A 57,671-nucleotide genomic window follows, 5' to 3' on the forward strand; every position below is an offset into this window, starting at 1 on the left:
ACTCTCACACCTCACGGCACTAGATCCTAAGTCTAGCGTGTCTACCAATTCCACCACGCCCGCGTACTTTTGAAATTGTGGATGCAAATATAAACAATACTTGCAAACTACCAAGAACAAGTATACTATTTTTCTTATTTTTGAAGTTCATTAATATTCAACACATGCAAAACGTAAAAGATTACATAGCTCAACATAAAGATCGATTTATTAATGAGCTTATCGATTTATTAAAAATTCCATCAGTAAGTGCAGATCCAGCTTACAATCAAGATGTTTTAAATACTGCTGATGCTGTAAAAGAAAGCTTAGAAAAAGCAGGATGTGATAAAGTAGAAATTTGCGAAACTCCTGGATACCCTATTGTTTATGGAGAAAAAATAATTGACCCTAACTTACCAACGGTTTTAGTATACGGTCATTACGATGTGCAGCCTGCTGACCCAATCGATTTATGGACTTCCCCTCCTTTCGAGCCTATGATTAAAAAAACAGACATTCACCCTGAAGGAGCCATTTTTGCTCGCGGTGCTTGTGATGACAAAGGACAAATGTACATGCATGTTAAAGCATTAGAATACATGACCCATACAGGAAACTTACCTTGTAACGTAAAGTTTATGATTGAAGGTGAAGAAGAAGTAGGTTCAGAAAGCTTAGCATGGTTCGTTCCAAGAAATAAAGAAAAATTAGCAAATGATGTAATTTTAATTTCTGACACAGGAATGATTGCTAACGACATTCCTTCAATCACCACTGGTTTACGTGGATTAAGTTATGTAGAAGTTGAGGTTACAGGTCCTAATCGTGATTTACACTCTGGCTTATACGGAGGTGCAGTTGCAAATCCAATTAATATTTTAACACAAATGATTGCTTCATTACACGATGAAAACAATCATATTACCATTCCTGGTTTTTACGATAAAGTAGAAGAATTATCTCGTGAAGAACGTGATGAAATGGCTAAAGCACCTTTCTCTTTAGAAGAATACAAAGCTGCTTTAGATATTGATGATGTGCATGGAGAAGCTGGTTATACTACGAACGAACGTAACTCTATTCGCCCTACCCTTGATGTAAACGGAATTTGGGGAGGATATACTGGTGAAGGTGCAAAAACTGTAATTGCTTCAAAAGCTTATGCAAAAATTTCGATGCGTTTAGTACCAGGACAAGAATGGGAAGAAGTTACAGAATTATTCAAAAAGCATTTTGAAAGTATCGCTCCTAAATCAGTAAAAGTAGAAGTAAAACCTCATCATGGAGGACAAGGATATGTAACTCCTATTGACAATATTGGTTACCAAGCTGCTAGTAAAGCATATCAAGAAACCTTCGGGGTTACTCCTATTCCACAACGTAGCGGAGGAAGTATTCCTATCGTAGCTTTATTTGAGCAAGAATTAAAGAGTAAAACTATTTTAATGGGATTCGGATTGAATTCTGATGCAATTCACTCACCTAACGAACATTTCGGGGTGTGGAATTACTTAAAAGGAATTGAAACCATTCCATATTTCTATCAGTATTTTACTGAGTTATCTAAATAACAACACTAAAAAAGTCATTACAGCTGTAATGACTTTTTTTTATAAAGATATATACCAAGTGGTTCTAAACCATAAAGAGTTTTTCTTCGGTGTATCTAGTAATTTTCCTAAACGATAATCAAGACCAAACTCTAGCTTGTCTTTTTTTGAAAGTTGATAGCCTAAATATGGCGATAATCTCACTTCTAAATCCTCTTCATTAAACTGCCACAAATATTCATTTGACAATTTTACATACCATTCTTTAACATCTACTTTATCTCCTGACAATGCTTTTTCTAACGAGGCTCGATAACGAGTTCTGTATTGAGGTTTTTCACCCGATTCAAAAAATTGTTCAAATCCGAAGCGATGCCCTAATTTAAGTGCATCAAAACTTTGTACTAAATTAAAATGCTGAACTGTACGATGAATAATATCATCATCTTTAAATCGGAGAATATATCCTATATTAAAAGATTTATTCACATCTGATTTTATAGAAAAAATACTAGAAATATCTACCAAACTATGAGAGAAAGCGAATTCATCTTCATAAAAAATCTCCCTAGCCTCTATACTATTTACCCATTTTGTAGTGGATGATGTTTTTGCTGATACCACTACTTTTGGCAACCACCCTGATGTAAAACTTGTTTGTCCTTTAACCGACACCACAAACAATACAAGCACTAAAAATACAAGTTCTTTTTTCATTAGAATTCTAAATTTAATGAGTTAGATGGAGCAAACTTTAATTGTTTTATAATTGTTCCGTCAGCTTTGATTAACACTTCATATAAACTTGTAGACCCCTCTTTTCTCCCCTTAAGCACTATTTCATAAAGCACATCCGTTTTGTTTTCTTTATCACCACGGATTAAACCCAACAATGTTTCCTCATCAGATTTCCATTGAACCTGAATTTTTCTAATTGTAAATTTTTCAAACTCCTTTTTCAATGAGTTTTCTATACTTTTCCTAACAGATGATTCAATCTCCGTCCACTTAATCTTCTTTTCAACATCTAGCACATTGCCTTTCACATCAAATTCTACACTATACTTATAATTCTTTTTATAAGATTTAGCTTCAATAGCTTTTCCATCTTGGCTTTCTTCCATGTACCATTTTACTTTTTTATCAAACTCACATTGTTTAATAAAATCTTGTGCTTTTTGCGGAACTTCTTCTGCCGAAATTCTAAACTCACGCTCAAACTTTTCTTGAGAAAACCCCGAAAACACACAGAATAATAGAAGTGCTGTTATAAATTTCATACTTTTATTTTTTTCTTCAAAATAACAAATATTTACCTGTTACTTAGATAAGTAATTTATTAATTCTTTATTAAAAACAACACTCTACACTTGTAGAATTAAAAATTATTTCTACATTTGTAGAGTTAATTCTAATTTTGTAGAAATGCAGTTGTCAAAAACCGAAGAACAAGTAATGCAATATTTATGGAAGCTAAAAACAGCTTTTATGAAAGATATTTTAGCCGAGTTTCCTGAACCGAAACCAGCAACAACAACAGTTGCTACCTTATTAAAAAGGATGAAAGACAAAGGTTTTGTAGACTATAAGTTATATGGAAAATCAAGAGAATATTTTCCTGTGGTTAAGAAATCAGATTATTTTTCTAAGCACGTAAACGGGTTGATTAAAAACTTTTTTAACAATTCGGCAAGTCAATTTGCTTCGTTTTTTACTGAAAAAACAGATTTATCGGTTTCAGAATTAGAAGATTTAAAAAAGATCATTGATCAGCAAATTAAAAAGCAACAATAATGGTAACGTATTTAATCAAATCAGGAATTTGTTTAGCCTTGTTGCTTGCCTTTTATCATTTGGTATTAGAGCGAGAAAAAATGCATCGATTCAACCGATTTTATCTGTTAGGAAGCGTATTGTTTTCATTTTTAGCTCCATTTTATAAAATATATATTGAAGTTGCTCCGCAAGCTTCCGAAGTATTTGTTCCGATAATTGTAGACAGCAACATAACTACTGAGGTTGTAACTCCTCAAATTGAAGAAGTAAACTACACACAATATCTAATCTTTGCTTATGTAATAATTTCTTTGATTCTTTTGATTCGTTTTATAAAAAATCTAGTGAGCATTTATCTTAAAATTAAACACCATCAAAAAATTAAAAAGGAAAAAGCTACGCTTGTTTTAGTTAACGATGTTATTAGTCCTCACACTTTTTGGAACTATATTTTTATCAATAAAGAAGAATACAATTCAAATAAAATAGAAACCGAACTTTACACACACGAATTAACACACGCCCTACAAAAACACACTTTTGATGTCTTGCTCATTGAGTTTTTACAAGTGATGTTTTGGATTAATCCGACATTTATATTCCTTAAAAAAGCTATTAAGTTAAATCACGAATTTTTAGCAGATAACGAGGTAATTACAACACATAAAAATACAACCGAGTATCAATATTTACTATTAAATAGAGCTGCTTGGAACAACGAATATTACTTGGCCAGTAATTTGAATTATTTATTAACTAAAAAAAGATTACTAATGATGACAAAACAAAGTTCTCGTACCAAAATCTTACTAAAAAAACTGGCGGTAATACCCGTATTAGCAGGATTTACACTACTTTTTGCTGAAAGAGTAGAAGCCTATGAAAACAATAATGAGTTTTTAGACTCTGAAATTACTCAAAGTGAGTTACCCAAAAAACAAATACTTAATGATTCATCCTTGTTAGAAGATATTAAAAACAAGCTTAATCAGGCAAATTCTCTGAAAATGAGCATTTCGGAAAAGAAAGATACTTTTAATATTAAGCTACCCAATGGAGAATACTTAAAAGTTTGGGAAGATAGAGTTGCTGACTACAATAAACTAAACAAAGAATATGAGGAACTTAGAAATCAAAAACCTCATTATATTAAAAGTTCTGAAGAAAGACAAAAGCTATTAAATGACTTGTTTTCTAAATTAGGCTCTTTATATTTTAACCTATCAAAAACTGATAAAACAAAAGTAAAGAGACCTATACATCCACATAGTCCTTACGTTAGATTAAAAAAAGATGGTGAAGTTTATTACAAATTAAAAAATGAATTAACTAAAGAAGATAAAAAGTTACTTCCACCTCCTCCTCCAGCTAGTAATAAAACAAAGTACACATCAGTAAAAAGTGACTCAATACCAGAGCTAAAAAGAATAGTTAACAGAAAAAATGGAACGTTGACTTATACCACAAAAGACGGTAATGTTATTTCTAAAAAATTCTCTGAATTAACTGAGGAAGAAAAGAAAATGATTCCACCACCTCCCCCACCAACTAGATTGAAACAAAAAGCTTTGTCTAATAAATTATTTCAAGATTTAAAAAACGCTAAAAAGTATGCCGTTTGGATTGACGGAAAAGCAGTTGACAACAATGTTTTAAACAATTATAAAAACACCGACTTTTATAACTACTCAGGAAGTTTTGTACATAAAAATGCAAGGAGCAAACGTTTCCCTCAAGAACATCAGTATCAGTTAAACACAAAAGAATATATACAAAAAATAAAAGAGCAACTTCCACCACCTCCTCCGCCTGCAAAAAATAAAAAAAATGTTAACTCCCAAAAAAAATCTGGCTGGATAGTAGATAATGAAGCACACGAGATTAGCATCTCGAATAAATTAAATGAAAAGCTTAATATATTTGATATAATTAGTCATGATAAAATTTTAAATAATTATACTACTAAAAGATATTTTTTAAACAACAAAGAAGTTACAGAGCAACATCTTAAAAAAACAGACTACTTGATTTTAGAAACTACAAGGATGAAAAAGATAAGTGATAAAGAAATTAATGTATACATAACCACAAAAAAATAATTCTGTTAAAAGCCTCTTAAAAGAGGCTTTTTTTGTAACAAAACCTTAAACCACTCGTTATTAACTTATAAGCTTACCCTATGTTAAAACGATTTTTCCTTCTTTGTTCGGGGGCAGATTTAGTCTTGCTTGAAAAATGTGCCAACGGAGAGCAAAATAAATATGCGGGTATTGGTGCTACCGTTTTCTTCACTGCTTTAATGGCTTCCATTGCTTCTACCTATGCTTTATTTACAGTTTTTGACAATATTTATACAGCTATTTTCTTCGGAATTATTTGGGGACTGCTCATTTTTAATTTAGATAGATTTATTGTTTCTACCATAAAAAAAAGTGAATCTAAACGAAAAGAACTTATACAGGTGCTTCCAAGATTATTGTTAGCAATGATTATTGCTGTAGTAATTTCTAAACCTTTGGAATTAAAAATTTTCGAAAAGGAAATCAACCAAGTGTTGCTGACTGAAAAAAATCAGATGACATTAGATAACAAAACTCAAATTGCACAACAATTTACTCCTGAAATCGAGAAAATCAATACTGAAATCACTTCTTTAAAAAACGAGATTACCACCAAAGAACAAGAAGTCAATACACTTTATGAAACCTACATTGCCGAAGCTGAAGGAAGAAAGGGAACTAAACTTCTTGGCAAAGGCCCTGTTTATAAAGAGAAAAGAGACAAACACGATGCTGCTCTTGCCGAATTGAATCTGTTAAAAACTAAAAACACTAACAAGATTCAGCAGAAAGAAGCTACCATAGCCAGTTTACTGGAAAATCAGAAATTGAAAGAAACACAAACCCAACCTATCATTTCTAATTTTGATGGATTAATGGCTCGCGTTAATGCTTTAAACAAATTACCTTGGCTACCTTCCTTCTTTATATTCTTGTTGTTTTTAGCAATTGAGACCGCCCCTATTTTTGCGAAACTTATCAGTTCAAAAAGTGAATACGATTATAAGCTAGAAAACCATGAATCTCAAGTAAAAACTTGGATTCAACAACAAGTTCATCAAAGAGAGGCTATTCTACAAACTGACATAGACCTCAACAATAAAGTCTATTCCGGTTTAAAAACTGAGGAAGAGCTGTACAACTACAAACAAAAAATGGCTCGTAACTTAATGAAACTACAAGCCGATTCATTTTATAAAAATCAACAAGAAACTTTATAAAAACTACAATTTTTATATTCTATTTTTTTATATTTTAGTTTTTTAGAAAACAAAATGAATTAATTGCATGAAAACCAATAAACTCACTATTTTTTTAATAGTGTTAATGCTATGTAGTACTATTTTTTCTCAAGAAGAACAAAATCTCTCTTCTCTTTTCATTTCAAAAGAACTAAAAGAAAATGCTAACGCTGTAGTACGATTAAACGAATTAGTCATAACAGTAGAAGCCGTAGATCAACTTACAATTAAACAAAAAAGGATTGTTACTGTTCTTAATAAACTAGGTAAAGATCATATTGATGCCTATAAACATTATAATAATGATACTAAAATTACTCGTTTATCTGCTATTATTTATGATGCTTTAGGAAATAAAGTGAAGAAATATTCTAAAAACGACTTTCAAGATGTTAGTGCTATTGATGGAGGTACTCTATATTCAGACTCTAGAGTTAAATTTTTAGAACATACCCCAACATCATATCCTTATACTGTCGTTTTTGAATCAGAAGAAAAAAATTCTTCAACAGGTTTTATCCCCAAATGGTTTCCTATTGAAAATTATTATTTAGCTACAGAAAAAAGCGTTTATATTATAAACAATCCTCAAAACATTCCATTTAGAAAAAGAGAAAAAAACTTCAATGGTTTTTCTATTAAAAACTCTTCTACAGACACTAATTTAAATTACGTACTGACAAACCAACAAGCTATTAAACCTGAATATTATACTTTAAATTTTGAAGAGTTTGTCCCTAACTTAACTATCGCTTTAAATCAATTTTCTTTAAAGAACATAAAAGGTAAGGCTAGTAACTGGAAGGAGTTTGGAAAATGGCGCTATGAATATTTGAAAAACGGAAATGATATTGTTTCTGAATCAATTAAATCTGAAGTTAATAATATTACTAAAGGAATAAAAGATCCAATACTTAAAGCTAAAGCTATTTATTCTTATATGCAAAACAGAACACGATACATTAGTGTTCAAGAAGGAATTGGTGGGTGGAAACCGATTCCCGCAAATAAAGTTCATGAGTTAGGGTATGGTGATTGTAAAGGGTTGACCAATTACACTAAAGCTCTTTTAGACGCCGTTGGTGTTGAGTCACACTACTCTGTTGTTTGGGCTGGAAGTGCAAAGAAAAATGTTTACAGCGATTTTTCTTCTATGCAGGGTAATCATGTTATTTTAAACATCCCTAATAATGGAAATGATATTTGGTTAGAATGTACCAGTCAAACTATGCCTTTTGGTTTTTTGGGAGATTTTACTGACGATAGAGATGTGCTTGTAATAACCCCTGAAGGCGGGGTCATTAAAAGAACATCTGCTTATATTAATAAAGATAATTTACAGGTAACCAAAGCCTCTATTAAGTTATTACCTGAAGGAAGTATTTCAGCTCAACTTGAAAGAAAATCATACGGAACTCAATATGACAACAAATATCATATTGAAAATTATACTCAAAAAGAACTTAACAAATATTACAAAACTGATGTTTGGAGTTATAACAATAATTTAGAAATTGAAGATATTAAACATATAAACGACAAAGAAAAGGTTGAATTTACAGAGAGTCTTAATGTCAAAATAGAAAAGTTTGCTACAGTTAGAGATAGCAGTTATTTGTTTAAACTTAATGTATTTAATAGAGTAACTAGTGTTTCAAAAAAATACAGAAACAGACAGCGTTCCTTAGAAATAGAAAGAGGGTTTACAGATAAAGATGAATTCACTTTTAGTATTCCTCAAGGTTACACTACAACCTACCTTCCAGAAAACATAAACATTACAAATAAATTTGGATCATACAGTATTCATTTTGAAAAAATAGATGATACTTCATTTAAATATATAAGAGAGTTTTCTCTTCTAAAAGGCATTTATCCTAAGGAAGATTATGAAGTCTACAGAAAATTTAGAAAAACAGTTGCCAAATACGATAACCTAAGAACAGAATTAACCAAACTATAAAATTACTATGAAAAAAGTATTACTCTTATTTACCTTAATCTTTGTTTATAATTTAAACGCTCAAGAAATAAAATTTGGAAAAGTATCAAAAGAAGAATTAGAAGAAAGTTTACACCCTATAGATTCTACTGCTGATGCTTCTTATCTTTTAAAAGATAGAAGAACTTATTTTAAGTATGATATGGAAGATGGATTCCAAGTTGTAACAGATTATCATGAACGAATCAAAATATACACAAAAGAAGGTCTTGATTATGCCACTAAAAAAATAACCTATTATACTCCTGATACTGGAGACGCTGAAAAAATCACCTCATTAAAAGCTTATACTTATAATTTAGAAAATGGTAAAATCACAGAGCGAAAGTTATTAAAGAAAGATATTTTTGAAGAGCATTTAAACAAATATAGGAGTCAAAAAAAAATCACATTCCCTAATGTTAAAGAAGGAAGTATTATCGACATTAAATATACTTTATCTTCTCCTTATTGGGGTATTCAAACTGTTAACTTTCAATATGGAATACCTGTTAAGCAACTTAATACTCAAATAGAAATTCCAGAGTATTTTGTTTTCAGTCAAAGAGCTAAAGGTTTTTTTAATATTACCCCAAAACAAACCTCAAAAGAAGGCTCTATAGATTGGACTTCAAAAACGAGATATAAAACTGGAGTAGGCATGGGCTCTACTACTAAAACTGAATTTACAAATCATAGTAAAAAATTCACTGTAAGAATTTATAATTTTGACCATGAAAATATTTCTCCTATAAAAGAAAACGAGCCTTTTTCTGGCAATGTTAATAATTACAGAGGTGGAGTAGAATTTGAACTTTCAGGTACTCGTTTTCCTAATTCAACATACAAAAATTATGCTACAAGCTGGGAAAGTGTATGTAAAACAATTTATAACTCTTCAGATTTTGGAAGCGAGCTAGAAAAAAGTAATTATTTCAAGGATGATTTAACTGATTTAATTAGTATCGCTAAAAACGATTCTGATAAAATAGCGCTAATATTCCAATTCGTTAAATCAAAAGTTAAATGGAATGAATACTATGGAAAATATACAGAGAAAGGAGTTAAAAAAGCCTATAAGGAAGGAGTAGGTAATGTTGCTGAGATTAATTTAATGCTAACCTCAATGCTTCGATATGCAGGAGTTAAGGCAAATCCTGTTCTGACAAGCACCAAAAATAATGGAATTCCATTATTTCCAACTAGAGAAGGCTTTAATTATGTTATTTCCAAAGTTTACTTATCAAATGGTAAATATATTTTATTAGATGCTACTGAAGCTTTATCAGGCTTCAATATACTTCCTTTTAGAACCTTGAACTGGTACGGAACAGAAATTCTTGAAAATGGAAATTCTCAACAGGTTGAACTTATCCCCTCAACCCTTGCTGAAGAAAATAATATTTTACATATAAAAATTGATGAATTAGGAGAAGTAAGCGGAATGTTACGGAAATCTTTAAAAGGGCATTCTGCTATGTTTTACCGCCAAAAGAATAATCTAAAAAAAGAAGAAGATCTAATAAACTCTATAGAAGATAAATATAATATAGAAATAGAAGATTTTAAAATTTTAAATAAAGAAAACCTATCAAAACCCATTGTTCAAAACTTAAAATTTTCTGGCGAAGATTTTATTGAAGAGGTTAACGATAAATTATACTTATCTCCTTTACTTTTCTTAGTAACAAAAGAAAGTCCTTTTAAATCAAAAGAAAGAAGCTTTCCAATTGATTTTGGTATGCCTTGGCAAGATCAAAATTCTGTTTCAATAATAGTTCCAGAATCTTATTCTATAGAATCTTATCCTGATGAATTAGCTATCGGTTTACCTGATAACCTAGGAGTGTTTAAATACAAAGTGACAGTACAAAACAATAAAATCAAACTCTTTTCAGTAACCCAATTTAATTCTAACATAATAGCTCCTCAACATTATTTAGCAGTAAAAGATCTTTATAATCAACTAATTAAAAAACAAACCGAAAAAATTGTATTAACAAAAATATAATGAAAATCATATTATTTACTTTTACTTGCCTATTCTTCATTAATAGTTTTTCTCAACAGGAAAAATCCACAAGAATAGGGAATGTAGATATACAAGAGCTAAACATGAATCGGTATGAGAAAGACACAACCGCAAATGCTGTTGTTTTATACGAACATGCCAATTACTATATAGATGAAAGTAGAGACTACAAAAAAACTACTGATTATTACTTTAAAATAAAAATATTAAAAAAAGAAGGCACTAATAAAGCCACTGTACAAATTCCTTTTTATGGAGGTGAAAAAGTACATTCAATAAAAGGAATAACTTATAACATCTCTGAAAACAATACGATTCTTAAAAATCATTTAATTGATACGCAAGTTTATACAAAAGATCTCTATGGGGAATGGAAGGAAGTTACATTTACCTTACCGAACATTAAAGAAGGAAGTGTAATCGAGTATACATACTCTGTTACTTCTCCTTACTCTAAAATTGATGATTGGCATTTTCAATCTGACATTCCTAAAATTAAAAGTGATTTTACTGCAGCAATTTTAGGTAACTGGAAATATAACATAAGACTTGTAGGGTTTCTTGAATTGAAAAGAAGTGATGCTTCTATTAAAAAAGGTTGTGTTTATATTCCTGGACTTGGTGATGGGGCTTGTTTGATTTTAGATTATGGAATAGACGATATTCCTGCTTTTAAAGAAGAAGATTACATGTTAAGCAAAGAAAACTTTATTTCTAAACTTTGTTTTGATTTAGAATCTTTTCAAAACCCTAGAGGTGGAGTTGACAAGTATACTAAAACATGGAAAGATGCTGACAAAAGTTTAAAATATGATTTCTTAGACAATCAAACCTCAAAAAAAAGTTTCTTTAAAAACAACTTACCTCCTGCTCTTCTTTTAATTAACGATGATTTAGAAAGAGCAAAAAAAGTTTATTACTTTATTCAAGATTATTTTACTTGGAATGAAAAATACTGGCCATCAAAAAAAGTAAGAATTAAAGACGCTTTTGAAAACAAAACAGGCAATGTTTTTGATGTTAATTTATCATTATACAACTCTTTAAAAGCAGCAAATATTGAAAGTTATCTTGTTTTAACCTCAACAAGAAACAAGGCTATTCCTACAAGACTACACCCTATAATTGATGACTTTAATTATTTACTAGTTAAAGCTACTATAAACAATAAAACATACTTTCTAGATGCTACAAACAAACAATTGCCTTTTGGCCTAGTACAACATGAATCGTTAAATGGTGACGGCAGAAATATGGATTTTGCTAGTGGTAGCTATTGGGAAAACATAAAACTACAGAGAAAAAGCTTTAGAAATATTAAAGCCCAATTATCTTTTAATCAAGAAAATCGTTTAAGTGGAAATTTAATGATTTCGAGTGATGGTTTCTACGCTGTAAATGATAGAGAAAATTTAAACTCTACAGATATTGAAAGTTATATTGAAAATTTTGAATCTAAACACCCCAATCTTGAAGTAGAAAATTTAGAACATCAAAACTTAGACGAGAAAGAAAACACACTACATCAAATTTATGAAATCACAACTGATCATATAAATTTTGACACAAAACTTAGAATTAATCCTTTTTTAATAGACAGGTATACTCAAAATCCTTTCAAACTTAATCAAAGAGATTATCCTGTTGATTATGGGTATCCTAGAAATCATACCTATATGCTCTCTTTAAAATTACCCGATGGATATACTGTGAACAATTTACCCGAAAATAAAGCTTTATCTCTACCAAATAAGGGAGGAAGGTTTATTATTAATTTTAAAAACTTAAATAATGTAATTAGTGTATACTCTAGAGTTAACCTAAATAAAAGAGTATATAGTAGTGAAGAATATTATTACCTAAAAGAGTTTTACAATCAAATAATAAAAGCACAAGATGTTTTTATCGAAATTGAAAAAGCGAGTAATTAATTACTCGCTTTTTTTATAAAGCTATTGCTATAGAGTTTTTAACTTCTCCAATAGTAAAAATACTGTGGGTACTTCCTATATGTTTTAAAACTGTAAGTTTATTTACCATAAACTCACGATATTCATCCATATCTTCTACATAGATTTTTAAAATATAATCGTAGTCGCCACTTACATGAAAACATTCGGTTACCTCTTCTAACTTATTAATTTCTCTTTCAAAAACATCAATATATTCTTTGGTATGCTTTTCTAATCGAATATGGCAAAACACCAAAAACGATTTTCCAATTTTGTTCTTATTTACTAAGGCAACATATTGTTTAATAACATCTTCTTTTTCAAGTTTTTTTATTCGCTCATAAACTGCAGTAACCGATAACCCCAAGTGCAAAGACAACTGCTTAGTTGTTTGTTTACTATCAACTTGAAGTAACTCCAACAATTTCCTATCTATTTTATCTAATTTCATTTGAATCGGTTTTAATTAATTATTCTGATTTACTTAATCCCTCTAGGAGGGTTCATCTGAAAAAAAATCTATTTAATTCAGCTTCACTATAATAAACATCGAAATAAAATCCAAAAACTACCACAAATTTAGTTTAAAAAACCATAAAAAGCATCTTCTATTGATTTTTTAACCCATAATACTGATTTTAGTAGTCATTAAATAACTAATTCAATTCAACATGAAATTTAAACCTGCAAACAACATACAAGACCTACAATATTTTGGAGAATTCGGCGGTGTAAACCCTTCAATTTCTGATTCTTCTACATACACTTTCTTATCAGCAAAAACAATGTTTGATACTTTTGAAGGAAATACAGACGGTTGCTATTTATATTCTCGTCACTCTTCTCCTTCAAACTTATATTTAGCAGAAGCTCTTGCTGCTATGGAAGGAACAGAAACAGCCAATGTTGCTGCTACGGGTATGGGAGCGATCACGCCAACTATTTTACAAATTTGCGGTGCGGGCGATCATATAGTTTCTAGTAGAACTATTTATGGCGGAACCTATGCTTTTTTGAAGAATTTTACTCCTAAAATGGGAATTGAAACCTCATTTGTAGATATCACTAAACTAGACATCGTTGAAGCTGCTATTAACAAAAATACTAAAATGATTTACTGCGAAACTGTAAGTAACCCACTTTTAGAGGTAGCAGATATTAAAGCATTAGCCACAATTGCAAAAAAACATAATTTACAGTTGGTTGTTGATAATACCTTTTCTCCATTATCAATCTCTCCAGCTCAATTAGGTGCTGATATCGTAGTTCATAGTTTAACAAAATTCATAAACGGTTCGTCGGATACTATGGGCGGCGTTGTTTGTGGAACTACAGATTTTATCAATTCACAAAAAAGCGTTATTGATGGCGCAAGTATGCTACTAGGAGCTTCTATGGACTCTTTACGCGCTTCATCTATCTTAAAAAATATGAGAACCCTTCATATTCGCATGAAACAACACAGTAAAAATGCTAGCTATTTAGCCGAGAAGTTTGAAGCTGATGGTTTAAAAACAGTATATCCTGGATTAAAATCACATCCATCTCATGAAGTTTTTAAATCGATGATGAATGAAGAATACGGATTTGGTGGTATGTTAACTATTGATGCAGGTTCTTTAGACAAAGCCAATACTTTAATGGAACTAATGCAAGATAGAAACTTAGGATATTTAGCTGTAAGTTTAGGTTTTTATAAAACCTTATTCTCGGCTCCAGGCACTTCAACTTCATCAGAAATTCCTTTAGATGAACAAAAAGAAATGGGATTAACCGATGGATTAATCCGTTTTTCTATCGGATTAGACAATGATATTGAACGCACTTATCAAATGATGAAAGAGTGTATGAAAGAGGTTGGTGTACTGTAAAAACCTCTATGTTATATTTTTAGACGTGTCATTTTAAATAATGTGAAAATTATCAACTTCTTTTACGTTATTTAAAATGACATTTTTGTTTATCTGTCATTTCTTTTCAATTTTTCTTAAAGAAAGTCATTAACTGATTCGATTTGTGTAATTCTATTCAAAATCGTAACATTACAATCCGAAAAACACTACACATGCAAGACGATAAAAACCTTTCAGAAATCAAAGTTGAAGACCAAAAAATAATCCAAAATAAAGAATTGACTATTTGGGAAGCACTGATTCCTGTTTTTGCTCTAATTGCAATGTTAGCGTACAATGTATATGTTTTTGGTGATGATGCTTTAAGCGGCAGTAACCAATTTATCTTATTAATGGGTGGTGCTGTAGCGGCAATTATAGGTTTTAAAAACAAGGTTTCTTATGAAAGAATGATCGAAGAAGTTGCCGAGAACATTAAATCTACCGCAGGAGCCATTTTAATACTTTTAATGGTAGGGTCTTTAGCTGGAACATGGCTTATAAGCGGTATTATTCCTTCAATGATTTATTACGGACTTCAAATTTTAAATCCGACAATATTTTTAGTAGCATGTTTAATAATTTGTGCAGTGATTTCTATTTCAACAGGAAGTTCTTGGACAACCTCAGCAACTGTAGGTATTGCTTTAATAGGTATTGGAGAAGCCTTAGGAATTTCTTTAGGAATGACTGCTGGCGCTGTTTTATCAGGAGCTTATTTTGGAGATAAAATGTCACCAATGTCTGATACTACAAACTTAGCTCCTGCCATGGCAGGAACCGACTTATTTACGCACATAAGATACATGGCGTTCACCACAGTTCCAACATTTATAATTACCATTATCTTCTTTATCATACTTGGATTTACACAAACAACAACTGGTGAAGCTAACACATTACAAATGCTAACCGATATTAACAAAGCATTTAACATTACTCCGTGGTTATTTATAGTACCTGTATTGGTTATTATTTTAATCATTAAAAAAACACCTCCATTAATTGCTCTTTTAGCGGGTACAATTTTAGGGGGTATTTTCGCTTTAATCTTTCAGCCACATGTGGTAACACAAGTTGCAGGGGTTGAAAAATTAAATTTTGAAGCTGCTTACAAAGGAGTAATGCAAGCCATTACTGTTGAAACCTCTGTTGCTACAGAAAACGAGGTTTTAAAAGATTTATTTACTGCAGGAGGAATGAAAAAAATGCTAGGAACCGTATGGTTGATTTTATTAGCGATGGTTTTTGGTGGAGTAATGGATGCTATCGGAGCTTTAGCTAAAATTAGTAGCTTTATGTTAAGTTTATTTGACTCTGTATTTGGTTTATTTGCTAGTACAGTTGCTACTTGTATCGGATTAAATTTCACAGCTTCTGATCAGTACTTAGCAATTGTTGTTCCAGGAAAAATGTATGCGCAAGCCTATAGAGATGAAGGTTTAGCTCCTGAAAATTTAAGTAGAACACTAGAAGATTCTGGTACAGTAACTTCTGTTTTAATCCCATGGAATACCTGTGGAGCTTACCATTCGGGAGTATTAGGAGTTCCTGTTATAGACTATGCTATTTATGCTATGTTTAACTGGTTAAGCCCGTTTACAACCTTAGTATATGCTGCTTTCAGAATTAAAATAAAACAATTAACAACTTCATCTAAATAAATAATAAAACCTCTATTTTTTGCAGATTTTATTATTTGTATGATTACAAAAGCTAACGCGCTAGATGCGGATTCGCTAACTAACATTGCCTTAAAATCGAAAGCTTATTGGGGCTATACTGAAGAACAAATAGAAAGTTGGCGCCATGATTTAACCATTACGGAAAACATCATGGAAAATATGTTTGTGTATAAATATATTTTAGAAGACACTATAGCTGGATTTTATATTTTAAATCAGCCTAAAAACGATGCTATTGAGCTAGAATTTCTATTTATTTTACCTGAATTTATAGGAAAGGGAATCGGTAAAAAATTATTGGAAGATTCTTATATAAAAGCGAAACAGCTCAATGCTACTACCATGACATTATTAGCCGACCCAAATGCTAAATCGTTTTACGAAAGTCAAGGATTTCTTTATTTCGGAGAAAAAGAAAGCAGTATTCCTAATCGATTTTGCCCTTTAATGAAAAAAGATTTAACACTATAGAAATCAATAAGAGTATCCATGGAGTTCCGTGTAGAAATACGTCAAACCAATCCATAAACTTCATAGCGTGCTCTCCTGAAAAAGCATTTCCACCAGCAATCCATTCTAACTTTCCTACAATATGTGGCGGTTTAAAAGGAGCTAAACCTAAAGTTAAGCTTGCTAGTAAAAATAACTTCCAGTTTTGTTGTAATTTTTCTTTCATACTATTAAATAAACCAATTCCAAACCACTCCAAAACGAATTACAAAATCTCTATACGGGTAATTTGGTGCTGAATAATAATTCTTTTTAAAAGCAAAAGAACTAACATTGTCTGCTTTAAAATAAATTCGAGTTCTTCTTACGCGTGCATTAAAAAATAAATCGACTGTTGGATAGCCAATTTCAGTATCATTTTGTAGCGTAAATTCTGCTAATAACGGATTGTAGGCATTTGCCTTGTACTCTGTAAAATACTTAAACGTAGCTCCTATTTGCACCAATAGAGGTTTTCCTTTAAACCACTCATCAGTATAATACAGTGTATTACGAGTAACAAATTCAGGTACTCTAAAAACACTTTCTCCGCTGGCTACTTTTTGATACATCAACGTGTTATCTAAAGCAAATTTCCCGAAGGTAACCTCTTTAGATACTTTCGCTTTTAAATAATTAACATCTCCTGAAAACTGTTTCGGTTGTCCGTTTTCGTCAAAATAAGTATAATTGCTAATATTGGTAATATCAACAGATGCATTTCCCCATTTAGAATCAATTACTCCTCCTAAACTATGGGTTCCTATTTGAGAAAAATTGTTTTCCCAATTATAATCATCATAACTACTTTGATGCAGTAAGAAGTTAAAGTTAGGTGATTTGTTACTGATTCCTAACCTACCTTTTACAGTTAGCACACTATCTTTTTTATAAAAAGCTTCTCCTGAAAATTGATTTCCTGATAAACGTCCGCTTCCTGGAGTAAGACTTCCCGAAGCATTTACGTGAAAGTTCCCTATACGTCCGTTCCAATCAGCTCCAAACGAAACAGCATCACCTTTTAATTTGTTTTTAGTAATTCCAACTGTGTTATTTTGTAAGTTTTCGTATCCGTAGTTATATGAAGTTACTCCTGTTTTAACGCGAAACTTCCCTAAAACATACTTAGAATTAAAATCTAAAAACAACTGATTATCATACAGCAAATATTTCGTCTTGTTATTTATTCCGCTAGAAATATTAGCATTTCCAAATACATCTGATGTCACAGTTCCTTGATTAAAACGATAGAATTTAGAATCTCTCGTAAATGAGTGTCCTAATTTTAGATTTGAAAAATCTCTTTGAGTCACGCTATCTTTTGATGAAAGCAGTTTGAATGTATGCTCAAAATACAAGCGTTTTGCATCTAAATTGTTTTCAGCATTATTTAAAACCACATCCATCCTACCTCTATTAGTACTAAAGTTAGGATCATCGTTTATAAAAGCTGTTAAAGAGGTTTCTGTTAACCCTCCGCTTTCCTGATTAAAAAAATCTTGATTTACAACTTGTCCTCTTATCCCATATTGCCCTTTCGGAGTTTCATAACTAAAACTCACTCTAAAATTACCTGTACTTACTAAAGAACGTCGGTATTTCCCTAACGAACGAAGCCCTTTATAGGCGATTGCTAAATTAAATCGTTTAGAAAAGTTTGTGGTAAACAATGCATCTACAACTTGACCTTGCTCCAAACCTGTTCTGTACATAATTTCGGATGTTGGTGTAGGCACATGGTAATAATTCACATCTTCTACATCCATATAACCGAACATTTTAGCTCTAAAACCAATATCCGGAAATTGTGAAATATTCGTGAAATCGTATGCTAAATTATTAAATGTTTGCCCTTGGTTATGAAAAGCCAACAATTCAAAATTATCTTTTCGTAAAAAGTTAAACTTATATTCTTTTTGAAGGGTAAGTGTCGTGTCTATAATTGTAGTATCGTTCTTGTGCGATATAATTTTATAATCGGTATATTTTGTATTTCCACTTAACCTTACATTAATTTCGCCATTGGAAAGTGAATCTAAATTTTGATTAAATCCTCCTGTAGGTCTAGATAACCCCCTGTCAAGAGATCTTTTCTGAGCAAAAAATACCTGAACACTAATCAAACAAAAGAATACTAAAAGATTTTTCTTCATAACAGCAAAAGTAAAATAATTTAACGATTAATTTTAAGTTTAATTTCTTTGAAAACTGTTAATTTGTAGCATGTTGAAATTAAACTTTAGCGGACATAAATTAGAAGCTGGTACTGATGAAGCTGGTAGAGGATGCTTATCAGGTCCTGTTGTAGCTGCCGCGGTTATTTTGCCCGATAATTTTCAACACGAATTACTAAACGACTCTAAACAACTTTCTGAAAAAAAAAGACAAGAGCTTCGCCCGTATATTGAAGAACACGCTTTGGCTTACGGAGTATCCTTTATTCATCAAGAAGAAGTGGATGAATTAAATGTTCTACAAGCTTCAATCGCTGGCATGCATCGTTCTATTCAACTATTAAATATTCAACCAGAATTTATTATTGTTGATGGAAATAAATTCAAACCGTATGAAGAAGTCCCTCATCAAACCATTGTAAAAGGTGATGCTAAATTTATGAGTATAGCTGCAGCTTCTGTACTGGCAAAAACATACAGAGATGAATATATGGAGAAAATTCATCAAGAATTTCCGCAGTATAATTGGCAAAAAAACAAAGGATATCCTACCAAAGAACATCGCGAAGCTATTCGACAATTTGGCGCAACAATCTACCACAGAAAATCATTTAAATTGTTACCTGAACAATTGAAATTAGAATTGTAATTTTTCTATTTTTGTCTTCCAATTTTTTAGAAGATGATTAAAAGAACTCGTACCGAAATTAACAAATGTATCATTCATAAAGTCGCTAATAAATACAATAGCGGACAAAATGCTTTTTCTGAAAGTTTAGTGCGTTTTGATGAAGAAAGTTACGAATTGCTACTTCCTTTTTTACTAAAACCATTTGGTTCGGTTACGCAGAGTTATCGTTTTAGCCATCATGCAGATGTTCGCTTAAACGAAATCAACAAATACACTTCAGATATTTTTGAAGATGATAGCAATGAGGTCTTCATCCAACATTCTAAAAACATTGTTAATCACTTATACGAGCAATCAAATTCTGCCAATATTAAAACGGGTGATGTAATTGTTGCTTATTTTGAAGGTATCGAATATAAAGATGTTTTAACCGAAGCCGTTGGAATTTTTAAAATTGAAAGTAAAGTAGACTTCTTCCAAACCTATTTAGACGATGAAAGTTTTGATGTGGTTGTTCAAAAAGGAATTTCTACCAAAAGATTAGATAAAGGTTGTTTAATTTTAAACTCTTCTGATACAGAAGGAACGGTAGTTTTATCAGTTGACAATAACAATTATGATGCCCAATACTGGATTAAAAACTTTTTAAGCGTAAAGTATGCCGATGATCGTAATTTACACACGCAAAATTACTTAGAAATGTGTAAGGAGTTTTCTGAAGAAGTGATTAAACCTGAATTTGGAAAACAAGAACAAAGCAACTTCTTAGCCAATACAGTTGATTATTTTAAAGAACACGAAAATGTAGATTATCACAACTTTAAAGATGAAATCTTTGAAGAAGATAAACACAAAAATTTGTTTGAAGACTATAAACAACACTTTGAGAAATTGAACGATGTATTAATTCGTAATAACTTTGAAGTATCTGATGTTGTCTTAAAAAAGGAAAAAAGCAAGTTCAAAACCGAAATAAAGCTAGACACCAATATTCAGATTAAGATTGATGTAGATGCTCCTGATGCTTCTGCTGAATATTTAGAACAAGGGTACGACGAAGAGAAGAAAATGAAGTTCTATAAAGTGTATTATAATACTGAAAAGTAACAATTAATCCAACTCTGAAATTTCCTTCTCTAATCTTTTTTCTAGTTTTTTTAATTCTTTTAATTTCTTTTTATCCTGATACCTACTTGATAAATGATAAAGAATACATAAAACCATATAAACAGATGCACAAAGCATTACTAATTTTAAATAGGTATAATCAGTTTTTTCAAGTATAGACACCCTTTTCGAAGAGTAATGCCCTTGCATATAGGTAGGAGCCCAAAAACTAAAAACAATACCAGCAGCAATTACTTTCCATCTATGTCTCGACAAAAAATCTTGCTGCCTGATAACGTTTTCTATTTTATATCTTGTTGCTTGTAAGTGTTTTTCTTTATAATATTTAGCAGACATTTTTCTCTTTCTTGAAGCTAGGATTATTACTCCTTTTCAGCCATTTTCTTAACGTAATCGGTAATAATCACGATTTGAGTACCTTCTACTTTTCCTTCTATATATTTAGCATTTTCAGGATCTAATGAAATTCTACGTACTGCAGTACCTTGTTTAGCTACCATACTAGAACCTTTTACCTTTAAATCTTTAATCAACACCACATTATCTCCCGCTTGTAAAATGGCTCCGTTCACATCACGATGAATAATTTTTTCACTTTCATCTAAATGTTCACCTGTTGCTTCTGCAAAACGCACATCTTCATCTTCTAAATAAAGCATATCCAATAAATCTTGCGACCAACCATCCTTTTTAACACGGTGTAACATTCTCCAAGCTACAACTTTTACCGCTCTGAATTCACTCCACATACTATCGTTTAAACAACGCCAGTGATTTGCGTCTGTAACCTCAGGATTTTCTATTTGCTCAACACAAGTGCTACAAGCCAGTAAACTACCATCTACTCCACCAGTAGAAATTGGTGGCACTTCATAAATCGATAAGTCATCTTTTGATGCACATAGCTCGCATTGATTTCCGCTTCTATCTTGTAATTCTTGTAATAAACTCATTTTGTTATTTTTTTGCTTCGCAAAAGTACATTTTTAATTTATATTTAAACCATGTTATTAGAAAGCGAACGATTAATCATACGAGATGCGCTAGTAAGTGATGCTCCTTTTTACTTTGAGTTATTCAACGACCCTGATTGGATTCAGTTTATAGGAGACAAAAACCTAAAATCTATTGAAGAAACCGAGGTCTATTTAAAAGACATTTTATTTAAAAATTCAAAATTAGGCGGATTGGGATTTTTCACGGTTATTTTAAAAGAAACCAACAGACCTATTGGTGCATCTACCGCATTACAAAGAGACACTCTTGATTTTATTGATATTGGCTACGCTTTTTTACCTATCGGAAGAGGAAAAGGTTATGCTACTGAAGCTACAAAACTGATTATAGAATACGTTCGAACAAAATTCAAACAAGAAAAAGTATTGGCTTTAACCATGCCTAAAAACGAAAAATCTCAAAAACTGCTAAAAAACTTAGGTTTTAATTACGTAGGAATGCAACAGGTTTTTGAAAGCGGAGAAGATTGTGTGTTTGAATATATTTTTTAGAGTCCGAAATCATCCAGATTTCTTTTTTTTCTCAAAAACAAACTTCAAAAAAAACAAATTAAACAACTAATAAACAGTTGACTATATTTCAAAAACACACTTCATAATATTCTGGACGATTCTGTACTCTTATCCGTAAAGTTTTACCTATTTTAGCACTGCTTTAACAAAGCGTTATTAATATTTTCGCTTCGACAGCATTCCCCTACCCCTAAATATCTAATTCTTTTTAAAAAAAGAACTGAATTTTCTTGTTGTATTACACGTAAAAAATTTTACTCAATTAAACAAAAGGAAATGAAAATTAACCTAAAACCCTCTCAAAAAAGGATAAAAAGGAAAGCAAGCCGCTTTTTATTCTTCCCTTTAATTTTTAAAGGAGAATTGTATTGGCTAGAAAGAGTTATTGTTAAAAGAAACTTTAACGGTAGAAGCCTTCAAATAACTGATGTTATAAGATCGAAAGACCTGATTGAAAAAGAAATAAACAAACCACATTATAAATTAAAAGTTGTAAAAGAAGCTGTTTAAATTAAACAGCTTTAGATAAAAAAAATGAGGAAGGATAACTCCTTCCGTTTTTTATACTATCTCATTGAAGCATCTCTAAAAAATATTATTCTAAATACAACTCAATTAATCCTTCTGGTGTATTTACTTCAATTACTTGATTTTCTCTATCTACCTTTTTAATAAAATCATCTATCATAGGAATAAAAATTTCTTTACCCTCTCTATCAATTTCAAATAAAGGTTGTGCAGAAGCATCGTTGATGCTCACTATAGTTCCAACTTCACCAAAAGCATCATCAACAACCGTAAAACCAATAACTTCATGGTAATAAAACTTATTTCCAGAAAGTTTTGGAAGCAAATCTAAAGGTAAATACACTTCTGAACGCAAAATAGCTTCTGCATCAGCTTCAGTATCTACATCTTCAAATTTTACTCTAAACATAGTTCCTTTACTCAATGAAGATTTTTCAATAAAAAAAGGAACCAGATTATTGCCTAAATCGACAAAAACTGATTCCAAATTTTCGTAAAGATCGGGTTCATCAGTATCTAACTTAATAACTACCTCACCCTTAAAACTATGTTTTTTAACGATTTTGCCAAGATAAAAGCAATCTTCTTTTTGCATCATCGTAGTACACGTTTTTATTCTTCGCTATCAGCACCTGTTTCAGCAACAGCAGCATCCTCGCTATCAGTAGCAGGAACAGCAGCAGCAATACGTGCTTCGTTTACAGCTTTTTCAGCTTCTAAAGCTTTAGCTTTAGCCTCTTCTTTAGCTTTCGCTAAACCATCAGCTTTACCAGCTACTTTTGATGCTTTTTCTTCTAACCAAGCAGTAAATTTAGCTTCTGCTTGCTCTTCAGTTAAAGCTCCTTTTTTTACTCCACCAGCTAAGTGATTCTTTAATAAAGCTCCTTTGTAAGATAAGATAGCTCTAGCAGTATCAGTTGGTTGAGCACCATTTTGCAACCACTTTACAGCTCCATCAACATCTAAATCGATAGTTGCAGGGTTCGTGTTTGGATTGTAAGTTCCGATTTTTTCTAAGAAACGACCGTCTCTTTTAGCTCTAGAATCAGCAGCTACTACCCAATAAAATGGTTTTCCTTTTTTACCGTGTCTTTGTAATCTAATTTTTACAGGCATAATGTTTAATTTTTAAGGTTCGCGACCTTGATTATTAATAAATCTTATCATCTCGTGATAAGTGGGCGCAAATTTATGAAATCTTTTTCATTAAAAAGCAAAAAACCTATTTTATTAAACTAAAAAAGAGCCTGTAAAACAGACTCTTAAGAAAAATAAATTACTAAGGTATATTATAATACTCTAACGCTAACAGCGTTTAATCCTTTTCTTCCTTCTTTTAACTCAAATTCTACGTTATCACCTTCTTTAATCTCATCGATTAAACCTGATACGTGTACAAAGTGCTCTGTGTTTGAGTTTGATTCGATAATAAATCCAAAACCTTTAGATTCATTGAAGAACTTTACTGTTCCTTCTTTCATTGTAAAAAAAATTATATTAAAGTACAAATGTAATCTTATTAATTGATTGTCAATCACTTTTTATCATATTTATTTTTAAATTAATCTACACTTAACACAATATTTAGTTACAGTCAACCAATCAAGCCTTTACCTCTACTCAAAAACACTCGTTAATAACTTCTCTCTCTAGCAATCTAAATTCTTCGTATTTTTACACTTTGTTTTACTCAAAAAACACTTCAAGTAATTTTTGCCCATGTATTTAATTTTCGATACCGAAACTACTGGATTACCTAAAAGCTGGAACGCTCCAATAACCGATACCGATAACTGGCCTAGAGCCATACAAATTGCATGGCAATTACATGATGAATTAGGAAACCTGGTTGAACACAACGATTTCTTAATTCAACCTGACGGATTTAACATTCCGTACGACGCAGAACGTATTCATGGAATCTCTACCGATTTAGCTATTGAACAAGGAATTCAATTGAGTGAAGGACTAGAATTATTCAAGAATGCTTTACAAAAAACAAAGTTTATTGTTGGTCAAAATGTTGGGTTCGATGTCAACATTATGGGATGTGAATTCCATCGTTTAGGGGTAGAAAACAACCTAACTGAATTGCCAGTTTTAGATACCTGTACCGAACATACCGCAGAAATGTGTCAAATTCCTGGAGGTCGGGGAGGAAAATTCAAGCTTCCTACCCTTACCGAATTACACAATCACTTATTCGGAACTGGTTTTGGCGAAGCTCACAACGCTACTGCCGATGTTGAAGCTACAACTCGTTGTTTCTTAGAATTAATTCGTTTACGTCAATATACCGAAGAACAATTAGATGTTCCTTCAGATTATTTTAAACGTTATACAGAGGCAAATCCTAATCCAATTCAAGTTATCGGACTTAAACACTTAAACCTTAAAAAGGAAAGTGAAAAAATCCGTAAAAGAAAATCTTCAGAAACTGAAGAAGCTACTACCATTTCTACTGCAGAAGGTTTAGCAGAGCTTAAAGGAGTTAAATTTGCCCATTTACACAACCATACACAATACTCAATTCTACAGTCTACCATCCAAATTGGTAATATTGTAAATGCAGCTGCAAAAGACAATATGTCGGCAGTTGCTATGACCGATACTGGGAACATGATGGCTGCCTTTCATTTTGTACAAGCAGTTCTAGGACATAACAAAGCAGCAGAAGCCGCTAATCAAGAAGCTATAGAGAAAGGTGAAACACCTACAGAAACTATTTTAAAACCTATTGTAGGCTGTGAGTTTAATATTTGTGAAGATCACACAAATAAAAGCCAAAAAGATAATGGATATCAAGTTGTGTTACTTGCCAAAAATAAAAATGGATATCACAACTTAGCAAAAATGTCTTCCATCGCCTTTGTAGATGGTTTTTACTACGTTCCAAGAATTGATAAAAAAATCATTGAACAATACAAAGAAGATGTAATTGTTCTAACAGGGAATTTATACGGAGAAGTTCCTAGTAAAATATTAAATGTTGGTGAAGCCCAAGCTGAGGAAGCCTTACTTTGGTGGAAAGAGCAATTTGGTGACGATTTGTACATCGAATTAATGCGTCATGGACAAGAAGACGAAAGAGTGGTGAATGAAACCCTTTTAGAGTTTTCAAAAAAACATAACGTAAAAATTGTTGCTACCAACAACACCTTTTATTTAGAAAAAGAAGATGCCAACGCACACGATATTTTATTGTGTGTAAAAGATGGAGAAAAACAAGCTACTCCGAAAGGTAGAGGAAGAGGTTATCGTTACGGTTTACCTAACGATGAGTACTACTTTAAATCTACCGAAGAGATGAAAAAGCTCTTTGCTGATTTACCAGAAGCCATTATCAATATTCAAGAAATTGTAGATAAGGTTGAGCCTTTTGGTTTAGCTCGTGATGTATTATTACCTGCCTTTGATATTCCTGAGGAATTTAGAGATGAAAAAGATTTAGAAGATGGAGGAAAACGCGGAGAGAATAATTTTTTACGTCACTTAACCTACGAAGGAGCCAAAAAACGATATGGTGAAATTACAGATAGCATTCGAGAACGTTTAGATTTTGAGCTGGATGTAATTGCCAAAACAGGATACCCTGGATACTTCTTAATTGTAGAAGACTTTATTCGAGAGGCTCGTAATATGGATGTATCAGTAGGTCCTGGACGTGGATCTGCTGCTGGTTCGGTAGTTGCCTATTGTTTATGGATTACCAATATTGATCCTATTAAATACGACCTACTTTTTGAGCGTTTCTTAAATCCTGAACGTGTATCGATGCCCGATATCGATATTGATTTTGATGATGAAGGTCGTGGGAGAGTAATGGATTATGTAATCCAAAAATATGGAGCCAACCAAGTAGCACAAATTATTACCTACGGAACCATGGCTGCTAAATCATCTGTTCGTGATACTGCTCGAGTGCTTGATTTACCTCTTTTTGAAGCCGATAGAATTGCCAAGTTAATCCCAGGAATGAAATTGGCTAAAATATTCTCTTTGGATGAAGCTGAATTAAAAGCCAAACTTCGTTCCGAAGAAATTGAAATGGTAAACGAATTAAAAGCCATTGCCGATGGTAGTGGACTAGAAGCGGAAACCATTAACAAAGCTCGAATTTTAGAAGGTTCTGTTCGTAACACAGGTATTCATGCCTGTGGGGTAATTATTACTCCTGATGATATTACCAAATTCGTACCTGTATCGGTTGCAAAAGATTCCGACATGTATGTTACTCAGTTTGATAACTCGGTCGTAGAAAGTGCGGGATTATTAAAAATGGATTTCTTGGGATTAAAAACCTTAACCCTGATTAAGGATACGGTAAAAATTGTAAAAGCACGTCACGGAGTAGAACTCGACCCAGAAAGTTTTCCTATCGATGATAAAGAAACATATGCTTTATTCCAGCGTGGAGAAACCGTAGGTATTTTCCAATACGAATCTCCTGGAATGCAAAAATACATGCGTGAGTTAAAACCTACGGTTTTTGCCGACTTAATTGCAATGAATGCCTTATATCGTCCAGGTCCTTTGGAATATATTCCTTCATTTATTCGAAGAAAACATGGTGATGAAGAGATTCAATACGACCTTCCTGCCATGGAAGAATATTTAGCTGAAACCTACGGGATTACGGTATATCAGGAGCAAGTAATGCTACTTTCGCAAAAACTAGCTGATTTTACCAAAGGTGAAGCCGATGTATTACGTAAAGCAATGGGTAAAAAGCAAGCAGCGGTACTTGCTAAAATGAAACCTAAGTTTGTGAATCAAGCGAAAGCTAACGGACATGATGAAAAAGCCTTAGAAAAAATTTGGAAAGACTGGGAGGCATTTGCATCCTATGCTTTCAACAAATCGCACTCAACTTGTTATGCGTGGATTGCCTATCAAACTGCCTATTTAAAAGCTCACTACCCTGCCGAATATATGGCTGCGGTTCTTTCAAACAACATGAACGATATTAAATCTGTTTCATTTTTTATGGAAGAATGTAAGCATATGGGCTTAGAAGTATTAGGACCAGATGTAAATGAATCATATGCTAAGTTTTCTGTAAATAAAGATGGCGCTGTTCGTTTTGGTATGGCTGCAATTAAAGGTGTTGGTGGTTCTGCTGTAAAAGCTATTATTGATGAACGTAAAGAAAACGGACATTATTCTTCTGTTTTTGATGTAGCAAAACGTGTGGATTTACGTGTAGCAAACAAAAAAGCTTTTGAAGGATTAGTCTTAGCTGGAGGGTTTGATTCATTTACGAGTACACATCGTGCTCAATATTATGTAAAAGACGAAAAAGGGCAAACTTTCTTAGAGAAAGCCATCCGTTTTGGAAATAAATATCAAGAAAATCAAAACTCCTCTCAAGTTTCTCTGTTTGGAGAAGCCTCTGAAGTTGATTTACCAGAACCTCAGGTTCCGGTATGTGAAACATGGGGAACTATGGAACTTTTAGCTCGCGAGAAAGAAGTGGTAGGAATGTATATTTCTGCGCATCCGTTGGATGATTTTAAAAATGAAATGAACTTTTGCAACGCTACCCTAGCACATTTTAAAAATATTGCTCAATACGAAGGTTTAGGATTGTCTTTTGCCGGTATTGTTACCGATGTGCAACACCGTGTATCTAAAGCCGGAAAAGGGTGGGCTTCTTTTATTATAGAGGATTACAATGACAGCTACGAGTTCAGAATTTTTGGGGAAGATTACTTAAAATTCAAGCACTTTTTGGTTCCAAATTCATTCTTGTTTATCAAAACAACTATCAAACCTGGGTGGACTAACAAAGAAGGAGTTAAAGGTGAACCTAGAATTGGATTTAATGAATTTTTATTATTACACGACATCATGGACAAAATGTGTAAAAAACTAACCATTAAAATTCCGTTACAAGAAGTAAAAGAAAACACGATTAAGGAGTTACAACACTTATTTGCTACCAATAAAGGTTCTCAAAGCTTATACTTTACTATTTGGGATACTGAAGAAAAAATTGAGCTAAGTTTACCAAGTAGAACTACTAAAATTAAAGTGTCTAGTGAATTTTTAAAAGCTTTAGACGAGCAATTTATTGATTACAAATTGAATTAACTGAATGCTACCTAGCTATCAAAATAGCGCTGATTTACTGAGTAGTGTCGCTAACACCAAGTTGTATAAAGATCTTATTATTCAACTTAACAAAGATCTTAACCTAACTGGTATTGATGCTAATTTTTCTGAAGTCAGTAGCCCTTTAGAATTAAAAGAAGCGCTTCAAAAAACGATAAGAGAATTAATCCTGCGTGATTTTAATTCTTACACCAATCTTTTATATTGCATTGATGTTTCTGAAAAGGAAATACAAAATATAACATCAAGTGATATTGATAAGTATTCTGAAAATGCTACTTTTTTAATTTTAAAAAGAGTTTGGAAAAAAGTGTGGTTTAAACATCAGTTTTCTGGGTAGTCAACTCCCTAAACAAGCTTTCTAAGTTTTTGTTTTCGGTATTTAGTCCTAAAATTTTCAAGCCGTTTTCTTGAGCAAAATCGAAAATTACTGGACGCATATCTTCCGAAGTATCAAAGGTTAAAATCCAGTTGTTTTCTACGGTGTTTTTAAAGGCTTTAATATTTGGTAATCGTTTGATAAACTGTTCTTCTAATTTGTAATCAAACGTTACTCGTATCACTTGTTCCGTATCTGTTTTTAATTCAGATATCGGCTTGTCAATTACTATTTCTCCTTTATTAATAATGATTACACGATCGCAAACAGCTTCTACTTCTTGCATAATATGAGTAGACAGTAAAACCGTTTTATCTTTGCCTAATTCTTTAATCAATTCGCGAATTTCAACCAATTGATTCGGGTCTAACCCTGTGGTAGGCTCGTCTAAAATCAATACTTCAGGATTGTGTAAAATAGCGGCTGCCAATCCTACACGTTGACGGTATCCTTTAGATAATTGATTGATTTTTTTATGCGCTTCTACCGATAATCCTACTTGCTCAATTACCTCTGCAACTTTTGCCTTATCAATTTTATGTAAAGAAGCCTGAAATTGTAAGTATTCCTTAACATACATATCTAAATACAACGGATTATGCTCCGGTAAATACCCTATCTTTTTTTGAGCTTCGATAGGATTTGTAATTACATCTATACCACTTACCAAAACACTTCCTGCTGATGGCTGAATAAAACCTGTTAAGATTTTCATCGTAGTTGATTTTCCTGCTCCATTTGGACCCAAAAACCCAACAATTTCTCCTTTGTTTGCTTCAAAAGAAATAGTATTTACTGCTTTTTGTGCTCCGTAAGTTTTTGATATTCCTGTAAGTTGTATTGACATACTTTTAGTTAGATTGATAGATTTTTAGATAAAAGATTCAAGGTTTATTTACTTTAACCTTATATCCTTAATCTTTTCTCTTTTCGTAAGAAACGAAACTGTAATCATATTTATTTTTCTCATCTGCTTTAAAATCTTCTCTAGCTACTTCTTTCCAAACAGTTTTGTCTATCTCTGAAAAAAAAGCATCTGCTTCAAATTCGTGATGCACAATAGTAATATCCAAACGATCTACTAAGTCTTGTTCTAAAGCTTGCTTATAAATTTGAGCTCCTCCAAGAATGAAAGCATCATTTCCTTCTGCTAACTCAATTGCCTGCTCAATACTATTGGCTATAAGACATCCATCTTTAAAATAATCGTTATTTCTGGTAATAATGATAGAAGTACGATTAGGCAACGGTTTTCCAATACTTTCAAAAGTATTACGCCCCATTAAAATATGATGACCTGATGTAATTTGTTTAAACCTTTTTAGGTCGGCTGGTAAATGCCAAATTAAGTCGTTATCTTTTCCTAAAGCATTGTTTTTTGCAATGGCAGCAATAAGTGTAATCATAAATCTTAGTTGAAGGGTTTACATACTTTTAACCCACTCTTTAATATATCCTGTAAGATCTCTTTTCTCTGTAATAGCCTCTTCTAATTCTTCTGTACTAATATTATCCACTAAAGTATGAATAGCTCTTAATACATTTTCATTTTGAATATCGGCTATTTTTTCATAGAGAGCGTCCTTTAAAGTATCGATATCTGTGGTCATTTTTTATAGATTTTAGCTGGTTTTCTACAAATTTACTAAACAAACTACAAAAAATAAAGTTAAATTATACAGCTACAATTCCTTTGATATGAGGATGTGGGTTATAATCAATCAACTCAAAATCGTCAAAAGTAAAATCTTCTATATTCTTTATTTCTGGATTGATTTTCATCTTCGGAAGTGGTCTTGGATCACGTGATAATTGTAACTCTAACTGCTCTAAATGGTTGTTATAGATATGTGCATCGCCAAAAGTATGAATAAACTCTCCTGCTTCATAACCACAAACTTGAGCTACCATCATGGTGAACAACGCATATGATGCAATGTTAAACGGAACTCCTAAAAAGATATCCGCGCTACGCTGATACAGTTGACATGATAATTTTCCATCAGCTACATAAAACTGAAAAAAAGCATGACATGGTGGAAGCGCTGCTTTCCCATTCGCTACATTAACTGAAAATGACTTAGAAGTATCTGGTAACACTGACGGATTCCATGCTGATATCAACATTCTACGGCTATTCGGATTCGTTTTTAGTGTTTCTATCACTTCTTTTAACTGATCTATTTCATCACTATTCCAATTACGCCATTGATGACCATAGACAGGTCCTAAATCGCCATTTTCATCTGCCCATTCATTCCAAATACGAACACCATTTTCCTGAAGATATTTAACATTAGTATCACCTTTTATAAACCACAATAACTCATAAATAATCGACTTTAAATGTAACTTTTTTGTCGTTACCATCGGAAAACCTTCACTTAAATCAAATCGCATTTGATAACCAAAAACACTTTTGGTTCCCGTTCCTGTTCTGTCTCCTTTTTCGTTTCCGTTGTCTAAAACGTGTTGTACTAAATCTAAATACTGCTTCATCCTTCTCCGTTTAATCGTTAAACTTTCGTATTAAATAATCAAGGTAAAAATAAAAAAGCATCTACATAAAATGTAAATGCTTTTTAAAATTATATTAATAAGTTATTAACTTTTTGTTTCTAATAATCGTCACTAACCTATAATCATTCCCGCAATAGTTGCTGACATTAACGAAGCAATAGTACCTCCAATTAATGCTTTCATTCCGAATTCAGATAAGTTTTTACGCTGACCTGGCGCTAAAGAACCAATACCTCCAATTTGAATACCAATTGAAGCAAAGTTTGCGAATCCGCATAACATATACGTTGCCATAATGATAGACTTATTATATGTTAAATGTGTAGCGCTCGCTGCATTTTTTAAATCTGCTAACTGAATATATCCTACAAACTCACTTGCTGCTAACTTAACACCTAATAACTGTCCCATTAACGCCATATCTTCTTTTGCAACACCAATTAACCACATTAATGGCGCAAATACATACCCTAAAATAAACTCTAACGACAATGCTTCATAAGGCGTTGCTCCTGCAATTAACTCGTTTAACGAAGTGAATTTCCAGTTAAAATATTCGATTCCATCAAAGCTTCCTGCTGTTCCTAAAATTCCATTAATCATAGCGATAAAAGCAATAAATACTAATAACATCGCTGCAACATTCATTGCCAACTGCAACCCTTCTGTTGTTCCATTAGCAATAGCATCTAAAATATTTGAACCAATTTTTTCTGATGATACTTGCACATCAGTATTTACTTCTTCCGTTTGTGGATATAATATTTTTGAAATAATAATTGCTCCAGGTGCTGCCATTACCGATGCTGCCAATAAATGTTTCGCATATAATAAACGTAATGCTTCATCATCACCTCCTAAGAAACCTATATAGGCAGCTAACACTGCTCCTGCTACGGTTGCCATTCCTCCTATCATTACCAATAAGATTTCAGAACGGTTCATTTTCTCTAAATATGCTTTAATTAACAAAGGTGCTTCTGTTTGTCCTAAGAAAATATTTCCTGCCACAGATAAACTTTCTGCTCCTGAAATTTTTAATCCTTTAGATAATAACCATGCCAATCCTTTTACTACTTTTTGAATAACTCCTAAGTAAAATAAAAGTGAGGTTAATGCAGAGAAGAAAATAATCGTAGGCAATACTTGAAATGCGAAAATGAACCCGAAAGAATCCATATCTGCTACCAAACCACTGAATAAAAACTCACTTCCTGCGCGAGTAAAATCTAAAACGCTTACAAATAAACTTCCTATTAATTCAAATGTTTTTTGAACAAATGACACTTTTAAAACCCCAATAGCAATTAACAATTGAAATGCTAATCCTAATCCGACTGTCTTCCAATCTATTCCTCTGCGGTTCGCACTAAATAAAAAAGCAATGATTAATAAGGAAACCATCCCTAAAGCTCCTCTCCATAAACTTTGGAAAGAAAAACCTTGACTCGGAATTATTTCACTCTCTTTTTGTTCAGCTTCTTCAGCTTCAATAACTGAACCTGCTACTGGCTCTGTTGTAAACTTATACAACATATTTTTCTCAGAAAGTATTAATCCGTCTTCTGCTAATTCAACCACATTGTAATAGCGAACAGTATCGTTAGGTTGGTCGTAATTAAAAATTAATAAGTTGTTTTGGTGAATATAGTTTCCTGAAGCTTGTAAACTATCTTTATCAACTAATGAGTAGTTGAATTTTCCTTCTGACAGATTAAGAACATCTGCAGAGTTTATCGTAACAATTGAATCTCCTTCAGTTGTTGTGATTGATGAGAAATTCCACTTTTTTTCAATGCTTTGACCAAAAGTTATCATCGTAACGCAAAGCATTATGAAAGTAAATAGTTTCTTCATTTTAAATGATTTTAATTAAGAACGTTTGCTGATTTCATCACGGATTCTGGCCGCCAACTCATAATTTTCGTTCGCTACAGCATCGTTAAGTTGTTCGTGCAATTCTTCTAAAGATAAGTTTGAATAGTAATCTTCTTCTTTTTCATCCTCATCAAAAGAAAATTCTATTTCATCTTCTTCATCCGACTCCAAATCTTCTTCAATAGTTAACTCTTCATCCATTTTCAGATAAATACCCGCTTTATCTAAAATATTCTCATACGTATAAATTGGCGCTTCAAAACGAACCGCTAATGCAATAGCGTCTGATGTTCGCGTATCTATCACTTCTTCTACTCCTTCTCGCTCGCAAATTAAACTTGAATAAAACACGCCATCAACCAATTTATGAATGATAACTTGTTTAATTACGATAGAAAATCTGTCTGCAAATGTTTTAAATAAATCGTGGGTAAGAGGTCTTGGTGGTCGAATTTCTTTTTCTAAAGCTATGGCAATTGATTGTGCTTCGAAAGCCCCTATAATAATAGGTAGCGTTCTAGTTCCTTCCATCTCACTTAGCACTAAAGCATATGCCCCACTTTGTGTTTGGCTATACGAAATCCCTTTTATAGTTAGTTTAATTAAACTCATGTACAATCAATCATCATAAAATACAAAAAAACTGTCTAAATTTAGGCCTTTTGCTTAAAAATTTAGACAGCCTTCTAAAGTGGGCACAATTTACTAAAAATTATGAGTTGTACTCTAATTTCTAGCAAAAGAAAAAATTACCCCTATTTTATGCTTGTTTAAAAGCTTTTAATTTCTCTACTAATTGAGGCACAACTTCAAAAGCATCACCAACAATACCGTAATCTGCAGCTTTAAAGAAAGGTGCTTCAGGATCTGTGTTGATTACTACTTTTACTTTTGATGCGTTAATACCTGCTAAGTGCTGAATTGCTCCAGAAATACCGATAGCAATGTATAAGTTTGAAGCTACTGGCTTACCTGTTTGACCAACGTGCTCGCTATGAGGACGCCATCCTAAATCAGACACTGGTTTAGAACATGCTGTTGCAGCTCCTAAAACCTCTGCTAACTCTTCTACCATTCCCCAGTTTTCTGGTCCTTTTAAACCTCTACCTGCAGAAACAACGATATCAGCATCAGCAATAGTAACTTTACCAGTTGCTCTACTGATACTTTCAGATTTCACTCCTAATTCTGGCAATGCAGCATCGAAACTTTCAGTTGATCCACTTACTGCATTTTCATGGGCTCCGTAAGAATTTTTAGCTACACCAACTACTTTTTTCTCTGTTGAAATTTCAGTATTGTTAAATCCTTTGTTAGAAAATGCTTTTCTCTTCACTACAAAAGGACTTGTGCTACTTGGTAACGCTACTGCATTTGAAGCATATCCTGCTTCTAAAGCTACTGCCACTAAAGGCGCTACTGTTAATCCGTCAACGCTAGAATCGATAATTACAGTATTTGCTCCCTTCGCCTCAGCAACTTGTTTAATAATTGAAGCATATGCTTTAGCATTAAATGACGACAAATCATTCTTTACTTCAACAACTTTCTCTGCTCCGTAAGTATATAATTCAGAAGCATCTCCTCCATTAATAGTTAACACTACTAAATCGCTTCCTAATTGTTCTGCTACTTTTTTTCCGTATGAAACAACTTCAAAAGCTGTTTTTTTGAATTTCCCTTCCGATGAATCGGCAAAAACTAATACAGACATATTTATTTAAGTTTTTAGTCGTTAGTGGTTAGTTTTTAGTTGTAAACACTAACAAATATTTTTATTTTTTCTTTTGGACTTTGTTAAAAGAATTCAACAGTTAAACAAATCAACGTTTAAACTTTATTAAATCACTTTTGCTTCGTTGTGTAATAAATTGATTAAATCATCAACATTATCAACTAACTTCACTGCTCCTTTTGGCGCTGGTTTCTCAAAGTTTTGAGTTGCTGTTGCCGCTGCTGCTCCAGTTGGATCAACTATACTTAATGGTTTTTTACGAGCCATCATAATTCCACGCATATTAGGAATACGTAAATCTTTTTCTTCTACGATTCCTTTTTGTCCTGCAATCACCATTGGTAAAGTTGAAGAAACTTTTTCTTCACCTCCATCAATTTCTCTACTTAACGTTACGTTTGTTCCGTCTACTTCAACACCAACACAACCATTAACAAAGTTAAAATCTAATAACGACGCTAGCATACCAGGAACCATTTGCCCGTTATAATCTGCAGACTCTTTTCCTGCTAATACTAAATCGAAACCTCCATTCTTAACAACTTCAGCTAATTCTTTAGCTACCATTAACCCATCTGTAGGTTCAGCATTTACACGAATAGCGTCATCTGCACCAATCGCCAATGCTTTACGTAATGTTGGCTCTGTAGAAGCTCCTCCTACATTTACAACTGTTACACTTGCTCCTTGTTTTTCTTTAAACCACATAGCACGAGTTAAACTAAACTCATCGTATGGATTTATTACGTATTGAACTCCGTTAGTATCAAACTTTGTGTCATTATCAGTAAAGTTGATTTTTGAAGTAGTATCAGGTACATGACTGATACAAACTAATATTTTCATATATCGTTGTTTTAAAGAAACTTAATTTTGTGCGACGAAGTTAAGCATTTTTTTTAATTTACTATGCGTGCATAATAAATTTTTTACTCAACCTTAATCTGTCTCAAATTTAAGGTATTAATATGACTTAATCATTTGTTGTTTTAAAGCTACAATATTACTCGTATTTTTATTATTTTTGCACTCTTGATAAACAACTACTTATAAAACGTATGAAAACAGTACAATTTAGAGAAGCCGTTTGCGAAGCAATGAGCGAAGAAATGCGTAGAGATGAAAGCATTTATTTGATTGGTGAAGAAGTTGCCGAGTACAACGGAGCATATAAAGCCAGTAAAGGAATGTTAGACGAATTCGGGGCTAAACGTGTAATTGATGCTCCTATTGCCGAATTAGGTTTTGGTGGTATTGCTGTAGGATCGGCAATGAATGGTAACCGTCCTATTGTTGAATATATGACTTTCAATTTCTCATTAGTGGGTATTGATCAAATTATTAACAACGCAGCTAAGATTCGTCAAATGAGTGGAGGACAATTTAACTGTCCTATCGTTTTCCGTGGACCAACAGCTTCTGCAGGTCAATTAGCAGCAACACACTCACAAGCTTTTGAAAGTTGGTATGCTAACTGTCCTGGATTAAAAGTAATTGTTCCTTCGAACCCTTACGATGCTAAAGGATTATTAAAAGCAGCTATTCGTGATGACGATCCAGTAATTTTTATGGAGTCTGAGCAGATGTATGGTGATAAAATGGAAATCCCAGAAGGAGAATATATCATTCCTATTGGAGTTGCTGATATTAAAAGAGAAGGTACTGACGTAACTGTGGTTTCTTTCGGTAAAATCATTAAAGAAGCGTATAAGGCTGCTGATGAATTAGCTAAAGAAGGAATTTCGGTAGAAATTATCGATTTACGTACCGTTCGTCCAATGGATCATAAAGCTATTTTAGATTCTGTAAAGAAAACTAATCGATTAGTAATTTTAGAAGAAGCATGGCCTTTCGGAAGTGTATCTTCAGAAATTACTTTTAGAGTACAAGACGAGGCATTTGATTATTTAGATGCTCCTATTAAAAGAATTACAACTGCCGATACACCAGCACCATATTCTCCAGTTTTATTAGAAGAATGGTTACCAAACGCTGATGACGTAATTACCGCTGTTAAAGAAGTAATGTATCGTAAGTAATTAAAATAAAAAGAAATTGAAAACACATAAAATCCTTTTGGCGCTCGTCAAAAGGATTTTGTAGTAAGTACACAAATGAAAAATCTGTTAACACTACTATTACTTCTAACAACCAGCTATTTAAGTGCTCAAATAACACTGCAAGGTAGAATTGTTGATGAATTTAACACTCCCTTACCTTTTGTTAATGTAGTTTTAAAAAACACCACTTTTGGTACAACCACCGATGATGAAGGGAAATTCTATTTAAAAACTCCAAAAAATAGAGGTCTCTTAGAAATTTCATTTGTAGGTTTTCAAAAACAAGCAATCAAAGTCAATCAAAAAACAAAATTCTTAAATGTTGTTTTAAGAGAAGAAAGTAATCAATTAGACGAGGTTGTTATTGTTACAAAACCCAAAAAACGCTTAAAAAAGAAAGAAAATCCTGCTTATAAAATTCTAAAAGAAGTATGGAAACGTAAAAGAAAAAACGGACTGGATTTAGTTGACCACTATCAATACAAAAAGAACACTTCTACAGAAATTGGCCTAAATAACCTAGACACGCTTTTTTTAAGAAAATTATTTAAAGACGAATACGAACAAGCTATTAACCAAGTTCAATACGATAGTGACGGAATTAATTATTACATCCCTATTTATATAAATGAACAGGTTTCTAATATTTATGGCAACAATGTAACTAAAGCTGTAAGAGAAGATATTGAAGCTGAAAAATCAGAAGGATTGAACGCTCAAGGATTTGTTTTTGATAGAATGGCTAACACTTTTCAAAATATTGATGTGTTTCAAAATGACATTACGTTATTACGCAAGTCATTTGTAAGCCCACTATCTACAGATGGTTTTTCTACTTACGACTATGTTTTATACGATAGTATTGTTGACAACAACAAAAAACTATACAACATATATTTCTTTCCCAGAAGAGATGGTGATTTAGCATTTCAAGGGAATTTATGGATTGCAGACAAAAGCTTTTCTATAAAAAAGCTAAAAATGAAAGTTCATAAAAGTATCAATCTAAACTTTGTAAGAGGATTAACTTTTGAAAAAGAATTCGAAGTTAGAAACGATAGTATTTACATTCCTACTAAAAATGCTTACGAAGGAGATTTTACTTTTATTGATAAAAACGACAGTAATAAAGGTTTAACTATTAAGAAAAACACTACGTTTGAAAACTACATTTTAAACAAACCTCTTTCTGAAAATTTCTACGAAGAAAAAATTGAAAAAATAAGACCTAATCAGTATGAAAAAGAAGACACATACTGGGAGTCTGTTCAGAGTGATGAAAGCAAAAAAACGTATGAGTTAATTAAAAACGTTAAAAAGAAAAAGCAAATAAAAAACATCACGGTGCTTATTAATACGGTCTCTAGCGGATACGTAAACACCAATTTAGGTTTTCAAGTTGGCCCTTTATGGACCATTTTTGCCAACAACCAAGTTGAAGGATTTAGAACCAAATTAGGTTTTAGAACTTTTGTAACCAAAGATGATCGATTTCGTTTAACAGGTCATGTTGCCTACGGTTTTAAAGACAAAAAAGTAAAATATGCTGCCGAGGGTCGTTATTTATTGTCCTACAAGCCTAGAATAGCAGTAGGTGCTGCTTACCAAAAAGATATTGAGCAATTAGGAAGCTCTTTATTAAACACTACCCAACTTTTAGGTAGAAGTTTTGGTACGGCTGCTGTATTTTCTAGAGGCGACAACTACTTTTTATCCAATGTAGAAAAGATTGCTACAAATTTTGATTATCAAATTCAACAAAATTTACACTTTGGAATTAATCTTTCTCATGCAAAAATTTCTTCTGCTGACGAACGATATTTCTCTATGGATTATATTGACGAAAACGGAGATATTCAATCAAAATTAACAGATGTAGCTTCTGATGTTTACCTTACTTATACTCCAGGTAGATTTGTGTATGGTTTAGGAGTAGAAAGACGTTTTGGTAATAATCTTTTCCCTACCTTGGTTTTAAACTACCGTAAAGGATACAAAGACGTTTTCAACGGCACACATAACTATGACAAAATCCAGTTCAAATACAACCAACCTATTTTACTAAGTAAGTTTGGTGTTTTAGATGCTACTTTTGAAGCTGGAAAAACTTTCGGAAATGTACCAATCGCTTTATTAAGTCCGGTACCTGCTAACCAATCTTTTTCTTTAGTGAAAGATACTTTTACCTTACTAAATTATTACGATTTTGTTACTGATGAATATTTAGCAGGACATTTTGAGCATCACTTTAATGGTTATATTTTAAATAGAATTCCATTATTGAAAAAACTAAAACTACGAAGTTTAGTAACTTTTAGAGCCGCTTACGGAACAATTTCAGCAGAAAACAGAGCAATGAACGCTGGAAATGTTAATTACAATGCTCCAAATAAAGTGTACTATGAATATGGTTTTGGACTAGAAAATATAGGATACGGAAACTTACGTTTTCTTAGAGTTGATGCTATTTGGAGAAGTAATTACACACCTCCAGTAGGTTCTACAGTTGCTCCAACCCCGAAGTTCGCTATTCGTATAGGAATTAAACCTGGCTTATAATCATACAATTAACCATAAAATAAACCAGTTTTTTCTTAAAAAAAAGTAATAAATCGTTACTTTTGCAAACCGATTTTAGAAACGAAGAAAAGTTAAGAATATATGACCGCAAAAGAGAGAAAAACAGTAGATGTTTTAATTGAAATTCCAAAAGGAAGTAGAAATAAGTACGAATACGATTTTGATTTAGGAAAAATTCGTTTTGATAGAATGTTATTCTCATCAATGATGTATCCTGGTGATTATGGATTCATTCCTCAAACTTTAGCATTAGATGGAGATCCATTAGACGTATTAGTTTTAGGAGCAGAACCAACTTTTCCTATGTGTGTTATGGAAGTAAAGCCAATTGGTGTTTTCCATATGGCTGATGAAAAAGGTCCAGATGAAAAAATCGTTTGTGTACCAGTATCTGACCCAATCTGGAACAAATACAATGATTTATCTGACTTAAACCCACACCGTCAACAAGAAATCACTCACTTCTTCCAAGTTTACAAAGACTTAGAAAAAAAGAAAGTAGATATCGGAGATTGGGGTAACGCAGATGAAGCTTACGAAATCTTAGATAAATGTTTAGAGCGTTATGAAAATAGCGAGCACAAAACAAATGGAGATTTTACTATTTAATACGTAAAACTCACTATAAAATTAAAAAAACCTCTCAGTTACAACTGAGAGGTTTTTTGTTTAGTTATTGATTTTGTTATATTTACGAACACTTATAACTAATCAAATAACAATAACATGAAACAAAACATGATGTACGTGCCTATTATTTTGGCACTTTTAGGACTCATTTTTATGTATACAAAAATGGTCTGGGTTAGAAAGCAAGACGCAGGGAATGATAAAATGAAAGCTATTTCTAAAAGTATTAAAGAAGGAGCCCTTGCTTTTTTAACTGCTGAATATCGATTGTTATTAATCTTCGTAATTATAGCTTCACTAGCGCTATTCGGTATTTCACAATTAGTAGAAACCACAAGTATAATGATTGTTCCTGCCTTTATCATAGGAGCAATTTTCTCTGCCTTAGCTGGTAACATAGGAATGCGAATTGCAACTGATGCAAATGCAAGAACAGCTGAAGCTGCCAAAACCAGTTTGCCACAAGCTTTAAAAGTGTCTTTTGGAGGAGGAACCGTAATGGGTCTTGGAGTTGCTGGTTTAGCTGTACTAGGATTAAGTTTATTCTTCCTTATTTTTATTGGTCAATTTATTACTGAAGGAGGAAACTTCTACAATGAAATGACCGTTGTTTTAGAAGCTTTAGCTGGATTTTCTCTAGGAGCCGAATCAATTGCTTTGTTTGCTCGTGTAGGTGGTGGTATTTACACCAAAGCTGCCGACGTAGGAGCTGATTTGGTTGGAAAAGTAGAAGCAGGAATTCCTGAAGACGATCCACGTAACCCTGCTACTATTGCCGACAATGTAGGTGATAATGTAGGTGACGTTGCAGGTATGGGAGCCGATTTATTCGGTTCGTACGTAGCAACCGTTTTAGCTGCCATGGTGTTAGGAAACTATGTAATTAGAGACATGTCAATAACCTCACAGTTCACTGATGACTTTAACGGAATGGGACCTATTTTACTTCCTTTGGTTATTGCTGGAGTTGGTATCGTAGCTTCTATTATTGGAACTTTTTTAGTGGGGATTAAAGATAACTCTGCAAAAGAAGCTCAGGTTCAAAAAGCGTTAGATACTGGTAACTGGACAGCTATTATATTAACTTTAGCAGCAAGTTTCTTTTTAATTAAATGGATGTTACCTGAAACCATGCGCATGAATTTCTTTGGTGAAGGCATTCAAGAAGTTTCTTCTATAAATGTATTCTGGGCTGCTTGTATCGGTTTAGCGGTTGGAGCCTTAATTTCTATGGTAACTTCTTACTACACTAGCTTAGGTAAAAAACCTGTATTAGACATCGTTCAAAACAGTGCTACTGGCGCAGGAACCAACATTATTGCTGGTTTAGCAGTAGGAATGAAATCTACTTTTCTATCAGTTTTATTATTTGCAGCTGCAATTTATGGTTCATATTATTTCGCTGGGTTTTATGGTGTAGCCTTAGCTGCTTCTGCAATGATGGCTACTACCGCAATGCAATTAGCTATTGATGCTTTCGGACCAATTGCTGACAACGCTGGTGGAGTTGCTGAAATGAGCGAATTAGAAGATCATGTACGTGAACGTACTGATATATTAGATTCTGTTGGAAATACTACTGCTGCGGTTGGTAAAGGTTTTGCCATTGCTTCTGCTGCGTTAACTGCTTTAGCGCTATTTGCCGCTTATGTTACTTTTACAGGAATTGACGGTATTAACATTTTTAAAGCAGATGTATTAGCTATGTTATTTGTTGGAGGAATGATTCCTGTAATATTTTCTGCCTTAGCAATGCAATCTGTTGGAAAAGCAGCTATGGAAATGGTACATGAAGTTCGTCGTCAGTTTAGAGAAATTCCAGGAATTATGGAAGGAACTGGCACTCCTGAATATGCAAAATGTGTAGATATTTCAACAAAAGCAGCCTTAAAAGAAATGATTTTACCTGGGTTAATAACTATCATCACCCCTATTATTATAGGCTTAGTTTTCGGAGCAGAACCTTTAGGTGGTTATATGGCTGGTGTGTGTGTATCAGGTGTTATGTGGGCTATTTTCCAAAACAACGCAGGTGGTGCTTGGGATAATGCAAAAAAATCGTTTGAAGCAGGGGTTGAAATTAACGGAGAGATGACCTACAAAGGTTCAGACGCACATAAAGCTGCTGTTACAGGAGATACGGTTGGAGATCCTTTTAAAGATACTTCTGGACCATCAATGAATATTTTAATTAAACTTACGTGTTTAGTTGGTTTAGTTATTGCTCCAATATTAGGCGGGCACGCTTCTTCTGAAACACATGAAAAGACGGAGGAAATTAAAGTCTGGATTGACGACAATGGTGAAAAACACGAAATAAAACTTTCTACTGATACTGAATTTACTACAGAGAACAAGTTAGAAAACATCGTTAAAGTAAATATTGAAAAGAATGATGATGGTACTGCTAAAGCTACTATTACTACTACAATTATTAAAAACGGTGAAGAAACAACTGAAGAAAAAATTTTTGAAGGAACTTTAGAAGAAGTTGAACAGAAAATTAAAGAGTACGAAAACTCAAAAAAAGAATAACCCTCAAAATTATATAAAACTCAAACCCGATAGTAGTATTTCTATCGGGTTTCTTATTTTTGTAGCGATGTCAAGAACTGTCCGTATTTTTTCTATAGAGGAGCCAAATAAATTCAAACAAAAGCTGTTTGTTTGGGCTAAACAATTTGAAACTGCTATTTGGCTAGATTCTAACAATTACGAGCAGCATTACAGTTCTTTTGATTGCGCGTTAGCTGTAGAAGAATTCACTTCAATTAAAACCGATTATCACGGAGCTTTTGAACAACTAAAAGAATATCAATCGTATACTAAAGATTATATCTTCGGATATATTTCCTACGACGTAAAAAACGATGTAGAAAAACTGACTTCTAATAACTTTGACGGACTACATTTTCCTGATATCTATTTTTTTCAACCTCAAAAATTAATATTCATTAAAAACGACACTGTCGAATTTCATTATTTACAAATGATTGATGATGAATTAGAGGAAGATTTTGAAGACATTATTGAAACTAATCCAAACTTTAATTCGAAAGAAGTTAATAATCATTCTGATGAAAACGAACTTAAAATTAAGCTTCGTATTCATAAAGATGAGTATCATCAAAAAGTAGAAAAAGTATTAGAACATATTCACCGAGGCGATATTTACGAAGCTAATTTTTGTCACGAATTTTATGCTGAAAACGCAGAAATCAATCCGTATGAAGTATACACTCATTTAAATGCTATATCAGAACCGCCTTTTGCTACTTTTTTTAGAAATGACAATCATTATTTGCTATCAGCCACTCCTGAAAGATATGTAAGAAAAAAAGGAACTAAAATTATTTCTCAACCTATAAAGGGGACAGCAAAACGTTTGATTAACCCAATTGAAGATGAAAAAATAGCTTTTGATTTAGCACGAGACGAGAAAGAGCGCTCTGAAAACATCATGATTGTTGATTTAGTTCGCAACGACTTATCTAGAACCGCAAAAAAAGGAAGTGTTCAAGTAGAAGAATTGTGCAAAGTGTATTCTTTTAAACAAGTACATCAAATGATTTCAACGGTAGTTTCAGAAATTGACAACAATACTCACCCTGTTGATGTAATTAAAGATACTTTTCCGATGGGAAGTATGACAGGTGCTCCAAAAATATCGGCTATGGAAATTATCGAAAAACTAGAAGAAACAAAACGCGGATTGTATTCTGGTACTGTAGGCTATTTCACTCCTGATGGTGATTTCGATTTTAACGTAGTTATCCGAAGTATTTTATACAATTCAGAAAACAAATACGTTTCCTATTCAGTAGGTGGTGCCATTACTGCAAAGTCTACTCCAGAAAAAGAATACGAAGAATGTTTGCTAAAAGCAAAGGCTATGAAGTATGTTTTAACGCATACTAACAAAAGTTAACTATATTTATAGCAAATACTCGTAACTTGTATTTTACAATCAAAAATCTATTAAAAAAATAAAGAAATGAAAAACACCTTTAAAATTTTTCTTTTTATCGCTGTTATTGCTACAGCTGCTTCTTGTAAATCAAACAAATATTCATTTTTAAATGAGTATCCTACTAAAACAGTGCCTTTAGTTGACAGTACAAACTTTAGCAATCATGCAGAAGGAAAACTATTAACCAAATCACAACAAGAGCTTTTAAAATTACCTTCAATTTTTGATGATCAATTAACTGAAGAAAGTAAAATAGGTGTTTCGTACCTTCCAGAATTATCAGAAAATTTTCAATCGGTTGTTTATTATTTTTATCCAAACAACAATGAACTTATTTCAATGCTAGTAACTTACGACAAGCAATTCAATATAATTAACAGTCAAGTATTGGCTTATGATGAAATTGCGGAAGGAATGTTAAAAACCACCTCTACTCTTAATAAAAATAGCATTGAATTAGTAGAATATATTTCTGATTCTCCTTCTACTATTATTTTTAATATTTTAGAAGACGGAAACATTACCAGAGACTAATGACACATCATACGTTTACATTCGATTTTCAAAAGGCTACGTTTTTTGGTCAATATTGGCAACCTGAAACCGTTAAAGCTGTAGTTGTTATTGTTCACGGAATGGGAGAACATTCTGGTAGATACGAGCATGTAGCGCAAAAATTAACCGATAACAATTTTGGTGTAATTGCTTTTGATCACTTCGGACATGGAAAAACAACTGGAAAAAGAGGTCACAATCCAGGATTTGAGTATGTCTTAGAAAGTGTAACCAAACTTATTGAAAAAGCTAAAGAGGTTTTTGGTGACAAACCTATCTTTTTATATGGACATTCTATGGGGGGAAATACTGTAATTAATTACACCCTAAGAAAAGAACATAATCTACAAGGAACTATAGCTACAAGTCCGTTTTTACGATTAGCTTTTGAGCCGCCCGCTTGGAAACTATCACTAGGAAAAATTATGCAAAAAATTGCTCCTTCAATAACTTTAGGCAATGAGTTAGATGTTAATGATGTATCTCGAGATCCTGTTGAAATTCAAAAATATGTTGATGATCCATTGGTGCATGATAAAGTGAGCCCTAATTTCTCGTTATCTTTTATTGATGCTGGTGAATGGGCTATTGAAAATGCTAGTTCCTTAAAAATACCTATGTTATTGCTACACGGTACAGGTGATAAAATTATTGATTATAAAGGAACAGAAGCTTTTGCCAACAATAGCTCGAAAGCTAGCTTAAAATTATACGAAGGCGGATATCATGAGTTACAAAATGACTTATGTAAAGAAGAAATGCTACAAGACGTAGTAAACTGGTTAAACACTCAATTACAATAGTTCCTACTGTTTTTTTTATGCTCAAAGAATTAGCTAAACATATTGACGAACATTTTTCTTTTTTAAAAAGTAAAAAGCTACTCATCGCTATTTCTGGGGGAGTTGACAGCGTAGTACTAACACATTTATTACATCAACTTAACTTTGATATTTCCTTAGCACATTGTAACTTTCAACTAAGAGGAAAAGAAAGTGATAAAGATGAAGAATTTGTTAAAAACTTAGGAAAAAAACTAGGGATTAACACCTATGTAACCCGTTTTGACACGAATGAATATGCTGACAGTAATAAACTATCAACACAATTAGCTGCGAGAGAACTCCGCTACAATTGGTTTGATAAATTAAGTAAAGAATATTCTTTCGAACACTTACTTACAGCTCATCATGCTGATGATAATTTAGAAACTTTTTTAATCAACCTTACTAGAGGCACAGGGTTAGAAGGACTAACAGGCATCCCTCCTATTAATGGAAACATTGTTCGTCCGTTGCTTGTTTTTTCTCGCGAGGAAATTTTAAACTACGCTAAACAAAATAATATTGAATGGCGTGAAGATGAAAGTAATTCGGAAACCAAATATCTTCGAAATAAAATACGGCATCAAGTTACACCTATATTAAAAGAACTGAATGCTAGTGTTTTAAAAAACTTCAATAAAACAATTGATCATTTAAAAGAATCTCAACAAATTATTGATGATAAAATAGAGGACATTACCTACGAAATCATTTCAAAAGAGGGTGATTTGTTAAAAATCAACATTGAAAAACTGTTAAAGTTATCCAACCCTAAAGCTTACCTCTATCAGCTGCTAAAGCCTTATGAATTCAGGGAATGGAACGATGTTCACAACCTTATTTATGCGCAATCTGGAAAGCAGATTTTAACAAAAAATTATACTTTGTTGAAAGACAGAGATTTTTTATTACTTTTACGCACTAGTGAAAAATCCTCTATTAAAGAGGAGGTTTACACTATTAGGGAGGAAAACAAAGAAATTACAGTTCCTATTAGGCTGTTACTAAAAAGGGTTCAAGAAAAAACAGATACTAATCAAAAAAGTATTTATGTTGATAATGAACTTCTTAGTTATCCCCTAAAGCTTAGACGGTGGAATTCCGGCGATTTTTTTTATCCTACAGGAATGCTAGGAAAGAAAAAAATAAGTAAGTATTTTAAAGACGAGAAAATATCAATTATAAATAAAAATAAAATTTGGTTCCTCTGTTCTAGTAAAAATGAGATTATTTGGATTATAGGAAAACGACAAGACAGACGCTTTTTACCAACAGAAAAAACGACCAAACTATTACAAATTAGTATTTAATTAACCCCATCAAACTACATAGAATGAAAAAATTCTTTACTCTATTTTTATTATTCATAGGTTTAGCGGTCTATTCTCAATCTGATGATAACCCCGTAGTTGTTACTCCTAAGGTAGAAAAAATCTCTGATACCGAGTACGACCTTATTTTTGACGTATTAATAGCTGAAGACTGGCACTTATACTCTCAGTATAACCCAGAAGATGCTTCTTTACCTATGACAATTTCTCCTGCAGAAGGACAAACTGGATACACCCTAAACGGTAAAGCTAAAGAAAGTGAAACTGAAACACAGTTTAGTGAAATTTGGGGAAAAGACGAGATCTTTTTCGTTGAAGAAGGTAAATTAGTACAACGAATTACTGTTTCTGACTCTACATTAACAAAGGTAACTTTAAATCTTGATGCTCAAGTTTGTAAAGAATACTGTTTACCTTTTGATGAAGATTTTACATTCTCTTTAACAGGAGAAGTAGTAGAACAAACTGTTGCTGAAGTAGATGATAAAAGTAAAGAATTATCTCAATCGTTAAATTTAGATTTAAAAAACACTGTTTTATTAAAAAGCTCTACAGACACTAGTGTTGATGGAGAAGAAAAAGATAACAGTTTATTAAATATTTTCTTATTAGGTTTTGTTGGTGGATTATTAGCATTTTTAACTCCATGTGTATTCCCAATGGTTCCTTTAACGGTATCTTTCTTTACAAAACGTACCGAGAAAAGAGGTAAAGGTATTGGTAGTGCAATTTTATACGGATTCTTTATCGTATTAATTTACGGATTAATAAGTCTTCCTTTCCATTTCTTAGACTCTTTAGATCCAGAGATTTTAAATAACATCTCTACCAATATTTGGTTAAACTTATTCTTCTTTGTTGTTCTAATATTCTTTGCGGGTTCTTTCTTCGGATTCTACGAATTAACGTTACCTAGCTCTTGGAGTAATAAAGCAGACAGTGCTTCTAACGTTGGAGGATTTATTGGAATATTCTTCATGGCGTTAACATTAGCTATTGTATCATTCTCTTGTACTGGACCGATTTTAGGTTCTTTATTAGCAGGATCTTTAAGTGGTGGTGCTATGCAGTTATCTGTAGGTATGGTAGGATTTGGTTTAGCTTTAGCATTACCATTCGCTTTATTTGCAATGTTCCCTAACTGGTTAAACACTTTACCAAAATCTGGTGGATGGTTAAACACAGTTAAAGTTGTTTTAGGATTTATTGAATTAGCTTTCGCTTTCAAATTCTTATCAAATGCAGACTTAGTTGGTCACTGGGGATTATTAAAGAGAGAAATCTTTATCGGTATCTGGGCTTTAATTGCATTCCTATTAGCTCTTTACTTATTCGGATTTATTGGAAAAAAGTATGGAAAAATGACGCTTTTCAGAGTGTTAGTAGGTATAGGTGCATTAGCTTTATCTGTGTATTTAGCTCCTGGAGTAATGGAAAAACCAGCTTGGAATCAAAATGAATTATTAAGTGGCTTTGCTCCGCCTAAATTCCATAGTATATATGAAAAAGACAACCACTGTCCTCTTAACTTAAACTGTTTTAAAGATTTTGACGAAGGTATTGCTTACGCTAAATCTGTAAATAAACCAGTATTATTAGATTTTACAGGGTGGGCTTGTGTTAACTGTCGTAAAATGGAAGAAAATATTTGGAGTCAACCAAACATCTATTCTTTAATCAATGATGATTATGTATTAATTTCTTTATACGTAGATGATCACCAAAGAATGTTACCAGAAGAAGAGCAATTCGATTTTATCAAATCTAACGGTAAAGTAAAAAGAATTAGAACCTATGGTGATAAGTGGGCTACCTTACAAGCAGCAAACTTTAAAACTGCTTCTCAACCATTCTATGTATTAATGAGTCCTGAGTTAGAAGTATTAAACTCACCTCAACAGTATACAGACCACACAACATATTACAATTGGTTAAAAACTGGTTTAGACCGTTTCAACAACAACTAATAATAGTATTATCATAATATTTTAAAAGCCTCTTTTTTAAAAGGGGCTTTTTTTATATCTTACATTAAAAAAAGATGAGTCCAGAAACAATCATCAGTATCTTTTTAGGGATCGGGCTTGCCGCTTCGGTCGGATTTCGAGTTTTCCTGCCTTTGTTTGCTTTAAGTTTAGCTGGTTATTACCAAGCTATCCCTTTAAACGAGAACTGGATGTGGGTTGCAAGTTCTCCTGCTATTATCACATTAGGAGTCGCAACTTTATTGGAAATATTTGCTTATTACATTCCTTGGTTTGACAACGTACTCGATACTATAGCAATTCCGTTAGCTGCCATTGCGGGTACAGCTGTAATGGTTTCAACTGTTGCCGATTTATCTCCCGTAATTACTTGGGCACTGGCAATTATTGCTGGTGGAGGAACAGCAACAGCAATAAAAGGAACTACAGCTTCTGCTCGTTTAACTTCAACAGCTACGACAGCTGGAGTTGCAAATCCTATAATTTCAACAGTAGAAACAGGCACCTCCGTGGTAATGTCTGCTTTTTCTATCTTCTTGCCTATACTCGCTATCGTTTTTGTTGTTTTTATATTCTTAAGCATGCGAAAGTTATACAGGTTTGTTTTTCCATCGCTAAAAAAAGACGAAGAACAAGCATAACTAAATCAAACGTAATAGCTTAACATATTTTTTATATCTTTAACAGAAAGAGGAAAAATATGCTAGTAAAAGTTTACGGAAGTGCTGTTTTTGGTATAGAAGCTACTACAATTACTGTTGAAGTAAATATTGATAAAGGAATAGGTTATCATTTGGTAGGATTACCCGATAAAGCCGTAAGTGAAAGTTCGTACAGAATTTCAGCTGCTTTAGCCAATAACAACTATAAACTTCCTGGTAAGAAAATCATAATAAATATGGCTCCTGCCGATATTAGAAAAGAAGGTGCCGCTTATGATTTAACCTTAGCTGTTGGAATTTTAGCAGCCTCTAATCAAATACAATCTGAAAACATAGAAGATTATATAATTATGGGAGAACTTTCTTTAGACGGAAGTTTACAACCTATTAAAGGCGCATTACCAATCGCTATTAAAGCCCGTGAAGAAGGCTTTAAACACTTAATTCTTCCTAAAGAAAATGCAAAAGAAGCTGCTATTGTTAATGACTTAAATGTTTTGGGAGCTGATAATATTATGGAAGTTATCAATCATTTTGATGGTAGTAAACTAATTGAACCTACAACCGTTGACACCCGCGCTGAGTTTTATAAACACATGGATTTTCCTGAATTTGATTTTTCAGATGTAAAAGGACAAGAATCAATTAAACGCTGTATGGAAATTGCTGCTGCTGGCGGACATAACATTATATTAATTGGCCCTCCAGGTGCAGGAAAAACAATGTTAGCCAAACGACTTCCATCAATTTTACCTCCAATGACATTACATGAAGCCTTAGAAACCACTAAAATACATTCCGTTGTTGGAAAAGTAAAGAATACTGGCTTAATGTATCAACGCCCCTTTCGTAGCCCTCATCATACAATTTCGGACGTTGCATTAGTTGGCGGCGGACAATATCCGCAACCGGGTGAAATTTCATTAGCCCACAACGGTGTATTATTTTTAGATGAGCTTCCTGAGTTTAAACGAACAGTATTAGAAGTCATGCGTCAACCTTTAGAAGATAGAGAAGTTACGATTTCTCGTGCTCGTTTTACTGTGAATTATCCTAGTAGTTTTATGTTAGTCGCAAGTATGAATCCTAGTCCGTCAGGATATTTTAATAACTCAGACGCTCCTATTACCTCCTCTCCTGCTGAAATGCAACGTTATTTAAGCAAAATATCGGGTCCGCTATTAGACAGAATCGATATTCATATTGAAGTAACTCCTGTTCCTTTTGAAAAACTCTCTGAAGAACGCAAAGGAGAAAGTAGCGTAGATATTAGAAAGCGTGTTACCAAAGCTAGAGAGCTACAAACAGAACGATTTAAAGATTTTGAAAACATTCATTACAATGCTCAAATGAGTGTAAAGCAAATACGTAAATTCTGTAAAATTTCTGAAGAAAGTAAACATCTTTTAAAAATAGCGATGGAAAAATTAAATCTTTCTGCTCGAGCCTATGACCGAATTTTAAAAGTATCTCGTACCATTGCCGATTTGGCAAATTCAAAAGATATTCAATCAGAACATATTACTGAAGCTATTCAGTATCGTAGTTTAGACAGAGAAGGTTGGTTAAATTAACCTAAGAAAAAAGAAATATATTGTAAGGCAACAGGCAATTAGCAATGCTTTACTCAAAAAAACCTCGTTAATACTGGTAAAAAAGAACATTGTGTAAACGATTAATAGTTTTTTAACACTTGTTCTTTGAATAATATTTATAAATTTACAGACTACTATAAAAAATTTTTATAAATGAAAAAATTTATCTATTCATCGCTTTTAGCGCTATCTATCGTTGCATGTAGCAAAGAATCAAAAGATTATGTTACTTTTTCTGGAAAAATAACAAATAAAAATTCAGATTCTGTTGTAATATCTAACCCTCAATTTAAATTCAACAGAGTAATAAAAGTTGATGAAAATGGTATGTTTAAAGATACTATGAATGTAAAAGATGGCTTTTACAGACTTTTTGATGGGAAAGAATACGCTACTTTATACTTAAAAAACGGAGCTGATATTAACATGACTCTTGATACGAATGAGTTTGATGAAACTATCACTTTTACAGGAGAAGGCTCTAAAGAAAGTGCTTTCATCGCTAAATCTTCTATGGAGCAAGAAAAATTATTTGGAGATAAAGAATTAATGGATTTACCAGAATTAGACTTTAGAGCTAAAGTTTCTGAATTTGTTGATGGATTTAACAAAAGAGTTGATGAAGCTGCTTTAGATTCTACATTTGCTGCAAACCAAAAACAAAGTATTACTGGTTTAGAAAAATACTTAACTAAAGTATACGGTGATAAACAATACGCTGCTAAAAACTTAGCAAAAGGTATGGCATCTCCTAAGTTCGTTGACTACGAAAACAATGCTGGAGGTACTACTTCTTTAGATGATTTAAAAGGAAAATACGTGTATATCGATTTATGGGCTACTTGGTGTCAGCCTTGTAAAAACGAAATCCCTTTCTTAAAGCAAGTTGAAGCAAAATATCACAATAAAAATATCGAGTTTGTAAGTATTTCTGTTGACAGACAAAAAGATTATGAAACTTGGAAACAAATGATTGTTGACAAAGAATTAACAGGAGTTCAATTATACGCTAAAGAAGATAAGTCTTTCATGGATGCTTATAGAGTTTCTGGAATTCCAAGATTTATCTTATTAGATCCTCAAGGAAACATTGTAGATGCTAACGCTCCAAGACCTTCTAATCCTAAATTAGTTGAGTTATTCGAATCATTAAACATCTAATTAGAAAATCATTAGAAGTTTAGATATAAAAAAATCCCGCAACGTTAATGTTGCGGGATTTTTTTAACTCCTTTATCCTTGTTTAGATTCATTAAAAATAATATATTTGCCGAATGAATTTTTTCGTAGAAGATGTATCGTTTAAAATATCTTGCGGTGGCAGAAATTGTTACCAACTAGATTTAGGCTATAAAATAATTGACTTTACTTTTTGTCAGCTATTAGCTTTCAGAAAAAAAGTACTAGAATACGCTTCTTACGAATCATTAGAAAACATCATTAACGGCGATAATTTCGTACTCCTTTTCGCTGCAGACAACAAGCATGTTTTATTCTTAGAAGTACCTCAACTTATCGAGCTAAGAGAACTGCTATTAGCTGTTTTCAACCAGAAAACTCTTTACTAAGACTAGCTTTAAATTAGAGCCTTCATTCTTTTTAACGTCTTATAATCTGTATCTTTATAGTATTAAAACTAAACAAAATATTATGGAAACAGCAATAAGAAGAGACATGATTTTAGATGTGGAAGTAGTTGATTTGCTAAACCACCAAATCATGATGGAACAATATGCTTCTTCTAAGTACTTAGCTATGGCGTCTTGGTGCGACCAAAGAGAACTTAGAAACAGTGCTACTTATTTTTATAAGCAAGCTGAAGAAGAAAGAGCTCACATGATGAAGATTTTTAAATTTGTAAACGATAATGGTGGTAGTGCCATCTCTCCTACTGTAACAGAAGTAGCGCATGAATTTGAAAGCTTACGAGCTATTTTTGAAGCTTCTTTAGATGCCGAAATAGAAGTTACTAAAGCTATTCATAACGTATTTAAAACCGCAAGAAAAGTAGGCGATTTCACTTCTGAAATCTTTTTACAATGGTTTGTTACAGAACAAGCTGAGGAAGAAGAAAAAGTAAGAGATATTCTTGACTTAATTAATTTAATGGAAGATATGCCTTTAAAAATGATTGATGAGCGTATTCCTACTGAATAAAACAAAACGTTTATAAAAAGCATAAAAAAATCCCGCAACAATGTTGCGGGATTTTTTGTGTCTTGACTCTTGATTCTAAAATCTCAAATCTCAAATCTCAAATCTATAATCTAGTATCTATAGTGTTCTGGCTTGTATGGACCTTCAACAGTTACACCAATATATTTCGCTTGGTCTTCACGTAACTCAGTTAACTCTACACCAATCTTAGCTAAGTGCAATTTTGCTACTTTTTCATCTAAATGTTTTGGTAACATGTACACCTCATTTTTATACGCATCAGAATTATTCCATAACTCGATTTGCGCTAAAGTTTGATTTGTAAATGAGTTAGACATTACAAAACTTGGGTGACCTGTAGCACAACCTAAGTTTACTAAACGTCCTTCAGCTAATACGATAATATCGTTTCCTTTAACTGTATACTTATCAACCTGAGGCTTAATTTCAACCTTAGTATCTCCGTAAGTATCGTTTAACCAAGCCATTTGGATTTCGTTATCAAAGTGACCGATGTTACAAACGATAGTCTTATCTTTCATTGCTTCGAAGTGCTCAGAACGTACGATATCTTTGTTACCAGTAGTAGTAATTACGATATCAGCCTTACCTACAACAGTTTCTAATTTCTTTACTTCAAAACCATCCATAGCAGCTTGTAACGCACAAATAGGATCAATTTCAGTAACAGTAACGATAGAACCAGCTCCACGGAAAGAAGCCGCAGTACCTTTACCTACATCACCATAACCACAAACCACTACTCTTTTACCAGCTAACATTACATCAGTAGCACGACGAATTGCATCTACAGCAGATTCTTTACATCCGTACTTATTGTCAAACTTCGATTTAGTAACCGAGTCATTTACGTTAATAGCAGGCATTGGTAACGTTCCGTTTTTCATACGCTCGTATAAACGGTGTACCCCTGTAGTAGTTTCTTCAGATAAACCTTTAATTCCAGGAGCTAACTCAGGATATTTATCTAATACCATGTTTGTTAAATCTCCACCATCATCTAAAATCATGTTTAATGGCTTACGGTCTTCACCAAAGAATAACGTTTGCTCAATACACCAATCAAACTCTTCTTCGTTCATACCTTTCCAAGCATATACAGGAGTTCCTGCAGCTGCAATTGCCGCAGCAGCTTGATCTTGTGTAGAGAAAATATTACAAGAACTCCAAGTAACCTCAGCTCCTAAAGCTTGTAATGTTTCAATTAAAACCGCAGTTTGAATCGTCATGTGTAAACATCCTGCAATTCTTGCTCCTTTTAAAGGTTGCTCCTCTTTGTATTCTTCACGTAAACTCATTAACCCAGGCATTTCTGCCTCTGCCAATTCAATCTCTTTTCTTCCCCAATCGGCTAAAGAAATATCTTTAACTTTGTAAGGAACATATGTAACGGTTTTTGTGCTCATATTTTTGTATATTTATATATCTTAAATTTGAGTCGCAAAATTACGAAATAACTTTCTAAAATATGCCTCTTCACAAAACATTAACGGTAAACAACCACGCTAAAGCGTTGATTTGGAAGATAGATGAACCTTTTGAAGAACTTTCAAAAGGGGTATTTCTTACAGATGAAAATCAGCAACGAGTAAATGGTATGAAATCCGATTTGCATCAAAGAGGTTTTTTAAGTGTGCGCCATTTACTAAAAGAAATTGGTTATACTGATAATGATTTGGTGTATGATGAGTATGGAAAACCACATTTAAAAGATGGAAATTTTATTTCGATTACGCATTCATTCATCTTTTCGGCCATTATTATTTCTACAGAACAACCTGTTGGTATTGATATTGAAATGCAGCGAGACAAGATTGTAAAAATTGCCCATAAGTTTACTCCTATTGAAGAATACAAATCGATTGCCAACCACGATGCTTTGGTAAGCAAACTCACCATTGTTTGGGGCGCCAAAGAAAGTTTGTATAAAATCTACGGAAAGAAAAAACTCCGCTTCTTAGAAAACATTTATATTGAAGATTTCTCTTTTGACACCAATGAAACTACAGGTAAAATTTTGTACGAAGGTGAAACTTCTGACTACGATATTCGCTTCTTAGAAATGGAAGGGTTTACTTGTGTATATGCATACTAAGGAACTATTCTATTAAAACACCTTAAACAATTTTGAAACTTTGTAACTTTGTTTCTTTTCAATAAAAAAGAACAATGAAAATCTCTGTAGAACTTACCCTAAGTCCACTTCAAAACGAATTTGAAGAACCTATTATCAACTTCATTAAAAAGTTACGTGCTTCTGGTTTAACTATATTGGAAAATCCATTAAGTACCCAAGTATATGGTGACTATGACACCGTAATGAATTTGATTACTTCTGAGTTAAAAAACACGTTTGAATTAATAGATAATGGATTGCTATTTATGAAAATTGTAAAAACGGATCGTAGCGATTATGAACCAACTTTTTGATTTCCTTTTCGGTCAATATGCCAACTATAATCCCATAGATGTTTGGCTAGAAATTATTGCCGTAATTTTTGGTTTTTTATCGGTTTGGTATTCTAAGCAGAATAAAATTTGGGTGTTCCCTACGGGGATGATAAGCACTGCTATTTTTGTGTACCTCTTGTTAAAATGGGAACTATTAGGCGATATGATGATTAACGGCTACTATTTTAGCATGAGTGTATACGGTTGGTATATCTGGACGCGTAAAGTAGATGCCTCTCACGTTACACCAATTTCTAGAACCACACCAAAAGAGAAAAAAATAAGCATCGCTATTTTTTTAGCAACCCTAATTTTTGTGTATGTTGTGTACACAAGTTTCGACAAATGGACTAACTGGACTGCCTATGTTGATACCGTTACCACAGCTATTTTCTTTGTGGGAATGTGGCTCATGGCAAAACGAAAAATAGAGAACTGGATTTATTGGATTATCGGAGATATCATTTCCGTTCCTTTGTACTTTTATAAAGGATTTACCTTTACCAGTTTTCAATATTTAATTTTTACTTTTATAGCAATTGCAGGATATTTAGCATGGAAAAAGCACTTAAACAACAACCTATCAACCTTGTAAAGGTAGTTTTATTTGGACCTGAAAGTACGGGAAAAACTACCCTTTCTAGTCAGTTAGCACGCCATTACAATACGGTTTGGGCTCCCGAATTTGCTCGGGAATATTTACAAGACAAATGGAATAACGAACGTAAAACCTGTGAACAAAGCGATTTAATTCCGATTGCTGAAGGACAAATGGGTTTGGAAAACGAATTGGCTAGAAAAGCAGATAAAGTCTTGGTTTGTGACACCGATTTGCTAGAAACTAAAGTATATTCTGAAGAGTATTATGGCGGATTCGTAGATCCGAAATTAGATGAGGCTGCCATTGCAAACACTTACGATATTTATTTTTTAACCTATATCGATACTCCTTGGGAGGCCGATGATTTACGCGACAGACCCGAGCAACGTTTGGAAATGTTTAAAGCCTTTGAAAATGCGTTAAAAAAATACAATCGCCCTTATTTGTTATTAAAAGGTGATAAAGAAACCCGCTTAAAAAAAGCAGTAGCAATTATTGATGCGTTACTCGCTGAAAAAGAAAACTTGTATTCTTTTTCGGATACCCTTACCGATGTAGACATGCATTTTATGCATCAAGATTTAGGAACACCCGATTACCCAATTGACTAATGAATAAATACATTAAAGAAAACTGTCAATTCGAGTGAATTTTGCGATTGAAAAGAGCATAATTTGTATCGAGAATTTAGGACTTAGACGCTGGAATAGTTCTCGATAGCTCTGCTGAGCGTAGCCGAAGTAAAATTTTCATCTCGTTATCACTTGATAAAAACCACTCGAACTGACATTAGAAATTAATGCATTCACAAACACCATGAACAAAGAACAACTACTAAAAGAACTCAATTTTAAAGCCGTACGAAGCTCTGGTGCGGGCGGACAGCATGTAAACAAGGTTTCCTCAAAAGTAGAATTGACGTTTACTATCGAAAGTTCTGAAGGACTCACCGAAGAGGAAAAAGAATTGTTGCTTAAAAACCTAGACAACAGA

54 protein-coding genes (1 of these 54 running past the window's edge) are annotated in these 57,671 nt (G+C 32.8%); 35 read left to right on the forward strand and 19 right to left on the reverse strand.

Translation table 11 applies throughout. From position 1 onward, the window contains the following. The first annotated feature begins 164 nt into the window (after window positions 1–164). Window positions 165–1,553, forward strand: a complete 1,389-nt coding sequence (locus tag OU788_RS00735) for a dipeptidase (RefSeq protein WP_274633381.1) — start codon at window positions 165–167, stop codon at window positions 1,551–1,553. Between the two features lie 39 nt (window positions 1,554–1,592). On the opposite strand, the gene OU788_RS00740 is transcribed toward OU788_RS00735, so the two are convergent. Both OU788_RS00740 and OU788_RS00745 read right to left on the reverse strand, forming a co-directional pair. Beyond that, entirely contained in the window at window positions 1,593–2,249 is a 657-nt protein-coding gene (locus tag OU788_RS00740) for a DUF2490 domain-containing protein (protein WP_274633382.1), read from the reverse strand. Then, complete coding sequence (locus OU788_RS00745; protein WP_274633383.1) at window positions 2,249–2,812, reverse strand: hypothetical protein; 564 nt, start codon at window positions 2,810–2,812, stop codon at window positions 2,249–2,251. The genes OU788_RS00740 and OU788_RS00745 overlap by 1 nt, the downstream gene beginning before the upstream one ends. A gap of 145 nt (window positions 2,813–2,957) precedes the next feature. On the opposite strand from OU788_RS00745, the gene OU788_RS00750 reads away from it, so the two are divergent. The 6 genes from OU788_RS00750 to OU788_RS00775 all read left to right on the forward strand — a co-directional run bounded on the left by OU788_RS00750 (window position 2,958) and on the right by OU788_RS00775 (window position 12,553). After that, a complete protein-coding gene (locus tag OU788_RS00750; RefSeq protein WP_274633384.1) occupies window positions 2,958–3,326 on the forward strand; it encodes a BlaI/MecI/CopY family transcriptional regulator in 369 nt (122 codons plus the stop codon). Then, window positions 3,326–5,407, forward strand: coding sequence for a M56 family metallopeptidase (locus OU788_RS00755; protein ID WP_274633385.1), 2,082 nt, complete (start codon window positions 3,326–3,328; stop codon window positions 5,405–5,407). Before OU788_RS00750 ends, OU788_RS00755 begins: the two co-directional genes overlap by 1 nt. An 80-nt stretch (window positions 5,408–5,487) precedes the next feature. After that, window positions 5,488–6,588 (forward strand): DUF4407 domain-containing protein, encoded by a 1,101-nt coding sequence (locus OU788_RS00760; protein ID WP_274633386.1) that lies wholly within the window; start codon window positions 5,488–5,490, stop codon window positions 6,586–6,588. Window positions 6,589–6,655: 67 nt separating this feature from the next. Then, entirely contained in the window at window positions 6,656–8,572 is a 1,917-nt protein-coding gene (locus OU788_RS00765) for a DUF3857 domain-containing protein (RefSeq protein WP_274633387.1), read from the forward strand. A gap of 7 nt (window positions 8,573–8,579) precedes the next feature. Further along, a complete protein-coding gene (locus OU788_RS00770) occupies window positions 8,580–10,601 on the forward strand; it encodes a DUF3857 and transglutaminase domain-containing protein (RefSeq protein ID WP_274633388.1) in 2,022 nt (673 codons plus the stop codon). Beyond that, entirely contained in the window at window positions 10,601–12,553 is a 1,953-nt protein-coding gene (locus OU788_RS00775) for a DUF3857 domain-containing protein (RefSeq protein WP_274633389.1), read from the forward strand. The genes OU788_RS00770 and OU788_RS00775 overlap by 1 nt, the downstream gene beginning before the upstream one ends. Window positions 12,554–12,566: 13 nt before the next feature. Here the strand turns inward: OU788_RS00775 and OU788_RS00780 are convergent, their stop codons facing one another. Then, complete coding sequence (locus OU788_RS00780; protein WP_274633390.1) at window positions 12,567–13,025, reverse strand: Lrp/AsnC family transcriptional regulator; 459 nt, start codon at window positions 13,023–13,025, stop codon at window positions 12,567–12,569. A gap of 220 nt (window positions 13,026–13,245) precedes the next feature. On the opposite strand from OU788_RS00780, the gene OU788_RS00785 reads away from it, so the two are divergent. The 3 genes from OU788_RS00785 (at window position 13,246) to OU788_RS00795 (ending at window position 16,622) form a co-directional block, all read left to right on the forward strand. Further along, window positions 13,246–14,445 (forward strand): aminotransferase class I/II-fold pyridoxal phosphate-dependent enzyme, encoded by a 1,200-nt coding sequence (locus tag OU788_RS00785; RefSeq protein WP_274633391.1) that lies wholly within the window; start codon window positions 13,246–13,248, stop codon window positions 14,443–14,445. Window positions 14,446–14,639: 194 nt separating this feature from the next. Next, window positions 14,640–16,130 (forward strand): Na+/H+ antiporter NhaC, encoded by a 1,491-nt coding sequence (nhaC, locus tag OU788_RS00790; protein WP_274633392.1) that lies wholly within the window; start codon window positions 14,640–14,642, stop codon window positions 16,128–16,130. Window positions 16,131–16,169: 39 nt separating this feature from the next. After that, window positions 16,170–16,622, forward strand: coding sequence for a GNAT family N-acetyltransferase (locus tag OU788_RS00795; RefSeq protein ID WP_274633393.1), 453 nt, complete (start codon window positions 16,170–16,172; stop codon window positions 16,620–16,622). Here the strand turns inward: OU788_RS00795 and OU788_RS00800 are convergent. Continuing rightward, window positions 16,579–16,827 carry a hypothetical protein gene (locus OU788_RS00800; protein WP_274633394.1) on the reverse strand — a complete coding sequence of 83 codons (249 nt, stop codon included), beginning with the start codon at window positions 16,825–16,827 and terminating at the stop codon, window positions 16,579–16,581. The two genes, OU788_RS00795 and OU788_RS00800, sit on opposite strands and share 44 nt — an antisense overlap. A 4-nt stretch (window positions 16,828–16,831) precedes the next feature. Further along, window positions 16,832–18,793 (reverse strand): putative porin, encoded by a 1,962-nt coding sequence (locus OU788_RS00805; RefSeq protein ID WP_274633395.1) that lies wholly within the window; start codon window positions 18,791–18,793, stop codon window positions 16,832–16,834. A gap of 70 nt (window positions 18,794–18,863) precedes the next feature. Between OU788_RS00805 and OU788_RS00810 the strand changes: the two genes are divergently transcribed. Then, window positions 18,864–19,463 carry a ribonuclease HII gene (locus OU788_RS00810; protein ID WP_274633396.1) on the forward strand — a complete coding sequence of 200 codons (600 nt, stop codon included), beginning with the start codon at window positions 18,864–18,866 and terminating at the stop codon, window positions 19,461–19,463. A 33-nt stretch (window positions 19,464–19,496) separates the two neighbouring features. Beyond that, window positions 19,497–20,552 (forward strand): nucleoid-associated protein, encoded by a 1,056-nt coding sequence (locus tag OU788_RS00815; protein WP_274633397.1) that lies wholly within the window; start codon window positions 19,497–19,499, stop codon window positions 20,550–20,552. 3 nt (window positions 20,553–20,555) lie between these two features. Here OU788_RS00815 and OU788_RS00820 read toward each other — a convergent pair whose 3' ends face one another. Together OU788_RS00820 and OU788_RS00825 are read right to left on the reverse strand one after the other, a co-directional pair. Next, complete coding sequence (locus OU788_RS00820) at window positions 20,556–20,909, reverse strand: hypothetical protein (RefSeq protein WP_274633398.1); 354 nt, start codon at window positions 20,907–20,909, stop codon at window positions 20,556–20,558. A gap of 26 nt (window positions 20,910–20,935) precedes the next feature. Then, a complete protein-coding gene (locus OU788_RS00825) occupies window positions 20,936–21,526 on the reverse strand; it encodes a PhnA domain-containing protein (RefSeq protein WP_274633399.1) in 591 nt (196 codons plus the stop codon). A 51-nt stretch (window positions 21,527–21,577) separates the two neighbouring features. Between OU788_RS00825 and OU788_RS00830 the strand changes: the two genes are divergently transcribed. Both OU788_RS00830 and OU788_RS00835 read left to right on the forward strand, forming a co-directional pair. Continuing rightward, the gene (locus OU788_RS00830) at window positions 21,578–22,081 is read left to right on the forward strand and encodes a GNAT family N-acetyltransferase (RefSeq protein ID WP_274633400.1); all 504 of its coding nucleotides are present in this window, start codon (window positions 21,578–21,580) and stop codon (window positions 22,079–22,081) included. Window positions 22,082–22,378: 297 nt separating this feature from the next. Continuing rightward, window positions 22,379–22,612 carry a hypothetical protein gene (locus tag OU788_RS00835; protein ID WP_274633401.1) on the forward strand — a complete coding sequence of 78 codons (234 nt, stop codon included), beginning with the start codon at window positions 22,379–22,381 and terminating at the stop codon, window positions 22,610–22,612. An 85-nt stretch (window positions 22,613–22,697) separates the two neighbouring features. Here OU788_RS00835 and rimM read toward each other — a convergent pair whose 3' ends face one another. From rimM to OU788_RS00850, 3 genes are all read right to left on the reverse strand, one after another. Then, complete coding sequence (rimM, locus tag OU788_RS00840) at window positions 22,698–23,225, reverse strand: ribosome maturation factor RimM (RefSeq protein ID WP_274633448.1); 528 nt, start codon at window positions 23,223–23,225, stop codon at window positions 22,698–22,700. A gap of 17 nt (window positions 23,226–23,242) precedes the next feature. Then, entirely contained in the window at window positions 23,243–23,746 is a 504-nt protein-coding gene (locus OU788_RS00845) for a 30S ribosomal protein S16 (protein ID WP_274633402.1), read from the reverse strand. Between the two features lie 173 nt (window positions 23,747–23,919). Next, window positions 23,920–24,111 (reverse strand): cold-shock protein, encoded by a 192-nt coding sequence (locus OU788_RS00850; protein ID WP_274633403.1) that lies wholly within the window; start codon window positions 24,109–24,111, stop codon window positions 23,920–23,922. A 238-nt stretch (window positions 24,112–24,349) separates the two neighbouring features. On the opposite strand from OU788_RS00850, the gene dnaE reads away from it, so the two are divergent. Continuing rightward, window positions 24,350–28,723 carry a DNA polymerase III subunit alpha gene (dnaE, locus tag OU788_RS00855; protein ID WP_274633404.1) on the forward strand — a complete coding sequence of 1,458 codons (4,374 nt, stop codon included), beginning with the start codon at window positions 24,350–24,352 and terminating at the stop codon, window positions 28,721–28,723. Window positions 28,724–28,727: 4 nt separating this feature from the next. Continuing rightward, window positions 28,728–29,084, forward strand: coding sequence for a hypothetical protein (locus tag OU788_RS00860; RefSeq protein ID WP_274633405.1), 357 nt, complete (start codon window positions 28,728–28,730; stop codon window positions 29,082–29,084). Here OU788_RS00860 and gldA read toward each other — a convergent pair. The 8 genes from gldA to OU788_RS00900 all read right to left on the reverse strand — a co-directional run bounded on the left by gldA (window position 29,062) and on the right by OU788_RS00900 (window position 36,102). After that, window positions 29,062–29,970 (reverse strand): gliding motility-associated ABC transporter ATP-binding subunit GldA, encoded by a 909-nt coding sequence (gene gldA / locus OU788_RS00865; protein ID WP_274633406.1) that lies wholly within the window; start codon window positions 29,968–29,970, stop codon window positions 29,062–29,064. The two genes, OU788_RS00860 and gldA, sit on opposite strands and share 23 nt — an antisense overlap. 67 nt (window positions 29,971–30,037) lie before the next feature. Continuing rightward, window positions 30,038–30,529 (reverse strand): dihydrofolate reductase, encoded by a 492-nt coding sequence (locus OU788_RS00870; RefSeq protein WP_274633407.1) that lies wholly within the window; start codon window positions 30,527–30,529, stop codon window positions 30,038–30,040. A gap of 18 nt (window positions 30,530–30,547) precedes the next feature. Continuing rightward, window positions 30,548–30,733 (reverse strand): hypothetical protein, encoded by a 186-nt coding sequence (locus tag OU788_RS00875; RefSeq protein ID WP_274633408.1) that lies wholly within the window; start codon window positions 30,731–30,733, stop codon window positions 30,548–30,550. Window positions 30,734–30,797: 64 nt separating this feature from the next. Then, window positions 30,798–31,622, reverse strand: coding sequence for a thymidylate synthase (locus OU788_RS00880; RefSeq protein ID WP_274633409.1), 825 nt, complete (start codon window positions 31,620–31,622; stop codon window positions 30,798–30,800). A 132-nt stretch (window positions 31,623–31,754) separates the two neighbouring features. Next, the gene (locus OU788_RS00885; protein ID WP_274633410.1) at window positions 31,755–33,500 is read right to left on the reverse strand and encodes a NupC/NupG family nucleoside CNT transporter; all 1,746 of its coding nucleotides are present in this window, start codon (window positions 33,498–33,500) and stop codon (window positions 31,755–31,757) included. A 15-nt stretch (window positions 33,501–33,515) separates the two neighbouring features. Beyond that, window positions 33,516–34,133 carry a bifunctional nuclease family protein gene (locus OU788_RS00890; protein ID WP_274633411.1) on the reverse strand — a complete coding sequence of 206 codons (618 nt, stop codon included), beginning with the start codon at window positions 34,131–34,133 and terminating at the stop codon, window positions 33,516–33,518. 148 nt (window positions 34,134–34,281) lie between these two features. Further along, window positions 34,282–35,235, reverse strand: coding sequence for an electron transfer flavoprotein subunit alpha/FixB family protein (locus OU788_RS00895; RefSeq protein WP_274633412.1), 954 nt, complete (start codon window positions 35,233–35,235; stop codon window positions 34,282–34,284). 126 nt (window positions 35,236–35,361) lie between these two features. Then, complete coding sequence (locus OU788_RS00900) at window positions 35,362–36,102, reverse strand: electron transfer flavoprotein subunit beta/FixA family protein (protein ID WP_274633413.1); 741 nt, start codon at window positions 36,100–36,102, stop codon at window positions 35,362–35,364. Between the two features lie 212 nt (window positions 36,103–36,314). Here OU788_RS00900 and OU788_RS00905 point away from each other — a divergent pair, with 212 nt between their 5' ends. The 14 genes from OU788_RS00905 (at window position 36,315) to OU788_RS00970 (ending at window position 53,605) form a co-directional block, all read left to right on the forward strand. Continuing rightward, window positions 36,315–37,295, forward strand: a complete 981-nt coding sequence (locus OU788_RS00905; protein ID WP_274633414.1) for a pyruvate dehydrogenase complex E1 component subunit beta — start codon at window positions 36,315–36,317, stop codon at window positions 37,293–37,295. A gap of 75 nt (window positions 37,296–37,370) precedes the next feature. After that, window positions 37,371–39,875, forward strand: a complete 2,505-nt coding sequence (locus tag OU788_RS00910; protein ID WP_274633415.1) for a DUF5686 and carboxypeptidase-like regulatory domain-containing protein — start codon at window positions 37,371–37,373, stop codon at window positions 39,873–39,875. A 102-nt stretch (window positions 39,876–39,977) separates the two neighbouring features. After that, entirely contained in the window at window positions 39,978–40,505 is a 528-nt protein-coding gene (locus OU788_RS00915) for an inorganic diphosphatase (RefSeq protein ID WP_274633416.1), read from the forward strand. 117 nt (window positions 40,506–40,622) lie between these two features. Continuing rightward, a complete protein-coding gene (locus OU788_RS00920; RefSeq protein ID WP_274633417.1) occupies window positions 40,623–43,061 on the forward strand; it encodes a sodium-translocating pyrophosphatase in 2,439 nt (812 codons plus the stop codon). A gap of 67 nt (window positions 43,062–43,128) precedes the next feature. After that, a complete protein-coding gene (gene pabB / locus OU788_RS00925; RefSeq protein ID WP_274633418.1) occupies window positions 43,129–44,454 on the forward strand; it encodes an aminodeoxychorismate synthase component I in 1,326 nt (441 codons plus the stop codon). A 66-nt stretch (window positions 44,455–44,520) separates the two neighbouring features. After that, complete coding sequence (locus tag OU788_RS00930; RefSeq protein ID WP_274633419.1) at window positions 44,521–45,030, forward strand: hypothetical protein; 510 nt, start codon at window positions 44,521–44,523, stop codon at window positions 45,028–45,030. Continuing rightward, window positions 45,030–45,854, forward strand: coding sequence for an alpha/beta hydrolase (locus OU788_RS00935; RefSeq protein WP_274633420.1), 825 nt, complete (start codon window positions 45,030–45,032; stop codon window positions 45,852–45,854). Before OU788_RS00930 ends, OU788_RS00935 begins: the two co-directional genes overlap by 1 nt. A 17-nt stretch (window positions 45,855–45,871) precedes the next feature. Further along, window positions 45,872–47,185, forward strand: a complete 1,314-nt coding sequence (tilS, locus tag OU788_RS00940; RefSeq protein WP_274633421.1) for a tRNA lysidine(34) synthetase TilS — start codon at window positions 45,872–45,874, stop codon at window positions 47,183–47,185. 23 nt (window positions 47,186–47,208) lie between these two features. Further along, entirely contained in the window at window positions 47,209–49,173 is a 1,965-nt protein-coding gene (locus tag OU788_RS00945; protein WP_274633422.1) for a protein-disulfide reductase DsbD family protein, read from the forward strand. Between the two features lie 74 nt (window positions 49,174–49,247). Then, on the forward strand, window positions 49,248–49,832 hold the full coding sequence (locus OU788_RS00950; RefSeq protein WP_274633423.1) for a DUF4126 domain-containing protein: 585 nt from the start codon (window positions 49,248–49,250) through the stop codon (window positions 49,830–49,832). A 59-nt stretch (window positions 49,833–49,891) separates the two neighbouring features. Beyond that, window positions 49,892–51,427 (forward strand): YifB family Mg chelatase-like AAA ATPase, encoded by a 1,536-nt coding sequence (locus OU788_RS00955; RefSeq protein WP_274633424.1) that lies wholly within the window; start codon window positions 49,892–49,894, stop codon window positions 51,425–51,427. A 174-nt stretch (window positions 51,428–51,601) separates the two neighbouring features. Further along, window positions 51,602–52,609, forward strand: a complete 1,008-nt coding sequence (locus OU788_RS00960) for a TlpA family protein disulfide reductase (RefSeq protein WP_274633425.1) — start codon at window positions 51,602–51,604, stop codon at window positions 52,607–52,609. Between the two features lie 113 nt (window positions 52,610–52,722). Then, window positions 52,723–53,016 carry a hypothetical protein gene (locus OU788_RS00965; RefSeq protein ID WP_274633426.1) on the forward strand — a complete coding sequence of 98 codons (294 nt, stop codon included), beginning with the start codon at window positions 52,723–52,725 and terminating at the stop codon, window positions 53,014–53,016. Between the two features lie 82 nt (window positions 53,017–53,098). Next, window positions 53,099–53,605 (forward strand): ferritin, encoded by a 507-nt coding sequence (locus tag OU788_RS00970; RefSeq protein ID WP_274633427.1) that lies wholly within the window; start codon window positions 53,099–53,101, stop codon window positions 53,603–53,605. A gap of 110 nt (window positions 53,606–53,715) precedes the next feature. Here OU788_RS00970 and ahcY read toward each other — a convergent pair whose 3' ends face one another. Continuing rightward, a complete protein-coding gene (gene ahcY / locus OU788_RS00975) occupies window positions 53,716–55,032 on the reverse strand; it encodes an adenosylhomocysteinase (RefSeq protein ID WP_274633428.1) in 1,317 nt (438 codons plus the stop codon). A gap of 62 nt (window positions 55,033–55,094) precedes the next feature. Here ahcY and OU788_RS00980 point away from each other — a divergent pair, with 62 nt between their 5' ends. The 5 genes from OU788_RS00980 to arfB all read left to right on the forward strand — a co-directional run. Next, window positions 55,095–55,721, forward strand: a complete 627-nt coding sequence (locus OU788_RS00980) for a 4'-phosphopantetheinyl transferase family protein (RefSeq protein ID WP_274633429.1) — start codon at window positions 55,095–55,097, stop codon at window positions 55,719–55,721. Window positions 55,722–55,795: 74 nt separating this feature from the next. Further along, window positions 55,796–56,056, forward strand: coding sequence for a hypothetical protein (locus tag OU788_RS00985; protein ID WP_274633430.1), 261 nt, complete (start codon window positions 55,796–55,798; stop codon window positions 56,054–56,056). Continuing rightward, on the forward strand, window positions 56,040–56,672 hold the full coding sequence (gene pnuC, locus OU788_RS00990) for a nicotinamide riboside transporter PnuC (RefSeq protein WP_274633431.1): 633 nt from the start codon (window positions 56,040–56,042) through the stop codon (window positions 56,670–56,672). Before OU788_RS00985 ends, pnuC begins: the two co-directional genes overlap by 17 nt. Further along, window positions 56,633–57,289 carry an ATP-binding protein gene (locus OU788_RS00995; RefSeq protein WP_274633432.1) on the forward strand — a complete coding sequence of 219 codons (657 nt, stop codon included), beginning with the start codon at window positions 56,633–56,635 and terminating at the stop codon, window positions 57,287–57,289. Before pnuC ends, OU788_RS00995 begins: the two co-directional genes overlap by 40 nt. A gap of 205 nt (window positions 57,290–57,494) precedes the next feature. Next, window positions 57,495–57,671 carry the start of an alternative ribosome rescue aminoacyl-tRNA hydrolase ArfB gene (arfB, locus tag OU788_RS01000; RefSeq protein ID WP_274633433.1) on the forward strand. Its footprint extends 225 nt past the window's final position, so 177 of the gene's 402 nt are visible here — the first part of the coding sequence; the start codon lies at window positions 57,495–57,497; the stop codon falls past the right edge of the window.

Source organism: Tenacibaculum sp. L6, from assembly GCF_028823685.1.
Lineage (GTDB): Bacteria > Bacteroidota > Bacteroidia > Flavobacteriales > Flavobacteriaceae > Polaribacter.

Bases quoted from the DNA above. Each gene is read 5' to 3' on its own strand.
- OU788_RS00735 (WP_274633381.1), top strand. From the start codon at position 165: ATGCAAAACGTAAAAGATTACATAGCTCAACATAAAGATCGATTTATT.
- OU788_RS00740 (WP_274633382.1), bottom strand. From the start codon at position 2,249: ATGAAAAAAGAACTTGTATTTTTAGTGCTTGTATTGTTTGTGGTGTCG.
- OU788_RS00745 (WP_274633383.1), bottom strand. From the start codon at position 2,812: ATGAAATTTATAACAGCACTTCTATTATTCTGTGTGTTTTCGGGGTTT.
- OU788_RS00750 (WP_274633384.1), top strand. From the start codon at position 2,958: ATGCAGTTGTCAAAAACCGAAGAACAAGTAATGCAATATTTATGGAAG.
- OU788_RS00755 (WP_274633385.1), top strand. From the start codon at position 3,326: ATGGTAACGTATTTAATCAAATCAGGAATTTGTTTAGCCTTGTTGCTT.
- OU788_RS00760 (WP_274633386.1), top strand. From the start codon at position 5,488: ATGTTAAAACGATTTTTCCTTCTTTGTTCGGGGGCAGATTTAGTCTTG.
- OU788_RS00765 (WP_274633387.1), top strand. From the start codon at position 6,656: ATGAAAACCAATAAACTCACTATTTTTTTAATAGTGTTAATGCTATGT.
- OU788_RS00770 (WP_274633388.1), top strand. From the start codon at position 8,580: ATGAAAAAAGTATTACTCTTATTTACCTTAATCTTTGTTTATAATTTA.
- OU788_RS00775 (WP_274633389.1), top strand. From the start codon at position 10,601: ATGAAAATCATATTATTTACTTTTACTTGCCTATTCTTCATTAATAGT.
- OU788_RS00780 (WP_274633390.1), bottom strand. From the start codon at position 13,025: ATGAAATTAGATAAAATAGATAGGAAATTGTTGGAGTTACTTCAAGTT.
- OU788_RS00785 (WP_274633391.1), top strand. From the start codon at position 13,246: ATGAAATTTAAACCTGCAAACAACATACAAGACCTACAATATTTTGGA.
- nhaC (WP_274633392.1), top strand. From the start codon at position 14,640: ATGCAAGACGATAAAAACCTTTCAGAAATCAAAGTTGAAGACCAAAAA.
- OU788_RS00795 (WP_274633393.1), top strand. From the start codon at position 16,170: ATGATTACAAAAGCTAACGCGCTAGATGCGGATTCGCTAACTAACATT.
- OU788_RS00800 (WP_274633394.1), bottom strand. From the start codon at position 16,827: ATGAAAGAAAAATTACAACAAAACTGGAAGTTATTTTTACTAGCAAGC.
- OU788_RS00805 (WP_274633395.1), bottom strand. From the start codon at position 18,793: ATGAAGAAAAATCTTTTAGTATTCTTTTGTTTGATTAGTGTTCAGGTA.
- OU788_RS00810 (WP_274633396.1), top strand. From the start codon at position 18,864: ATGTTGAAATTAAACTTTAGCGGACATAAATTAGAAGCTGGTACTGAT.
- OU788_RS00815 (WP_274633397.1), top strand. From the start codon at position 19,497: ATGATTAAAAGAACTCGTACCGAAATTAACAAATGTATCATTCATAAA.
- OU788_RS00820 (WP_274633398.1), bottom strand. From the start codon at position 20,909: ATGTCTGCTAAATATTATAAAGAAAAACACTTACAAGCAACAAGATAT.
- OU788_RS00825 (WP_274633399.1), bottom strand. From the start codon at position 21,526: ATGAGTTTATTACAAGAATTACAAGATAGAAGCGGAAATCAATGCGAG.
- OU788_RS00830 (WP_274633400.1), top strand. From the start codon at position 21,578: ATGTTATTAGAAAGCGAACGATTAATCATACGAGATGCGCTAGTAAGT.
- OU788_RS00835 (WP_274633401.1), top strand. From the start codon at position 22,379: ATGAAAATTAACCTAAAACCCTCTCAAAAAAGGATAAAAAGGAAAGCA.
- rimM (WP_274633448.1), bottom strand. From the start codon at position 23,225: ATGCAAAAAGAAGATTGCTTTTATCTTGGCAAAATCGTTAAAAAACAT.
- OU788_RS00845 (WP_274633402.1), bottom strand. From the start codon at position 23,746: ATGCCTGTAAAAATTAGATTACAAAGACACGGTAAAAAAGGAAAACCA.
- OU788_RS00850 (WP_274633403.1), bottom strand. From the start codon at position 24,111: ATGAAAGAAGGAACAGTAAAGTTCTTCAATGAATCTAAAGGTTTTGGA.
- dnaE (WP_274633404.1), top strand. From the start codon at position 24,350: ATGTATTTAATTTTCGATACCGAAACTACTGGATTACCTAAAAGCTGG.
- OU788_RS00860 (WP_274633405.1), top strand. From the start codon at position 28,728: ATGCTACCTAGCTATCAAAATAGCGCTGATTTACTGAGTAGTGTCGCT.
- gldA (WP_274633406.1), bottom strand. From the start codon at position 29,970: ATGTCAATACAACTTACAGGAATATCAAAAACTTACGGAGCACAAAAA.
- OU788_RS00870 (WP_274633407.1), bottom strand. From the start codon at position 30,529: ATGATTACACTTATTGCTGCCATTGCAAAAAACAATGCTTTAGGAAAA.
- OU788_RS00875 (WP_274633408.1), bottom strand. From the start codon at position 30,733: ATGACCACAGATATCGATACTTTAAAGGACGCTCTCTATGAAAAAATA.
- OU788_RS00880 (WP_274633409.1), bottom strand. From the start codon at position 31,622: ATGAAGCAGTATTTAGATTTAGTACAACACGTTTTAGACAACGGAAAC.
- OU788_RS00885 (WP_274633410.1), bottom strand. From the start codon at position 33,500: ATGAAGAAACTATTTACTTTCATAATGCTTTGCGTTACGATGATAACT.
- OU788_RS00890 (WP_274633411.1), bottom strand. From the start codon at position 34,133: ATGAGTTTAATTAAACTAACTATAAAAGGGATTTCGTATAGCCAAACA.
- OU788_RS00895 (WP_274633412.1), bottom strand. From the start codon at position 35,235: ATGTCTGTATTAGTTTTTGCCGATTCATCGGAAGGGAAATTCAAAAAA.
- OU788_RS00900 (WP_274633413.1), bottom strand. From the start codon at position 36,102: ATGAAAATATTAGTTTGTATCAGTCATGTACCTGATACTACTTCAAAA.
- OU788_RS00905 (WP_274633414.1), top strand. From the start codon at position 36,315: ATGAAAACAGTACAATTTAGAGAAGCCGTTTGCGAAGCAATGAGCGAA.
- OU788_RS00910 (WP_274633415.1), top strand. From the start codon at position 37,371: ATGAAAAATCTGTTAACACTACTATTACTTCTAACAACCAGCTATTTA.
- OU788_RS00915 (WP_274633416.1), top strand. From the start codon at position 39,978: ATGACCGCAAAAGAGAGAAAAACAGTAGATGTTTTAATTGAAATTCCA.
- OU788_RS00920 (WP_274633417.1), top strand. From the start codon at position 40,623: ATGAAACAAAACATGATGTACGTGCCTATTATTTTGGCACTTTTAGGA.
- pabB (WP_274633418.1), top strand. From the start codon at position 43,129: ATGTCAAGAACTGTCCGTATTTTTTCTATAGAGGAGCCAAATAAATTC.
- OU788_RS00930 (WP_274633419.1), top strand. From the start codon at position 44,521: ATGAAAAACACCTTTAAAATTTTTCTTTTTATCGCTGTTATTGCTACA.
- OU788_RS00935 (WP_274633420.1), top strand. From the start codon at position 45,030: ATGACACATCATACGTTTACATTCGATTTTCAAAAGGCTACGTTTTTT.
- tilS (WP_274633421.1), top strand. From the start codon at position 45,872: ATGCTCAAAGAATTAGCTAAACATATTGACGAACATTTTTCTTTTTTA.
- OU788_RS00945 (WP_274633422.1), top strand. From the start codon at position 47,209: ATGAAAAAATTCTTTACTCTATTTTTATTATTCATAGGTTTAGCGGTC.
- OU788_RS00950 (WP_274633423.1), top strand. From the start codon at position 49,248: ATGAGTCCAGAAACAATCATCAGTATCTTTTTAGGGATCGGGCTTGCC.
- OU788_RS00955 (WP_274633424.1), top strand. From the start codon at position 49,892: ATGCTAGTAAAAGTTTACGGAAGTGCTGTTTTTGGTATAGAAGCTACT.
- OU788_RS00960 (WP_274633425.1), top strand. From the start codon at position 51,602: ATGAAAAAATTTATCTATTCATCGCTTTTAGCGCTATCTATCGTTGCA.
- OU788_RS00965 (WP_274633426.1), top strand. From the start codon at position 52,723: ATGAATTTTTTCGTAGAAGATGTATCGTTTAAAATATCTTGCGGTGGC.
- OU788_RS00970 (WP_274633427.1), top strand. From the start codon at position 53,099: ATGGAAACAGCAATAAGAAGAGACATGATTTTAGATGTGGAAGTAGTT.
- ahcY (WP_274633428.1), bottom strand. From the start codon at position 55,032: ATGAGCACAAAAACCGTTACATATGTTCCTTACAAAGTTAAAGATATT.
- OU788_RS00980 (WP_274633429.1), top strand. From the start codon at position 55,095: ATGCCTCTTCACAAAACATTAACGGTAAACAACCACGCTAAAGCGTTG.
- OU788_RS00985 (WP_274633430.1), top strand. From the start codon at position 55,796: ATGAAAATCTCTGTAGAACTTACCCTAAGTCCACTTCAAAACGAATTT.
- pnuC (WP_274633431.1), top strand. From the start codon at position 56,040: ATGAACCAACTTTTTGATTTCCTTTTCGGTCAATATGCCAACTATAAT.
- OU788_RS00995 (WP_274633432.1), top strand. From the start codon at position 56,633: ATGGAAAAAGCACTTAAACAACAACCTATCAACCTTGTAAAGGTAGTT.